48 protein-coding genes and 1 pseudogene (1 of these 49 running past the window's edge) are annotated in these 57,671 nt (G+C 43.1%); 26 read left to right on the forward strand and 23 right to left on the reverse strand.

Going from position 1 to position 57,671, the window contains the following annotated elements:
* Positions 1-1,628: cadherin-like domain-containing protein (locus R7M92_RS14815; RefSeq protein ID WP_318133717.1), on the reverse strand; the 1,628-nt coding region annotated here is incomplete at its 3' end.
* A 400-nt stretch (positions 1,629-2,028) separates the two neighbouring features.
* Between R7M92_RS14815 and R7M92_RS14820 the strand changes: the two genes are divergently transcribed.
* The 6 genes and pseudogenes from R7M92_RS14820 to R7M92_RS14845 all read left to right on the forward strand — a co-directional run bounded on the left by R7M92_RS14820 (position 2,029) and on the right by R7M92_RS14845 (position 8,226).
* Positions 2,029-3,339, forward strand: coding sequence for a TolC family outer membrane protein (locus tag R7M92_RS14820; RefSeq protein WP_017821962.1), 1,311 nt, complete (start codon positions 2,029-2,031; stop codon positions 3,337-3,339).
* 2 nt (positions 3,340-3,341) lie between these two features.
* Positions 3,342-3,956, forward strand: a complete 615-nt coding sequence (locus tag R7M92_RS14825; RefSeq protein WP_005377354.1) for an OmpA family protein — start codon at positions 3,342-3,344, stop codon at positions 3,954-3,956.
* 175 nt (positions 3,957-4,131) lie between these two features.
* The gene (locus R7M92_RS14830) at positions 4,132-4,485 is read left to right on the forward strand and encodes a DUF2750 domain-containing protein (protein WP_005377352.1); all 354 of its coding nucleotides are present in this window, start codon (positions 4,132-4,134) and stop codon (positions 4,483-4,485) included.
* Between the two features lie 186 nt (positions 4,486-4,671).
* Positions 4,672-6,641 (forward strand): annotated as a pseudogene (locus tag R7M92_RS14835) (diguanylate cyclase domain-containing protein).
* 87 nt (positions 6,642-6,728) lie between these two features.
* Positions 6,729-7,427, forward strand: coding sequence for an IclR family transcriptional regulator (locus tag R7M92_RS14840; protein WP_318133719.1), 699 nt, complete (start codon positions 6,729-6,731; stop codon positions 7,425-7,427).
* 106 nt (positions 7,428-7,533) lie between these two features.
* Positions 7,534-8,226, forward strand: a complete 693-nt coding sequence (locus R7M92_RS14845; protein WP_318133722.1) for an SDR family oxidoreductase — start codon at positions 7,534-7,536, stop codon at positions 8,224-8,226.
* A 198-nt stretch (positions 8,227-8,424) separates the two neighbouring features.
* Here R7M92_RS14845 and dkgB read toward each other — a convergent pair whose 3' ends face one another.
* Positions 8,425-9,225: a 2,5-didehydrogluconate reductase DkgB gene (gene dkgB, locus R7M92_RS14850; protein WP_318071958.1), complete on the reverse strand. Its 801-nt coding sequence runs from the start codon at positions 9,223-9,225 to the stop codon at positions 8,425-8,427.
* Positions 9,226-9,337: 112 nt separating this feature from the next.
* Here dkgB and R7M92_RS14855 point away from each other — a divergent pair, with 112 nt between their 5' ends.
* Together R7M92_RS14855 and R7M92_RS14860 are read left to right on the forward strand one after the other, a co-directional pair.
* A complete protein-coding gene (locus R7M92_RS14855; RefSeq protein WP_005377343.1) occupies positions 9,338-10,243 on the forward strand; it encodes a LysR family transcriptional regulator in 906 nt (301 codons plus the stop codon).
* Positions 10,244-10,375: 132 nt separating this feature from the next.
* Positions 10,376-11,281, forward strand: a complete 906-nt coding sequence (locus R7M92_RS14860) for a TIGR03571 family LLM class oxidoreductase (protein ID WP_086046771.1) — start codon at positions 10,376-10,378, stop codon at positions 11,279-11,281.
* Positions 11,282-11,396: 115 nt separating this feature from the next.
* Here R7M92_RS14860 and R7M92_RS14865 read toward each other — a convergent pair whose 3' ends face one another.
* Entirely contained in the window at positions 11,397-12,281 is an 885-nt protein-coding gene (locus R7M92_RS14865; protein ID WP_005377338.1) for a LysR family transcriptional regulator, read from the reverse strand.
* Between the two features lie 159 nt (positions 12,282-12,440).
* On the opposite strand from R7M92_RS14865, the gene R7M92_RS14870 reads away from it, so the two are divergent.
* From R7M92_RS14870 to R7M92_RS14880, 3 genes are all read left to right on the forward strand, one after another.
* Positions 12,441-13,622, forward strand: a complete 1,182-nt coding sequence (locus R7M92_RS14870) for an MFS transporter (RefSeq protein ID WP_318133724.1) — start codon at positions 12,441-12,443, stop codon at positions 13,620-13,622.
* Positions 13,623-13,765: 143 nt separating this feature from the next.
* On the forward strand, positions 13,766-14,287 hold the full coding sequence (locus R7M92_RS14875) for a TetR/AcrR family transcriptional regulator (protein ID WP_042523849.1): 522 nt from the start codon (positions 13,766-13,768) through the stop codon (positions 14,285-14,287).
* Entirely contained in the window at positions 14,284-15,333 is a 1,050-nt protein-coding gene (locus R7M92_RS14880) for an alcohol dehydrogenase family protein (RefSeq protein ID WP_318133726.1), read from the forward strand. The genes R7M92_RS14875 and R7M92_RS14880 overlap by 4 nt, the downstream gene beginning before the upstream one ends.
* 204 nt (positions 15,334-15,537) lie before the next feature.
* Here the strand turns inward: R7M92_RS14880 and R7M92_RS14885 are convergent, their stop codons facing one another.
* Positions 15,538-16,449 carry a GlxA family transcriptional regulator gene (locus R7M92_RS14885; protein ID WP_062730577.1) on the reverse strand — a complete coding sequence of 304 codons (912 nt, stop codon included), beginning with the start codon at positions 16,447-16,449 and terminating at the stop codon, positions 15,538-15,540.
* 120 nt (positions 16,450-16,569) lie between these two features.
* Between R7M92_RS14885 and R7M92_RS14890 the strand changes: the two genes are divergently transcribed.
* A complete protein-coding gene (locus R7M92_RS14890) occupies positions 16,570-17,088 on the forward strand; it encodes a cysteine hydrolase family protein (protein ID WP_318133728.1) in 519 nt (172 codons plus the stop codon).
* A gap of 120 nt (positions 17,089-17,208) precedes the next feature.
* Positions 17,209-17,970, forward strand: coding sequence for a transporter substrate-binding domain-containing protein (locus tag R7M92_RS14895; RefSeq protein WP_005388903.1), 762 nt, complete (start codon positions 17,209-17,211; stop codon positions 17,968-17,970).
* 98 nt (positions 17,971-18,068) lie between these two features.
* On the opposite strand, the gene R7M92_RS14900 is transcribed toward R7M92_RS14895, so the two are convergent.
* Entirely contained in the window at positions 18,069-19,142 is a 1,074-nt protein-coding gene (locus R7M92_RS14900; RefSeq protein ID WP_411974282.1) for a permease, read from the reverse strand.
* A 347-nt stretch (positions 19,143-19,489) separates the two neighbouring features.
* On the opposite strand from R7M92_RS14900, the gene R7M92_RS14905 reads away from it, so the two are divergent.
* Complete coding sequence (locus tag R7M92_RS14905) at positions 19,490-20,482, forward strand: zinc-binding dehydrogenase (RefSeq protein WP_017635220.1); 993 nt, start codon at positions 19,490-19,492, stop codon at positions 20,480-20,482.
* A gap of 151 nt (positions 20,483-20,633) precedes the next feature.
* On the opposite strand, the gene R7M92_RS14910 is transcribed toward R7M92_RS14905, so the two are convergent.
* The 4 genes from R7M92_RS14910 to R7M92_RS14925 all read right to left on the reverse strand — a co-directional run bounded on the left by R7M92_RS14910 (position 20,634) and on the right by R7M92_RS14925 (position 24,433).
* Positions 20,634-21,536 (reverse strand): homocysteine S-methyltransferase family protein, encoded by a 903-nt coding sequence (locus tag R7M92_RS14910; RefSeq protein WP_005377327.1) that lies wholly within the window; start codon positions 21,534-21,536, stop codon positions 20,634-20,636.
* Positions 21,537-21,812: 276 nt separating this feature from the next.
* The gene (locus R7M92_RS14915) at positions 21,813-22,547 is read right to left on the reverse strand and encodes an amino acid ABC transporter ATP-binding protein (protein WP_193837351.1); all 735 of its coding nucleotides are present in this window, start codon (positions 22,545-22,547) and stop codon (positions 21,813-21,815) included.
* A gap of 14 nt (positions 22,548-22,561) precedes the next feature.
* Positions 22,562-23,509, reverse strand: a complete 948-nt coding sequence (locus R7M92_RS14920; RefSeq protein ID WP_005377325.1) for an amino acid ABC transporter permease — start codon at positions 23,507-23,509, stop codon at positions 22,562-22,564.
* 135 nt (positions 23,510-23,644) lie between these two features.
* Positions 23,645-24,433, reverse strand: a complete 789-nt coding sequence (locus tag R7M92_RS14925) for a transporter substrate-binding domain-containing protein (RefSeq protein WP_017821680.1) — start codon at positions 24,431-24,433, stop codon at positions 23,645-23,647.
* A 460-nt stretch (positions 24,434-24,893) separates the two neighbouring features.
* Here R7M92_RS14925 and R7M92_RS14930 point away from each other — a divergent pair, with 460 nt between their 5' ends.
* On the forward strand, positions 24,894-25,238 hold the full coding sequence (locus tag R7M92_RS14930) for a DUF3316 domain-containing protein (protein WP_318133734.1): 345 nt from the start codon (positions 24,894-24,896) through the stop codon (positions 25,236-25,238).
* A 608-nt stretch (positions 25,239-25,846) separates the two neighbouring features.
* Here R7M92_RS14930 and R7M92_RS14935 read toward each other — a convergent pair.
* Together R7M92_RS14935 and R7M92_RS14940 are read right to left on the reverse strand one after the other, a co-directional pair.
* On the reverse strand, positions 25,847-26,821 hold the full coding sequence (locus R7M92_RS14935) for a porin (RefSeq protein ID WP_318133736.1): 975 nt from the start codon (positions 26,819-26,821) through the stop codon (positions 25,847-25,849).
* Positions 26,822-26,961: 140 nt separating this feature from the next.
* Positions 26,962-27,885 carry a LysR family transcriptional regulator gene (locus tag R7M92_RS14940; RefSeq protein WP_005377321.1) on the reverse strand — a complete coding sequence of 308 codons (924 nt, stop codon included), beginning with the start codon at positions 27,883-27,885 and terminating at the stop codon, positions 26,962-26,964.
* A 378-nt stretch (positions 27,886-28,263) separates the two neighbouring features.
* On the opposite strand from R7M92_RS14940, the gene R7M92_RS14945 reads away from it, so the two are divergent.
* From R7M92_RS14945 to R7M92_RS14955, 3 genes are all read left to right on the forward strand, one after another.
* The gene (locus tag R7M92_RS14945; protein ID WP_005377315.1) at positions 28,264-29,433 is read left to right on the forward strand and encodes an efflux RND transporter periplasmic adaptor subunit; all 1,170 of its coding nucleotides are present in this window, start codon (positions 28,264-28,266) and stop codon (positions 29,431-29,433) included.
* Positions 29,434-29,445: 12 nt separating this feature from the next.
* Positions 29,446-32,586: a multidrug efflux RND transporter permease subunit gene (locus R7M92_RS14950; protein WP_318133738.1), complete on the forward strand. Its 3,141-nt coding sequence runs from the start codon at positions 29,446-29,448 to the stop codon at positions 32,584-32,586.
* A gap of 145 nt (positions 32,587-32,731) precedes the next feature.
* Positions 32,732-33,661, forward strand: a complete 930-nt coding sequence (locus R7M92_RS14955; protein WP_025768139.1) for a LysR family transcriptional regulator — start codon at positions 32,732-32,734, stop codon at positions 33,659-33,661.
* Between the two features lie 1,243 nt (positions 33,662-34,904).
* Here R7M92_RS14955 and R7M92_RS14960 read toward each other — a convergent pair.
* Entirely contained in the window at positions 34,905-35,795 is an 891-nt protein-coding gene (locus R7M92_RS14960) for a LysR family transcriptional regulator (RefSeq protein WP_275593340.1), read from the reverse strand.
* 112 nt (positions 35,796-35,907) lie between these two features.
* Here R7M92_RS14960 and eamB point away from each other — a divergent pair, with 112 nt between their 5' ends.
* From eamB to queC, 3 genes are all read left to right on the forward strand, one after another.
* Positions 35,908-36,492: a cysteine/O-acetylserine transporter gene (eamB, locus tag R7M92_RS14965; protein ID WP_005388201.1), complete on the forward strand. Its 585-nt coding sequence runs from the start codon at positions 35,908-35,910 to the stop codon at positions 36,490-36,492.
* 308 nt (positions 36,493-36,800) lie between these two features.
* Positions 36,801-37,139 carry a helix-turn-helix domain-containing protein gene (locus R7M92_RS14970; RefSeq protein ID WP_005388200.1) on the forward strand — a complete coding sequence of 113 codons (339 nt, stop codon included), beginning with the start codon at positions 36,801-36,803 and terminating at the stop codon, positions 37,137-37,139.
* Between the two features lie 67 nt (positions 37,140-37,206).
* A complete protein-coding gene (queC, locus tag R7M92_RS14975) occupies positions 37,207-37,863 on the forward strand; it encodes a 7-cyano-7-deazaguanine synthase QueC (protein WP_005377298.1) in 657 nt (218 codons plus the stop codon).
* Between the two features lie 309 nt (positions 37,864-38,172).
* Here queC and queE read toward each other — a convergent pair whose 3' ends face one another.
* Positions 38,173-38,823 carry a 7-carboxy-7-deazaguanine synthase QueE gene (gene queE / locus R7M92_RS14980; RefSeq protein ID WP_005377296.1) on the reverse strand — a complete coding sequence of 217 codons (651 nt, stop codon included), beginning with the start codon at positions 38,821-38,823 and terminating at the stop codon, positions 38,173-38,175.
* Positions 38,824-39,039: 216 nt separating this feature from the next.
* On the opposite strand from queE, the gene R7M92_RS14985 reads away from it, so the two are divergent.
* Positions 39,040-39,849, forward strand: a complete 810-nt coding sequence (locus R7M92_RS14985) for a Cof-type HAD-IIB family hydrolase (protein WP_318133794.1) — start codon at positions 39,040-39,042, stop codon at positions 39,847-39,849.
* A gap of 160 nt (positions 39,850-40,009) precedes the next feature.
* Here R7M92_RS14985 and R7M92_RS14990 read toward each other — a convergent pair whose 3' ends face one another.
* The 10 genes from R7M92_RS14990 to R7M92_RS15035 form a co-directional block, all read right to left on the reverse strand.
* On the reverse strand, positions 40,010-41,455 hold the full coding sequence (locus R7M92_RS14990; protein WP_318133741.1) for a bifunctional NUDIX hydrolase/phosphatase PAP2 family protein: 1,446 nt from the start codon (positions 41,453-41,455) through the stop codon (positions 40,010-40,012).
* Between the two features lie 385 nt (positions 41,456-41,840).
* Complete coding sequence (locus tag R7M92_RS14995) at positions 41,841-43,172, reverse strand: trypsin-like serine protease (RefSeq protein WP_042523747.1); 1,332 nt, start codon at positions 43,170-43,172, stop codon at positions 41,841-41,843.
* Positions 43,173-43,363: 191 nt separating this feature from the next.
* Complete coding sequence (locus R7M92_RS15000) at positions 43,364-43,843, reverse strand: GNAT family N-acetyltransferase (protein ID WP_005377290.1); 480 nt, start codon at positions 43,841-43,843, stop codon at positions 43,364-43,366.
* Positions 43,844-44,032: 189 nt separating this feature from the next.
* The gene (locus tag R7M92_RS15005) at positions 44,033-45,910 is read right to left on the reverse strand and encodes a propionyl-CoA synthetase (protein WP_054866169.1); all 1,878 of its coding nucleotides are present in this window, start codon (positions 45,908-45,910) and stop codon (positions 44,033-44,035) included.
* Positions 45,911-45,987: 77 nt separating this feature from the next.
* Positions 45,988-47,184 (reverse strand): 2-methylaconitate cis-trans isomerase PrpF, encoded by a 1,197-nt coding sequence (prpF, locus tag R7M92_RS15010; protein WP_318133743.1) that lies wholly within the window; start codon positions 47,182-47,184, stop codon positions 45,988-45,990.
* Positions 47,185-47,193: 9 nt separating this feature from the next.
* Positions 47,194-49,785, reverse strand: coding sequence for a Fe/S-dependent 2-methylisocitrate dehydratase AcnD (gene acnD / locus R7M92_RS15015; protein ID WP_318133745.1), 2,592 nt, complete (start codon positions 49,783-49,785; stop codon positions 47,194-47,196).
* A 156-nt stretch (positions 49,786-49,941) separates the two neighbouring features.
* Positions 49,942-51,084, reverse strand: coding sequence for a 2-methylcitrate synthase (gene prpC / locus R7M92_RS15020; RefSeq protein WP_005377283.1), 1,143 nt, complete (start codon positions 51,082-51,084; stop codon positions 49,942-49,944).
* Between the two features lie 132 nt (positions 51,085-51,216).
* Entirely contained in the window at positions 51,217-52,113 is an 897-nt protein-coding gene (prpB, locus tag R7M92_RS15025) for a methylisocitrate lyase (protein WP_318133746.1), read from the reverse strand.
* 12 nt (positions 52,114-52,125) lie between these two features.
* Positions 52,126-52,839, reverse strand: a complete 714-nt coding sequence (locus R7M92_RS15030; protein ID WP_005377279.1) for a GntR family transcriptional regulator — start codon at positions 52,837-52,839, stop codon at positions 52,126-52,128.
* A gap of 264 nt (positions 52,840-53,103) precedes the next feature.
* The gene (locus tag R7M92_RS15035; protein ID WP_017633774.1) at positions 53,104-53,502 is read right to left on the reverse strand and encodes a GFA family protein; all 399 of its coding nucleotides are present in this window, start codon (positions 53,500-53,502) and stop codon (positions 53,104-53,106) included.
* Between the two features lie 265 nt (positions 53,503-53,767).
* On the opposite strand from R7M92_RS15035, the gene R7M92_RS15040 reads away from it, so the two are divergent.
* The 4 genes from R7M92_RS15040 to R7M92_RS15055 form a co-directional block, all read left to right on the forward strand.
* Positions 53,768-54,739 (forward strand): tripartite tricarboxylate transporter substrate binding protein, encoded by a 972-nt coding sequence (locus R7M92_RS15040; protein ID WP_005388181.1) that lies wholly within the window; start codon positions 53,768-53,770, stop codon positions 54,737-54,739.
* Between the two features lie 237 nt (positions 54,740-54,976).
* Positions 54,977-55,471 (forward strand): tripartite tricarboxylate transporter TctB family protein, encoded by a 495-nt coding sequence (locus tag R7M92_RS15045; protein ID WP_005388179.1) that lies wholly within the window; start codon positions 54,977-54,979, stop codon positions 55,469-55,471.
* Between the two features lie 19 nt (positions 55,472-55,490).
* A complete protein-coding gene (locus R7M92_RS15050) occupies positions 55,491-57,017 on the forward strand; it encodes a tripartite tricarboxylate transporter permease (protein ID WP_005388177.1) in 1,527 nt (508 codons plus the stop codon).
* A gap of 279 nt (positions 57,018-57,296) precedes the next feature.
* Positions 57,297-57,671: the 5' portion of an adenylate kinase gene (locus R7M92_RS15055; RefSeq protein WP_054728525.1), read on the forward strand. The gene runs 141 nt beyond the window's last position; 375 of the gene's 516 nt are visible here — the first part of the coding sequence; its start codon is at positions 57,297-57,299; its stop codon lies off the right edge, out of view.

Below are 57,671 nucleotides of genomic sequence, written 5' to 3' on the forward strand. Positions count from 1 at the left end.
GGCGTATCTTCCACAACCGTCGCTTTATCTGCCACGATGTCCGCCACAGGCGCAACCGTAAAGTTCACCGTTTGGCTAACGCTTTCACCGCTTGGATCGGTAGCAGTAAAGGTCAATGCTTCTGAGCCGTTCCAGTCCGCGGTTGGAGTGAACGTAGCAATACCGTTGACGATCGCCACTTGAATGTTGCTGTTGCCAGCAACGCTGAAGCTCAGATCGCCATCCACGTTATCTACATCACTGAAAGCCGTATTTAGATCGATGCTGTATGGCGTAAAGTCCTCCGCCAAGGTTTGGTCTGTAATGCTGCTTTCAACCACAGGCGTGTCGTTCACCGCATTCACGGTGACGTTGACCGTCGCTTGGTCAGTCAGTGCACCATCGGTCACGGTGTAAGTGATTTCAGCGTCACCATGGAAGTTCTCAGCCGGTGTGAAGACCAGTTTTCCATCAACGATCTCAACTGTACCTTGTGTTTCAGGTACGGAAGCCGATTGGATAGACAGCGTATCGCCATCAATGTCGGTGTCGTTTGGCAGGACATCAACCGTTACTGAACTATCTTCCTCTGTAATTGTTGTATCATTAGAGGCAATAGGCGCATCGTTAACTGAGTTTACTGTTACCGAAACTTGAGCTTCATCCTCTAACTCACCATCTGTGATGGTGTAGCTAATCGTTGCATTACCGTTGAAATTTTCGGCCGGAGTGAAAACAAGCTTACCATCGATAATCTCAACGATACCTTGCTCTTCTGGTACAGAAGCAGAGGTAATGATTAAATCATCACCTTCAATATCACTGTCGTTAGCGAGCACATCAATTACAACCTGGGAATCCTCGTCAGTTTGAATCGCATCATTAGTTGCTATTGGCGCGTCATTAACAGGCGTAATATCTAAGTTAGCAGTGCCATTAATAACACCGCCATCGTTATCAATAATGTCATAGGAGAATGACACTTCAGTGTCATCATCAGCCTCTGGAATGTAAGTCCAAGATCCATCGCTGTTATCAATTAAGGTGCCATTCCCACTCTCAATAGTGACGTTTGTAATGACAAGAGTATCGGCATCATCAATATTGACATTAGATAGTAATTCTTCAGTAGTTATCGTGATTGGATCGCTATCTTCCTCAACAGCGCTTAATGTCACTGGAGAATTAGTAAGTGGCTTACTTGAGCCATCCCCACTTGTCTCGATACCTGTTGTGAAGAAGTCATTTAAGGTCAACGCTTGTGTTTCAGATAAGCCGAGGGATTCTAGGCCAATAGTTTCAAAGTTTGTTGAGGCTAGCACTTCAGTACCATCTCGTACAATCGTGGCACTATTTTGCAAACTGGAGCCACTATTTTCACCCGCTGCAGGTGCGAGTTCTTCATCAATAGCAGAAGGGTCTTGACCTTGCTCAATAGCACTAATAATCTGTGCTACATCGTCTGAAATATCTTTTAAACCTTGCTCTTGAGCAAGCTGAATTTTCAGGTCTTGAGGCGCAGCATCTGTCATTGCCACTATCACTTCACCTGGTAGAGGCTGCTGTCCTTCTGCAAGGACTCTCAGCTGCCCATCCAAACCTATTACGACGACTTGATTACCGAGTGGCACTAATGCTGTACGATCCATATAAACCTTAACCCTAAATAACTGTCAAGTTTTTGACTAACAATACTAATTTGCTATATATTGCCCGAATATATAGTGCAATAACAGCAATTTGATGCTCAATAAAGTAATTATGTGTCATACATCAATAAGAATCCAGACGCATAAGTGTTTTATTTTATTAAAATCTGGACACTCGTTTCTAGCCATTACCTCCATCTTTAATTTGAGATCTTAATTCAAGTTTTAGGGAGATTTAGTAGGTTGATTTATCAAAATTGAAACAAATGAACAGCGAATCAACAGGTTACTTCATCGCATATTAATGTTATTGTGCGCTAAATTATTGACGCCCTTATAAGTATTCCACTTATAAGCCCTATCACCTCGAGAATTTTTACCATTATCTAGGAGAATCACAGTGAAGTGGACTCGTGCCAACGCCTTTTGTATTGGTATGTTCACCGCTAGTCATGCGTTTGGGCAAACGCTAGAGCAAGCGGTTGAAAACACATTAAAAACCAATCCTGACATCAAAAGTGCGTTCAATGAATTCGTTAGCAAGCAGTATGTGAATGAAGCATCTGGTGGTGCTTACCTCCCATCCGTAGACTTAGATGCCGGTATCGGTTACGAAGGAATCAAACCCGCAGAGTCAGGGCGAGATTCAACCGACCTGACAAGAAAAGAAGCCACCGTGACACTAACCCAGCTAATATGGGATGGCTCAGCGACACTTAATGATATGGATCGAACAGCAGCTGATGCTGAATCGGTCCGTTATCAACTTCTAGCTGATGCCCAAGACACCGCTCTAGAGGTCGCGAAAGTTTATTTAGACTCAGTAAAAGCTTATGAAATTCTTACACTTTCCGAGAATAACTTGAAAGTGCATAAGAAGATCTATGAAGACATTAAAAAGCGAGTTAACTCAGGTATCGGTTCTACAGCAGACCTAACCCAGGTAGAGGCTCGTTTAGCAAAGGCTCACGGTAACTTGGTGGCAGCTCAGAACAACTTATATGACAGCCACACCACCTTTACACGCCTTGTTGGACAGTCACCACAAGGATTGATTTTCCCAAGAGCGGACCAAAACTTTATTCCCTACACCATCGATGAAGCGATTGACTTGGCATTCGAGTCACACCCAGTAATCAAAATCTCGGTAGCTGATGTGGACTCTGCAAAGTTCCAATACAAGCAATCTAAGGGAGCTTACTACCCAACGATATCGGTAGAAGCGGCTCAAACATGGCGTGATGATGCAAGCGGTATTGAAGGAAGCAGCGAAGAGACAACAGCGATGTTGCGCATGCGTTACAACCTCTTTAACGGTGGTAGTGACGTAGCCAACGCTGAAAGTTTTGCCTACCAACTAAATAAAGCAAAAGACCTAAGAGAACGTGCATACCGCCAAGTAGAAGAAGGTCTTCGTCTATCTTGGAGTGCGTTAGATTTAACACTTCAACAAAAAGAGTTCCTAGCGGATCACGTAGATTCGGCCTCTGAAACTGTCATCGCCTACGAAAAGCAGTATCGCATTGGAAAACGCACTCTGCTGGACTTGTTAAATACTGAAAACGAACTTTTCGAAGCGAGAAAGAACTACTTGGATGCTCGATACTCAGAGCAGTACGCCAAGTACCGCGTTATGAACGCGACAGGACAATTGTTAAATGCCTTGCGTGTCGATGTACCTACAGAATGGAATGAAAAGGTGGAGTACTGATCATGAAACCAGTGAAGATTCTATTTGCATTGGGTATGCTCGCCATCACTCAACACGTTGTTGCTGAAGACGAATATGAGTATCGTCCTGTACCAAATGCAGAACAAATAGCAGATTTGCAAGATGACGATAACGATGGTGTCATCAATGCTCGAGATATGTGCCCAGGTACACCTGAAGGCTCAGAGGTCGACAACGACGGTTGTGGAGAATACATTAAAGCATCAGATAACATGCAAGTGCGGATACTTTTTGCTAACGACTCTGATGAGATCAATCCAGTCTTCAGAAGACAAGTCCGAGAGCTTTCCGACTTTTTAAAAGAGTACCCTACTACTTCGATAGAGCTGCACGGCTATGCTAGTAAAGTTGGTGGTTCAAAGCATAACCAAGATCTTTCTGAAAGACGAGCACGCAATGTCCGTGAAGCCCTACTTAGCTACGACATCGAACCGAGTAGAGTCCGCATTGTTGGTTTTGGTGACACTCACTTAGCACAACAAGGGACCGATGAAGTCAGCCATGCTTTAAATCGTCGAGTAACCGCATCAGTCGTTGGTTACAAAGGCGAGATAAAAAGAGAGTGGACAATATTCACAACTCTTCCAGAAAGGTAAAGTACCTGTTTTTGTTTGCTCTGCAAGCATAAAGCAAACAAAAACGAGTGAATACTTAACCTCAGAAAAGGAGCTTCGGCTCCTTTATTTTTACTCATTTCGACAACCGTATTATGCTTTAGGAATCGGCACTTTAGTGTTACTCTAGCCACGTCATAACAACGAGAGTTTTGAAATGAGCAAACTTACATCAGATATCCAAGCGAACCTTGACCTTTTTGTTGCAGAAACGAAAGAAAACCAATTGGTTTGGGGTTTACGCAATGAAGAAGGTTGGCTATCTTGCGATTCAACTGAATTCGAAAACAGCGAAGTCATGCCTTTCTGGTCTTCTAAAGAAGATGCAGAAGCACATAATGTTGAAGAATGGGCAGATTTTACTGTACTAGAAATCCCATTAGATATCTTTGTTGAAGATTGGCTTTTGACTCTTGCTGAAGATGGTGTTCTTGTTGGAACTAACTGGAACGATCAGTTAGAAGGCAAAGAAATGGAGCCTCAAGATCTAGCAAAGCTTTACATTGATTAAAGATTTCTGACCTCAACTTTATGTTGAGGTCTTTCTTTTTATGCCTCTTCTTTCAATATCTCGACCAAGTGCATAGTTTTACTGCTCTTTTTCTTAGTACACCCAACTTAATCACAACGCTGATGCGTTAAAAGCGCTATGATAACTCAACTTTAAAGGCACCTTAAATTAAAGGCTCGTTTAAACATGCGCGTGCTCTATCCCTTGCTTGCGTCACTTTTGCTCACTCCAGTATATGCAAGCGACACTCAAGATATTGAACCAAACCAAAATATCACACAGTGGCACTCTGTCTACCAAACCACACTACGAAGCAACCCTGAGTCGGCATTGAGCATGCTTCAAGATCGCTACCATACAGCGAAATCGGACAGCGAAAAGCTCTACGTAAGTGGATTGATTTATGAATATATGTCAAACATAAATCAGCCTTACTACGGCAGCAGTCAAGTCTTAGACAACCATTTTTCTCAATTAGAATCAGAATATATTCTTGCCTTAAATGAACGTAAGCATGGTAGTTACGAGGCCTCAGTAGATAGCTTTTCTTCTTTGCGACAGACAATGAAGAAAATATCCGATTCCGAAGGCAAGGCTCTGATGAACTATCAACTTTGTTATACGCTGAATCAACAAGGTCGTTATCACAAAGCAAACTTTTATTGCTCATCCTTAGAGAGCCACTTAAATCATAAGCATCAAGAAAACTTCCCTGTTGATCTTGCTTTGCGCGTGATAGCAAATAACTACAATTACCGCGGTGACTATGAAAAAGCCTTAAGTTTGTATCGACAGTTGATGGCCAACATGTCGACGCAAAGCGATCCTTCAGGGATTTACAATGACGTCGGCAATTTACTTGCAGAGCTGGGGCAATTTGAACAATCAGAGCAATATCTCATTCAAGCCTTACTGGTTCGCCAAGATGAAGGGACACCTCTGAAGTTGCGCAAGTCGAACATAGTCTAGGAGCGATGTACAGAAAATCCAAAGAACTCGATAAGTCCATCAGCCACTACAAAAATGCATTAACGATTCTCGAACAACTTCATTACCCATACGGGCAAGGGTTGACCTATTTAGGGTTATCTGCTGCTTTGGCCGACTCTGGGCAATTGGATACCGCGGTAGATTACATTGGAAGAGCATTAAACATTGCCCAAACTTATGAGAATACGCACCTTGAAACAGAGGGTCATTTGGCTGCTGGATTGGCATATTTAAAGAACCAGACACCCGAAAAATCGATTGAACACAGTACAATAGCGTTAAGATTAGCGGTAAAAAACGCTAGGCCCTTATTGCAAGCGCAAGCCCAATTACTCCTCTCAAAAGCATACCAAGCTCAAAATGATTACAAAAAGGCGCTGGAGCATCACAAGGCCTACTCGACGATTGAACTAACGAACCGAGACGCGAGTAATATCAAGGCATTAGAGGCACTAGATCTCACTAAAAAAGAGTATGAATATGATCTACAAGTCGCGCAGTTGAACAACGAAACTCTTCTAAGTCAGTACCAGTTTGAAAAACTCACAGACCAACAACGCACTTATAATTTTGTTGTTTTCTGTTTATTAGTTCTCCTCGCTCTGGCATTGATGGTTCAGCGACAAACACGCCTAAAAGCCAAAATAGACAGCTTAACGTGTGCATTAAACAGAGCGGCAATTATAGAGACGATTAAAAGCCAAACCTCCAAAGCTGAAGGAGACTTCCGCTACGTTCTAGCATTAATCGATCTAGATGACTTTAAGGCGATTAATGATCAGTATGGTCATCCGACTGGCGACTTAGTACTACAACAGGTATGCAAAGCGCTTAAAGCTAAACTTAATAAGGGAGAGTTCTTGGGTCGTTTAGGTGGAGAAGAGTTTATCTTGCTATTGAAAAACGTCGATGAGATTGACGTTCCCTTTAGAATACAAAGTCTGCATAAAACAATTTCAGAAAAGAGTGTACATTCGCTTAATAACCATCAATTGAATATATCTGCGAGTCTGGCCTATTTATCAACCTCAATGCCACTCACCAACTTTGATGAGCTCTATTCGATATTAGACCAAGCGTTATACAATGCTAAGAAGCAAGGAAAAAACTCCCTTGTGGACGCATACAACGAGCCGATCAGTTTAAGTGCTGAGTATATTCTCTAATAAAACCAAACCACCAGCGTAGTGGTTTGTTATAGGTGGAAGCATCAGTAAGCCATTCAGATGCAACACCATCATCAAGGAGTCTTTGTGCCCAAGGCAAGAAAAAACATTCAGTCTCTAGAGCGAGGTTTTCTAATCCTCGAGTTGCTCTCGATGAGTGAGTCTCCCCTATCATTACAGACGATCAGTAATGCGATCCAGTTAAATAAGACGACTGTTCACGGGTTACTTGCGACTCTACACTCTCTTGGATATGTATCCAAACACAACCATAGCTACAGCCTAGGGTTTAGATGCTATGAACTGTCTAAGCCGATTGAACAAAAAAACGAAGCTATCCGACAACATTTTGTTCCATTGCTGAAAAAAATGGCCCAAATGACTAACAACACAGCTTACCTCGCTGTACAAAGTGGCGCTAAAGAGTACTTGTATATCGATGCTATAGAGCAGGATAACCCTCTTACTATCCGTAGCCCGAGAGGGAAACGAGAAGGACTCACAACATCTGCGATCGGCAAAGTTTTTCTTAGTTTTGATGATGAGCTTCGTCGAACATTACGCCTTGAAAACCAAATATCCCCCACGTTAGAAACTGAACTTAATCAGGTTGTATTATCAGGTTACGCACTCGATTTAGAAGAGGCAGAGCCAAACCTCAATTGCTTAGCGATCCCCCTTTACTTGGATGGCAAATTCGTTGCTGTTGCAGGTGTTAGCGGTGCTGCCTCCGAACTGACGGTCACTAGGCTAAAACACTTTGCCAGCATCTTTCTCAAACTTTAAGATTTGACAATGTCGAATCCTAGGCCATTTTTATACTGTTTTGATTACATGCTTATACGTCGCCTCTAATATGGTCGTTGTTCAACTCAACAACGTAGGAGAAGCGATGTCTACTGTATTAATCACTGGCGCTAACCGTGGCTTAGGCTTGCAATTTGTCCGCCACTACCTTGGAAAAGGTTGGCAAGTTATCGCAACTTGTCGTTCACCAGAAAATGCTAAGCAGCTCAATGAACTAGTAACCCAACCCAATCAACTTCAACTGATGGCTCTAGACGTCACTAACCAACAAGATATCGATCAGTTAGCCACTCAATTAGCGGAGCGTCCGCTCGATCATTTAATTCTGAATGCAGGTGTATTAGGCGAAGAGTGTGCAAAGCTTGGCGAAATGACCCAGAAAAAATGGCTAGAAGTACTAAACATAAATACCGTCGCACCTGCCCTGCTAATTCAAGCCCTACAAGACAACGTTGCGAAAAGTCAGCACAAAACCATCGTGGGAATCTCAACCCGAGTTGCGAGTTTAAGCGATAACAGTTCAGGTAACATGTACAGTTATCGAGCATCTAAAGCAGCGCTTAATCAGGTTCTAGTATCAGCAGCACGCAATCTCGAATCGCAAGGAGTAAAAACTGTCGCAGTTCATCCCGGCTGGGTAAAAACCGATATGGGCGGTGAGGACGCAACCTTTTCTGCCGAGGAAAGTGTTGCTGGTATTGTTTCGGTCGCAGAACAGCTAACACTTGAGCAATCCGGAAGCTTCCGCGTATTTGATGGCTCTACAATCGAATGGTAAATGATCTCTAAATGACGTCTCCCGGCCAAATTGAAGGCCGGGAGAATACAATAAACCAATAGGCCAAAAAGATAAAAGCACGCACTATCGTCAGACAAGCGAGCCGTTATCGTCTGTGGTGTTGTACTACCGTCAAACGCTGAGGAAGTCAGCGATTGCAGAGGTGTCATTTAGGCAATGATTTCCCGTGAAACTCACTCAATCATCCCACTCAGGCGCTAGCCCTTCAGGGTTTACTTCGCGGCCATTTCTTTCCAACGCATCTATCTTAGCAATCGCCTCTTCACTCAGATTAAGTTCAAGTGCTTTCAGGTTACTTGCCAAATTATCTCGTTTAGTTGAAGACGGGATCACCGCGTAACCTTTTGACAAAGCCCAAGCAAGCGCGACTTGAGCTGGCGTGGCCTGATAGTCCTCAGCAATACCTGCAATAGTTGGGTCCCCAAGTACTTTCCCATATGCCAAGGTCATGTAAGACGTTACCTGAATATCGTTTTCCTGCATGAAGCTGACCAACTTACGATTTTGCAAATAAGGGCTAAGCTCGATTTGGTTAGTAACAATATTCTCTTTACCGACCACTTCTATCGCTTGTTGCAACAAGTCAATATTAAAGTTGGATACGCCAATATTACGGGTTAACCCTTGCGATTTAGCTTCAAGTAATGAAGCCATGTATTCGTTCAAGTTATTGTTATTGCCAGGCCAATGGATCAAGGTCAAATCCACATAATCTGTATTTAGCTTTTCTAAGCTCTCTTTTAGACTTGGAATGAGTTGTTCCGTGTTCATGTTATCAACCCAGATCTTGGTCGTAATGAATAGCTCATCACGTGCAATACCGGACTGTGTCAATACTTCACCGATTTCTGCCTCATTACCGTAAATCTGTGCAGTATCAATTACGCGGTAACCCACTTCTAACGCATTACGGACTGAATCCTTAACTACTTCACCCTCTAAACGAAACGTGCCGACGCCAAATGATGGTACTTTCATCTAAATCTCCTGAATTATCGATTTTATAGTTGATTCGAAGCAAAACTTTACGCCGCAAGAAACTTTCCGTAAAGTTAACAATACTCAAATCTAATTTGAAATATATTCAACAATGAAAGCTACTCTAGATGAAATGCGCACCTTTATGGCCGTGGTCGATACGGGTTCAATCAGCTCTGCGGCTGAACTGTTATCGATGACCGTCTCGGCGGTGAGTCGATCGGTATCTCGGCTAGAAGCCAAACTCGAAACGACCTTGTTAAATCGCACAACCCGTAAGTTAGATGTTACTAATGAAGGAACGATATACCTCGATAAAGTCAGACATATTGTAGAAGCAGTAGAGAATGCCGAAGCACAACTGAAAAGCCAGAAATATAAGCCCTCTGGCCTCCTACGAATAAACGCAGCTACCCCCTTCTTACTGCACGTACTAACGCCGCACATTGCTAAATATCAGAGCTTGTATCCAGAAGTCGAAATCGATCTCAATTCCAATGAGGAAAATATTAGCCTTTTGGGAACAAAAACCGATATTGCTTTTCGTATCGGTGAGCTACAAAACTCAACCATGCGCGCGATATTTCTTGGTAAAAGTCGGATTCGAATCGTCGCGAGTCCAGAGTATTTAAGACAACATGGTACTCCAACCTCAATAGATCAGTTACTCAATCACAAGCTACTTGGATTCAACAAGCCGGAGTATCTTAAGGAATGGCCGATCATGGATGATAAGAACAAACTTCTGCGTATTATGAGTAGCCTAAGATCTGATAATGGCGAGACGCTAAGATGTTTAGCCTTACATGGTGCGGGGATAGCTTGCCTGTCTGACTTTATGACCTACTCTGACCGACAAGCTGGTCGCTTAGTGGGCGTGCTTAGTGAACACACGCATAATGTCGAACAGCCCGTTCATGCGGTGTATTACAAAAATGCCAGTACCTCACGCCGGATCAGCTCTTTTATTGACTTCATCAAGCAAGAAATCAAGGTAGAGAACCACCAGTTCCTTTAAAGACCACCGCTGTTTGTGGCAAAACACTTTTGTCTTTTAGCCGCTTTTTCTCACAACAAAAATCTCATAGTGTCCTGAATATCAGGGAGGCACCTTGCCTCCTAGTACTCAAAGTAATAGTCAGGCTTCATAATGCATAAAGATTTAAGTAACAGATTCACCATCGGGGTTGAGCTCCCCCTAGATAATGACTGGACCCAAGAAGGCCAGAAAAAACGCCTGCTCCAACGAAAACCGTTCGGCGTACCAGACATGAGTGCACATAAACAGCGTATTATGTTAGCCGATAAGTTAGGCTTTAACGTAGCGTGGGTGAGAGATGTCCCGTTGTACGACCCTAACTTTGGAGACGCGGCACAAATTTATGAACCGTTCAGTTATCTTGGCTATCTCTCTGCGTGCACTGACAACATTCTACTAGGGACAGCAGCGATAGTATTACCGTTAAGACAACCTTGGCTAGTAAAAAAAGCCGCTGCGACCATCAACGAGTTAAGTGGTGACCGCCTGATACTCGGTGTGGCTAGTGGAGACCGTCCTAGTGAATATCCCGTTTTTAACGCTAACTTTGACAGCCGTGGCTCAGCTTTTCGAGAAAGTGTAGAGATTTTGAAAGATACGCAAAATGATAAGCTGGGTAACGATCTACAGTTATTACCCGAGTTTGCTGATATTCCTATCTATGTCGCAGGGTTAGCGCAGCAAAGTCCACAATGGATAGGAGAAAACCTAGACGGCTGGCTCGCCTACCCAGGCACACCTGATGATCATGAACACCGCGTTGCACTTTGGCGCTCCGTAGCGGGAAACAAACCCTACGCCAGCTTTATTCATCTTGATTTAGTCGATAACCCAAATGCACCAGTCGTTCGGCATCATTTTGGTATCCAGGCCGGAGTCAATGGCTTGAGCGATGAGCTAGAAAAAATGCAAGAAGCAGGAGTCAATCACATCGGGTTGCATTTCCGTCGTAATAGCCAACCAATTGATAAATCAATGGAACAGATCGCTCAGTACGTGTTGCCACGCTTTAACTAAGAGCAAATAAAAATATGTGCCACCTTACTAAGGGGTGGCACGCTAGGCTTGGCAGTTGGAAAAACAAAAGCTGCAATAACGACAAAACTCTTTTGTCAAAACAACAATAATAGTGTTATTTTAAAGTAAGTCTTGGTTGAATAAAGTCGATGAACGCGGAAATACGCTTAGAGACTGAAGAAGATTTGTAGAACACAGCATTGACCTGTTCTCGTCCAGTATTTGTGATTTTTTCCGATTCAAACAATGCCACTAACCGTCCAGAATCAAGATCATCTTTCACCATAAAGCCAGATAAACATGCAATGCCGTTCCCTGCCAGCACTAACTGTCTAACCGTTTCACCACTGCTGGATAGGATATCAGGCTCTATCATCTCAAACCCTCGTAATGGCCACTGATTTAACACTTTAGCGCCAGAAAAACCGATCAAGTTATGACTGCGCAAATCGCTCACCGCTTCAGGGAAACCTCGTTTAGATAAATAACCAGGCGTGGCAACGATAAATAGTGGGCTTGTTCCTAAAGGTTTAGCATGCAGTGTTGAATCCGATAATCGTCCAATACGTATCGCCACATCGGTTCTTTTTTCCAATAGATCCACAAAACCCTCATTAGAGGTAAGATCGAGCTGAATATCAGGATAAGCCTCTTTAAATGGCTGAATTAACGGCACGAGTTGATGTAAAACAAATGGGCTAGCGGCATCAACTCTTAAGCGCCCCTTGGGTAATTCACCTCGTGTGATGATCTCTTCTTCAGCTTGCTGTATTTGTAGTAAACCTAAGCGAACCGCTTCAACAAACTGATGCCCTTCCTCAGTAACTTCCACTCTGCGTGTCGTGCGATTCAGCAAGGTTACCCCCAACTGTGATTCAACTTTACTAACCGCACGAGATACCCTAGCGACTTGAATACCTAGTGCATCAGCAGCGGAAGAAAATCCACCACTATCCACAACTGCCATGAGAATCTCTAATTCATCTGATCGGGTTAACATTTCATCCCCTTTCTTAATTGCGCATTTCCATCATTTATAGCAAAAGTATTTTGTAATAAACACCATTTTTCGCAACGAATAACTCTTTAATAATACACGACATGGAAACGGGCTATTCGTTTATCCATTCATATTCAATGATTATAAGAGAGAGTTGTTATGCCTTTAGCTTTACTTGCATTGACGCTTAGCGCCTTTGCTATTGGAACCACGGAGTTTGTAATTGTCGGTCTGATACCGACTATGGCCTCCGACCTCAACGTATCATTACCTTCAGCGGGTCTTTTAGTTAGCCTGTACGCACTTGGTGTCGCGGTTGGTGCTCCCGTTTTAACAGCGCTGACTGGTAACTGGAAAAGAAAGTACGTTCTGCTTTCTGTTATGGCACTGTTTGTTCTTGGCAATCTGTTAGCCTGGCAAGCACCTGGATACAACACTCTAGTTACAGCAAGGATACTGACCGGGCTTGCACACGGTGTGTTCTTTTCGATCGGCTCGACTATCGCCACTGGCCTAGTGTCAAAAGAAAAAGCCGCTAGCGCAATTGCTATTATGTTTACCGGTCTGACCGTAGCTCTAGTGACGGGCGTGCCACTTGGCACCTGGATTGGCCAGACATTTGGTTGGCAGGCAACCTTCCTAATCGTCGCGATCCTTGGAATCATCGCACTGATAGGAAGCGCTCTGCTAGTGCCGAGTAATCTGAAACAACCACCAGCAACCAAGCTGTCATCGCAAGTAAAAGTCTTGACTCAGCCTCGTCTACTTTTGGTGTACGCAATCACCGCGCTCGGTTACGGTGGTACGTTCACAGCCTTCACTTACTTGGCTCCTATTTTGGAAGAAGTTTCGGGGTTTGGCTCTAGCGCTATCAGCCTAATTATGTTGGTTTATGGTGTATCGGTCGCATTCGGCAACATCTGGGGCGGAAAGATGGCCGACTCTATGGGGACAATCAAAGCTCTGACAGCGATTTTCTCGGGCCTAATTGTGGTATTGCTCGTGTTTAGTGTCACAGCATTTAATCCAATTTCTGCAGTAGTGACCATTCTTGTCTGGGGTGCCTTTGCCTTTGGTAACGTTCCAGGACTTCAAGTTTATGTTGTCAAACTAGCAGAGAAATATTCACCTGATGCAGTCGACGTCGCTTCTGGTCTCAACATTGCTGCATTTAACGTAGGTATTGCACTGGGTTCTTGGGGCGGTGGCCTTATCGTGGCCAATGCTGGGCTGATGCACACACCTTGGATTGGCGCGATCGTAGTATTAGGTGCTCTACTACTAACCCGTTTCAGCGGAATGCTAGACAAGCGTGGAGAGCAGCACGCAACGGCACACTGATTCACGTTCCGAATCGATAAAAATCACTTAAGTTAGCCCGGCATTACGTCGGGCTTTCAATACAGAGTTTAAATACACCATTGACTGAGGTAGAAAGTTTATTCTACCCTTAGGTAAAACAAACGTTCTACCTGGTATGTCAAATAGTGAAAGAAAAAATCGCAGCAAGCCTAGAAAAAGCATTCAGTCAGTATGGCTTCGCCGAGCCGAGCGTACCCCAACTCAAAAACGCCTGCGAAGTCAGCCTGAGAACCCTGTACAAATACTACCCCTCCAAGGAAGCGATGATTGTTGCAGCTCTCGAGCATCGCCATCAAAGGTATTTGAGTTTTTTGCTCGAAGACGCCCCTGCCAATGGAACACCGGCTGTATTACACCTATTCACTCGCCTCGAGGATTGGATGAAGGAGTTTGCACCGAATGGCTGCATGTCCATCAATGCATTAGCAGCCTATCCAGAAAATCTATCGATTAATCAAGCAGTAAAACAACACAAATTGGCGGTCCGTCAGCTTATGCTCCAACTAAGTCAGCGAGAAGACCTCGCAACCACACTCTTCTTGTTACATGAAGGTCTATCCAACGCATGGCCGGTTCTCGGTCACGCTGCCTTTGCATCCGCTGAACACACTCTGCTAGAACTAATGAAGGAGAACAATCAATGACCACAATCCCGAAAGTAATGAAAGGCGTCCAACTTATCGGTCATGGTGGGCCAGATATGCTTCGTTACCGCGATGATATACCTGTGCCAGTCCCCTCGCCTGATGATGTATTGATCCAAGTAGCCGCCGCCGGAGTCAATAACACCGACATCAATACCCGAACAGCATGGTATTCTAAAAACGACGCCAATAGCATGGATGCAAGTTGGTCAGGAGACGCGCTATCTCTCCCTCGAATCCAAGGTGCTGATGTATGCGGTACCATCGTCGCTGTTGGTGAGAATATCTGCCCATCACGAGTCGGCCAGCGCGTGCTCATCGAACCATGTATTACGCGCTTCAACAGTCAAGCACTTAGCTCGCCTTGGTACTTCGGTTCAGAATGTGATGGTGGCTTTGCTCAGTTCACTGTTGTTGACAGTAAACATGCATATGCAGTGAATAGTAGTTTATCGGATATCGACTTGGCCTCCTTCCCTTGTTCTTATTCAACTGCAGAGAACATGCTTGTCCGCTCTAATGTCACAGCGAGCGATACCGTACTGATTTCAGGGGCATCCGGTGGTGTTGGCTCTGCCGCAATCCAACTGGCGAAGGCGCGTGGAGCATACGTCATTGCTATCGCCAGCCCAGAAAAGAAAGAACAGATCACGGCATTAGGAGCAAACCAAGTTATCCCTCGCGATGCAAATTTAACAGCGACTCTCGGAGAAAACAGCGTTGACGTAGTGATTGATCTGGTCGCAGGAGAGCAGTGGCCACAATTTCTTCAGGTACTAAAACCAGGATCAAGATACGCTGTTTCCGGCGCCATAGGCGGCCCAATTGTCGAGCTGGATGTAAGAACTCTTTACCTTAAAGACCTAGCGTTATTTGGTTGTACCGTTTTGGCACCAGAAGTATTCGGTAACTTGGTTCGCTATATCGAACAGAACGCAATTCGTCCCTTAGTCGCGGAGTCATTTCCCTTAAACCAGATAGGTCAAGCGCAAGAAGTATTTTCACGCAAACAACATACTGGGAAACTGGTTTTGGAAATCACATAGCTTTTCGATTAACAGCGGCCTATATAAGTCGTTGTAATTTTAGAATACTTTAAGCGCTCTACAAAATGTTCAGTAATTAGGAGAACGCTACGGTTGGCTTAGCTTGTTATCCCTTTTCATCACGCTAAGCCAGCTTGTAAAAATATGTGGTGTTTGCTTCTGAGTTATAAATGTTTAATACCAACAGTATCTTACTTCTGGCGTTTATGAACAGAACCGAGATCTGAACGACTTCGGTGTTAAACCTACGATCCTATTAAATATTTTCCTGAACGCGCTCACATCTTGGTAACCCACTCTAAATGATATTGCGTCAAATGTTAGGGTTGTCGACTCAAGTAAATCACAAGCTTTTTGTACTCTTAAGCTTTGTATGTATTGGTTAACATTGAAACCTGTCGCCTTTTTAAAGCGTCGCTGCAATGTTCTTTCTGTTAAACAACTCAACTCTGCAAGCTCTTTATTGCTCAGTTTTCCTTGATAATGATCGTTTATATAGTGCTGTAGTTGAACAATTACCTCATCACCATGTTGGAAGTTTGGGGTAAACTGTTGATAAAAGCGTTGCTCTCTCGGACCAGTATCAATAACCAACATTTTGCCTAACAGGCGCATTACTGCCGGTGACGCAAATAAGGAAACCAACTCCAAACCTAAATCCACCCATGACATCATACCCCCAGCCGTAATGATCGTTCCTTCGTTAATAAGGATGGCTTCTTGTCTTACGTGGATATCGGGAAACTGACTCGCTAATGAAGGAGCCAAGCCCCAGTGTGTTGTACAAGACTTATTGGTCAGCAACTGGGTTTGAGCAAGAATAAAAGTACCAGCGCAGGCGGAGGCTAAAATCGCACCTTTACTATATTGGACATTTAACCAGTCGAGTAGCTCTGGCTCTGGTTCTAAGTAGTATTGACCAGTGCCGCTAGGCGGAATCATTACCGCTGTTTTCACATCGAAGTGCGTGTTTGGCCAGTGATCCAATATCTCTACTTCAAAGTGCACATCAACGCCCAATTTAGCCGCCGCACGGTTTGCCATCTCGAAGAGTTCGCTTAAACCATATACGGAGGCTTGCGAGCTATCTGGGTAATTAACGAGTGCTATTTTCATTTTCAATTATCTTCAAGTGTCGCTTTTTGACTCTTTTGTGTCATTTTAGACTCTAAAGAAGGTAGCTAAAAGTCTTTATATTATTCGTACCGCAATGATCCTGAATAAAAGGAAAAGAAAATGACTCAAAAAGCCCTACTTGTAATTGATTTGCAAAACGACTATTTCCCAGAAGGAAAGTTTCCTTTATGGAATACAGAATCAACTTTAGACAATGTTAAGAGAGCAATAACTAAAGCCAATGAGCAAAACATTCCTGTGATTCATATTCAGCATATTGCCGATCCTGCCATGGGCATTGCCCCATTCTTCAATGAAGGCAGCGACGGTGCCAATATTCACCCAGAAGTTCTTGCTTTAGCGCCGAATTCCGAAATCGTGGTAAAGCACTTCGCAGATAGCTTTGAAGGAACACGTTTAGAAGAAGTATTGGCAAGCAAAAATGTAACGGAGTTACTTGTATGCGGAATGATGACACAAAACTGCGTCACACATACTGCTATCTCAAAATCTGCGGACAAGTATGATGTTTCGATCTTAATGGATAGCTGTACCACGGTCGATGAAATGATTCACAACATTGCACTTCACGCTGTCTCAACGAGAGTTTCCCTCGTAACTATTGAAGATAAGCTGTAATACACGTAAAACCTTTCGCTCACACAATGCGGGCGAAAGGTCACACATATATGCACTTTCATTGATATTTGCTTACTTTGTGTTAAACATTGGTTTCCAAACAGTTACAAGGAAACGTTTATGAAATGGATAGTCGTATTGTTTATTAGCTTATTTTCAGTTTTCAGCCATGCGAAAGAGTGGAAACAAATTCGCTTCACTGTTGAAGGGGCTTACCCTCCATTTAGCTGGACGACAAAAGAGGGAAAGCTAGAAGGGTTTGAAGTCGACCTCGCTAACGCGTTATGCAAAGAGTTAGAAGTAAAGTGCGTTATCTCAAAAATGGATTGGGATGGCATCATCCCTTCTCTCCTTAGTCGCAAGAACGATGCGATTATTGCTGCAATGACAATCACCGAAGAACGAGAAAAGAAAGTCGATTTCACCGTCCCTTATGCAAAAGTACCGACTCGTTTTGTAATGAAAAATGATAGAGAAATCAACATGGATGACGGCAGCCTAAATCGTTTATCTATTGGAGTTCAAAGAGCCACAATTGGTGATAAGTACCTTTCTGCCTTGTATCCAGATATTGATATTCGTCGTTATGGTACGTTCGATGAGGCATTTACCGATCTACTCAATGGACGGTTAGATGCTGTATTTGGCGGCTCAATCGGTTTAAGTGCTGGTTTTCTTGAAACTGCACAAGGTGAAGGCTATCACTTTACTGGACCAGCGTTTACAGAGGAAAAGTGGTTCGGCCGTGGCATTGGCGTAGCAGTGAGAAAACAAGACAAAGAATTAAAAGCATTACTCGATAGCGGAATACAAAAATTGATCCAGAGCGGTAAGCATAAAACCATCGCCAGCAAGTATTTCTCCTATAGTATTTACGAGTAACCTCTTTATCTTTTTATAGCCTGCGCGGTATAGGAAACTTCCCTTTCCCTATATGGCAACAAAAACAAAGCCCTCGAGCAATCGCCCGAGGGTTATTTTTATAAAAAAGCCCAGCTATATAAGTAACCCGCTCCCATGGCCATCGTTAAGATAACGATTAGGAAGGCAGCAATCATCTGGTTCTTAAAAATTGATTTCAACAAAATCACTTCTGTAAGACTTGCGCCAGCACTACCAATAATAAGCGCCATAACAGACCCAAGAGCCATACCTTTTTGTACTAGTGCCGCGCTAAGTGGAATGACCGCCTCTGCACGGATGTACCATGGAATACCAATGATTGCTGCGACCGGAATCGCGTACCACTTCGCTTCACCAGCGAACTCCGCAATGAACTCCGTCGGGATGAAGCCATAGATAAATGAACCAATCGCAATCCCCATCATGAGATAAGGGAACACTTGCTTAAAGTCTTTCCAAGTTGATTGCCAAATACGTACCCAGCGGCTAGGCTCTTTCTCTTCCACGACTGTCGCTGTTGCACTACCGCCAGATGAACAGCAAGACACTTCCACTTTAGGTTCAGGTTTTGGTGCATCACCACAACAAGATGTTTTCGCCGCAACTGGCGTAGGTTCATTGCAGGCGCTGGTACTACAGCTTGATACTGGCCTCGCTTCTTCTTTTTTCTTGCTTGAATCGCCACAAGAAGTACCGCACGAAGAAGAACCTACCGCTTGATATGCTTCTGGTTTGACGTAACGTTCAAACCCTAGTTTTTCAAGTACATAGCCTGCTACCACTGATACTGACATCGCAATAGCAAAGTAAAATACCGCAACTTTCCAACCAAAAGTCACCACAAACAAGCCAATAATCACTGGGTTAAGCAACGGGCTTGCAAATAGGAACACCATCATAGGTCCAAAACCTGCTCTTGCACGCAACAAGCCTTTTAAGAAAGGAATGGTCGAACACGAACAGAAAGGCGTAATCGAACCTAGCAACGCAGCAATGAAATAACCTTTACCCTTTTTCGAGCTAAGAATAGATTGAATTTTTTCTGGTGTTAGAAAATCTTGCAACACACCGACAATGTAGCTAATTGCCAGAAATAAGATGATAAGTTCGGTTGCTAGAAACGCAAACATATCCAGCGCTTCTTTAGCCATAGTTATAATTTCTGTATTCACATTTACTCTCCTCGTCATTTTTTCGCTAACAAGCTTACCTGATAGACAAGCCTTTATTTCGATATTTCTGGAATTATAGAATCACAAAACAAAAGATCAACAAAATATTTCCATAAAAATGGAATAATAAAACTAGTCAATACTTATCATAAAGTTACATGTCGTTAGCTATGCAGACTGGTTGTCGATGATAATTTCAGAGCATCTCGAATCCTTTTTATCAAACATAACCTAAAATTATCAAAATAAGAAAAAACCATAATTATTTCAGCATCACCCTCTGAGTTAGTATGACTTTCGACCATTCTTAATAATAAGGAAAACCTATGAGAGCGATAACTTACCAACGAGATAACGATACTTTCTCTTTATCCGAATTACCTACACCAAAACTAGAAACCCAATTTGATGTATTGGTTAAAGTTAACGCTGTTGGTTTGAACCCTGTCGATGCAAAAATTCATTATTGGTCAGACATGGTCACTAACATGGATAACAATTTTGTTGGCGGGTTAGACGTATCAGGAGAAATAGTCTCTGTAGGCGATGCGGTCGTTGATTGGAAGGTTGGCGATAAAGTGTTGTATCACGGAAACATGAGACGCCATCACGGAGGATTCGCTGAATTTGCTATCCATGATTCAAGAACGCTTATAAAGCACCCTCAGGTTCCGGTTGAAGTGGCAGCATCTACACCTTGCGCAGCCTGGACCGCATATCGCGCTTTGGTAGACAAGCTCGATATTTCAAATCGAAGCAGCATTTTTATCGCCGGAGGTGCTGGTGGCGTTGGAAGCTTTGCTATTCAGTTAGCAAAGACATTTGGTGTTGAACAGATCATTGCTACTAGTTCAGAAGCTAATCACGCATATTTGTCCTCGTTAGGAGCAACCCATATGATTGATTATCATCATGAAGATGTAGTTCAGCGAGTAATGGACATTACCGGAAATCATGGCGTTGAGGTTGCACTCGATTGTGTAGGCGGTGATAACGACCGAATTGCAGCCTCGGTGTTAACCTTTGAGGGCGAAATGGTGGAGCTCGTCAAGACTGTCGACCCTTCTCAATATCCAGATGCCTTCTTAAAAGGCTTGGGCTTCCACCAAATAAGTTTGGGCTCTGGTCATGTCTTTGGCGAGAGAGGGTTTGCAAGTATCGTTAATGCCGGAAAGGAAGTGTCTGAGCTATTAGAAAATGGAGAATTGGAAGTACCGAAACTGAAGATCATCGGCTTAGAAGATGTAGGTAACGCACTCTTGGACATGCGAAATCAGAGAACAGTTGGAAAGATTGTCGTTAATCTGAACCAAAAATAATTAATAAAAGTCTCGAGGCAAACTGGCAAGGTAATGAATGAGCAAGTTAAAGCATCTTGTTACTTTGCCAGATATGAAAGGCCTTTATTTTATCTATAACGATGAATAAAAAACAAAATCTCTTGTCATACTTCCCTGCGCTTCACCAAAATTAGGCGTTTTCGAGAGTGTCTCTCCAAGTCGCTAGCAATTTAATATGACGTGGTTCAATCCCACAGCAACCACCAATAATGCTCGCTCCCTGCGCATGCCACTTTTTAGCATACTCAAGATATTCAGTCGGAGAGAAATGACGAACTTCCTGAATGGTCTCGTTGGCTTGGTGCGCTTGCTTTATCGGAGCAAAGCTATTTGCGAAAACACCTATCGTCAATTCTCTACCTGACTCACTCAATACTGCTTGTGTATCAATGATCGCTTGCTCGACAACTTCAGGAATAGAGCAATTGAAAAAGATACCTGAAACATTTGTTTTCAACAGCGTATTAACCGCGACTTTAAGAGATTCCCCTGAGCGAAGGCGAGGCAAAGAGTTAGGCTCATCCATTAAGGTGAAAGCAAGATAATTGGGCTTATCTGTTTTGGCTAAAATTATTGATAGAACTTCAACTTCAGCGAGGCTAGACACGGTCTCAGCTAACCAAATATCAACATATTGATCTTGAGCTTCAAATAACTCAGAAGCCACTTCCAGTGCCCTTTTCGGCTCGAATAATTCAGGCCTGTAAGACCCCATTACAGGAGGAAGAGAACCCGCAACGAGCACTCTATCGTTAGAGCTGGTGACTACATCTCTGGCAATTTTGGCTGCAGATTTTGCTAACTCAGTCCCCCGTTTTGCATAGAGTTCCTCGCCTAAGTGAAATGGAACACATGCATAACTGTTGACAGTGATAATCTCTGCGCCAGCGTCTATGAAATTCTCATGTGCCATTTTTACATATTGTGGTGATTCAATTAGCGCTTGTGCACTCCAAAGCGGCTGAGAAAAAGGGGCGCCAATACGTTTTAACTCTCGCCCCATGCCACCATCTAAAATTGTTACTTTCTTCATTTAGACATCCATACCGCCAAACATCCATAAGCTCTATTCAAACACAATTTTTATCAATTCAAAATGAAATTGTTATGTTTAAAGTGAACAAAGACTTAATGGCTGATTAAACACTCTAGTATTTACCAGACCTTTCATTCGGACCAAGCTAATGTTATCGCCATTAACTTCGAGTAAAAATCCCATTATCTATGTCTCTCGGCGAGGCGGGCGTTACGAGCCACAATAGTGCATGAAGTGATTGAGGGACTAACCCTCAATCAAATTTTCTTTTTATTATAAGACCTTAGATAAAAACTTCTGTAATCTAGGATTGGAGGGGTTATCAAAAAATCGCTCAGGAGAGTCAGAAACCAAAAGCTCACCATCTTCCATAAACAACACCCTATCAGCGACCTCTTTTGCGAAACCCATTTCATGAGTAACCACGACCATGGTCATTCCGTCCCTGGCCAAATCTTTCATCACATCAAGAACTTCTCCAACCATTTCAGGGTCTAGTGCTGATGTGGGTTCATCAAACAACATAATGTTGGGCTTCATTGCTAACGCACGAGCGATTGCGACGCGCTGCTGCTGTCCACCTGATAAATGATTAGGATAATTATCCATTCTCTCCGACAGACCGACTTTATAAAGCAAATCTTTTGCTTCTTTCTTCACCGATTCAGGGTCACGTTTAGAAACCTTTAAAGGTGCTAACATGACGTTCTCTATCGCCGTTTTATGTGGAAAAAGGTTGAAGCCTTGAAATACCATGCCCACATCAGCGCGTAGTTTATTTATATCCGTAGATTTGTGGTACATATCGATACCATCTACGATTATAGACCCACTATTTATTGTCTCTAATTGATTGATCGTCCGTAAGAATGTTGACTTACCAGAACCTGACGGTCCTACGATGACAATCACCTCCCCTTTTTCTACATTTACCGATACGTCCTTGAGCGCATGGCAGCCATTAGGGTAAATTTTATTAATTGTTTTTGCTGAAATAATGTATTCCATTAATGACTCCACCATTAATCACTTGCTGCCAATTTCTTTTCTAACGTTTGTATTGCCCAAGATAAGGTACTAGTTAGAAGCAAATAAAGGGCCGCAACGGTAAACCAAACTTCAAATGGGGCAAAACTACCACTTACGACTTCCCTGCCCGCTTTTGTCAGATCAGTAATCGAAATCACGGAGACAAGTGAGGAATCTTTTATCAGGTTGATAAACTGCCCGGCTAAGGGAGGTAATGTCTGCTTAAACGCTTGAGGTAAAATGACATAAATCATCGCTTTGGGATAATTCATTCCTAGTGAACGCGCCGCTTCCATTTGTCCTCTTGGGATTGACTGGATTCCTGACCGCACAATTTCTGCGACATAAGCGGCGGTAAACACGGAGAGCGCTATCACTCCCGCAGTAAAACGCTCAAGGTCAAGCACAGTACCAATAAAGAAGTAAACGATAAAAATCTGTACTAAAAGAGGCGTTCCACGAATGACCTCGACATACACAAGCGCCAGCTTTTTTAATGCCGGATTGCTGGATATACGCATTAGTCCGACAACTAAGCCCAACGCTAGAGCAATGATAAGTGACCAGAGCGAGATTTTAATGGTCGTCACAACACCATCTAAAATTGGGCCAGAGCGCCACTCTTTTATAGTTGCTAAGGTATCTCCTTCAAAAATAAGATCACCTTCATAGACGTCCACAGACTTATATTGGCTTAGTTCAAGAACAATATCACCATGAATACTCTCCAGAGCCAGTTGGTTATTCTCGTCGAGAATGATGTTCCCATCGACAGGCGCGGTAATGGATGAAGCAGCGTTAGTGGCAATATAAGGAAGGACACGCTCCCAATTCCAGCTGTAATCGATTCGCTTACCTGACAAATAGACAAGACCGCAAATTGATAGCAAAACAAGAACAAAAACAGCGTTCCACAATAGGGATTTAAAGTTATTTTGCATGTGATTCCGAGAATGACTTTGATTAAAGTTGGTTGGGTATTTGAATAAAGAAAAGCGTTAGCTTCACAGCACGAACCGTTTGGTTGGCGATGAACCGAGCCAGAAGCTAACCGCTCCTCTACAATAACAATATGATTACTTGACTTGCTTTAACCATTTATCGTCGTTAAACCACTTATCGTAAATGCGATCGTAAGTTCCATCGCCCTTAATTTGACGTAAATAGTTGTTTAAGAAGTTAAGCGTATCTGGATTTCCTTGCGGCACAGCCCAACCCAAAGGCTCGTAAGTAAACGGTTTAGCCAAGTGCATTAACTGCCCTTTGTTTTCCGCCACATAAATAGAGTTGTAAGGAAAGTCATAAACAAACGCATCTACCTTTCCGTTGGCAACCTCAAGTACCGCTTCAGACTGAGTTTCGTATAGATTTATCTTAGCTTTCGGAAGGTATCGTTTTACCGCTTGCTCACCCGTTGTCCCAAGCTTAGTTGCAACAACATAATCTGGACTATTGAGATCTCGGTAACTAGACACTTTACCTTCATGTTTGAGATCTACGAGAATAGATTGACCAATAACCACATAGGGATCAGCGAAATTCACCTGAGTATTTCGCATAGGTGTGATAGTCATCCCGCCCATAATCATGTGACACTTACCAGTCAACAGTGTTGGGATAATGCCATCCCATGAAGTGTTTACCGGCACAAACTTAACATCCATGGCACGCGCCATTTGCTTACCCAAATCGATATCAAACCCAATGTACTGCCCATTTTTTGCTGTCATTTCAAAAGGCATATACCCAGAATCAAAGCAGACTTTTAGCTCCCCTGTACTTTTGATGTCGTCTAAAATTGGGTCTGCATTAACCGTCGTCGAAACAGCTAACCCCAGTGCAGCAAAACACAATAACTTTTTCATGGATATTCCTTTATCATTTGTTGTAAAGTTTTTTATACACGACAATAGAATAAAAAACCACAAATAATGACTTTTTAATCACTAGAATTTGTAGGATCGTTACTAAGCTGGAAGATCTGAATGAAAATCTATACCAAGCCATTGCAATTGAATTGCATGCATTAAGTGATTAAGTTGTAGGCAGGTCACTATAACGACAAGAAACATACGCTTTGACTGAATAGTCAGCGTTTCCGAGAGTGGTTTAATTATTAACGAAACCATACAGATATTCGCTTTTTCACATTGACCGTAATGTCAAAAGTGCTTGAGTTTTATTGTTGACAATTCTTCCATAGTCAATGGTCACAAATGTGATGTACAGCACATTTCTATAATGGCACTATCACCTTTGTCGAGAGATATTAACAAGGATTCGTTGGACATCTTGACTTTGTAATACAAATAAAAAGGTGACTATATGAAAAAACTAATGACGCTCTCATCACTATTATTATTCAGTTTATCTGCTACTGCTGGTATTCATGTCGAACACTCTACAAACAAAGTTGTTCTCAATGACTTTACGACAAAAGATGCCGCTTATAGCTCTGCGTTTGATCTTGTCGATGAATACCAAACGCTATCAAAACATGAACTTAGAAATCGTCTAAACATCACTGGAAGCGGTTTCCCTCGTGATATTGCAATCGATGATAGTAAGGTGAGAGTTGAAGAGTACGCACTTAACCGTGATGAAGTTAAATATCGTGCAATCATAAACTTCGATTATCACTTCAGAACAAGTGACGGCGGTAAAAACTAAAAAATCATCTGCACCTTTACTTTCTTAGAGCCCTTCCTATTTTAAGAAAGTAAAGGTGTCTAATCATATTGAAACGACGGCTTTTCATAAATCGCTCTCTCCTTACATAAGCAGTATCAATCCCTACCTCTATCGTTTACATAAGAATCTTTTTTCCAATCTTCATTGAGATACATTTCGTCGTTTGGCGCTTTGTCATTCGCTTGGTGCGCCATATGGACTCCACATCACTTAAATAAAAAAGACACTTGAAATGGAGTTTAATTTTCTATGAAGATTAACTAAATCTAAGATCGACAATTGTCGTTACATTTTTATCGTTTATAGCAATATATAAAATGACTATTTTTTTAATTAACCATAAAGCATGAAAATAAAAAAAGGCAACAAGACATTTCTTGTTGCCAAAGAAAAAATACATCATTCAAAAAATATGAAAATGAAAACTAGCAGTGGACTAGCTAACAAAACAATTATATTCAAAACACTTAAACAAGTAACGATCAATATAATCCATTATATATGGATTAAAATCAGCACTTATAAAATTACACCGATAAATAAAAAAGCCTGAAAATAGTTTCAGGCTTTTTATATTTATTAATTTTTTAGAATGAATATCTCGCAGCTATTGCAAGAATATCGTCTTCATTGTCTACATCTGTAATTCTGTATTCTGCTAGTGCTTTAAAATTAGAAGTCAAATCATACTCTGCACCTAGTGAGTAGTAATCGACGACATCTTCATCATCACGCTCTAGATTGTTATAGCCAACTAGTGCCCAAAGCTTATCTGTTACTTCATAAGTGGCAACTGCTTCAATACCGGTGTAATCAATATTACTTTCAGAACCATCTTTAGCCCAGTTTTCACCATCACTGTATAAAACAGAGGCATAAAACTTGTCGTATTCAAATGCAATAGCACCCGTTAGCAGATCTGCATCTTCTGCACCCGATTGCCCTTCACCTTCGTTGTAACCAAGCGCAACTTTGAAGCCATATGGCAACTTGTAGTCCGCCGCCGCACCATAAGAGGCTGCATCTGTTGACACTTCATCGTTTTCAGCCTGATAGCTAACATGAATATTCAAACCTTCATAGCTTGTCGTTAGCTTAAATACTGAATCGGAGCGACCGGTACCATATAGATCCGCACTTACGCCAGCAGCTTCATTACCAAACTCCGGGAAAATATCCGTGTAGTCAGATACTAAAGTGACCGCACCGTATTGACGTCCATAACTTACTGTTCCGTAATCTGCACCAACTCCTACATAGCCTTTTCGGATATCAAATTCATCATCTTCAATCCCATCAGCATCTCTGCGATTAGACTTAAATTCCAACTCATATAAGCCGAATGCATAAAGATCTTCATTTATTTTAGACTCACCTGAAAGTCCTACACGAATGTAGCTATTATCTCCGTCTGCATTTTTATCATCAGAGAAATAATACATCCCTTGCGCTCGGCCATGAATATTTAATACTGATTCTTGATCTTCATAAACTACGGCTGAATTTGCAGCACTTGCAGAAAAAAGTGCTGCGATTGCGATCGACGTTCTTGTCATTTTCATTTAATTACCACTACTTGTGTTGTTTGAATCGAGTGAAATTATGAACAGTGGCAATTATTTTTAAAGTGCAAATTCAACCATATTCTATGGATAAATATAAACAAGCCCTCAATCTAAAACATTATGTCCTAGTACTCATATTAGTTGAGATAATCCATCCAAACAGGAGGCGTCCCTATTATTTTTTGAACAGTATCAATGAACAGTTTGGCTAATGGTTGTTGATTTCGGTGAGTATACATTGCATATATTTCCCCTATCGCGGGAAGATTATAATCAGGAAGCAACTGTACAAGATCTTGTTTACTCAAACTCTCCTGAAGAAAGAACTGCCCTATTAAAGCATACCCTAGATCAGATTTTACGGCATCGAGCATTAACTCAGTTTCATTCACGAAGTACTGCCCGTTGATATTATACGTTCTAACGTCGCTTGATGACTGGCTTGGCGCTATACGTAGCTTATCCGCCTTAAAGTTAGCATTAGAGTATATTACTGCTGGCATTTTTATAAGCTCTTCTGGAGAGCTCGGGGTTCCATACTTGTCAATAAAACTCTTCGATGCAACCAGTGCCATATTATTGCTTGCCAACTTACGTACTATCATGTTGGACTCTCGGATTGGTCCGATACGAAACACAACATCAAAACCTTCGTGGATAACATCGACTCGATTATCATCGAGCAGCAGCTCTACAGTAATGTTTGGGTACTGTTTTATAAACTCTTTAACTGCCTGATTTAAGTATGCTCTGCCAAAGAAAGTGGAGCTTGATATTTTCAGATTACCTTTCGGTTCATCCTGAAATGTAGCAGCAATACTACGAGTTTCAGTTAGAACCTCTCTTACTTTCTTAGCTTGCGCCACCATCTCAACACCAGCATTAGTCAGGGATAGCGAACGCGTGGAACGGTTTAACAGCCGTAAGCCCAATTCATCCTCTAGCTTTTTGATCTGTTTTGACAAAGCTGAACGATCTATATGATTTCTGTCAGCAGCCTTAGCAAAAGTTCCGTATTCAGAGACATCCAGTAGTAATTCAAGTTGGCTTGCGAGATCCACTGCACAATTCCTTATTTAGTTTTTATTCTTTATGTGATGGGAAATGGATTTTACAAAATTAATTTCAATTTTTTATGGTTCAAATTGCATCAGTGAATTGCAAATAATGCACGAATTAAAAAAGCTTTAATTTTCGTCGCTATCTTTAGCTTCTGTTTAGTTATTCCTATCTATTATGGCTTATTACATTTAACAATACTCCACGTCTTGAAAACCCTAAACTGACCTTTTTCAAACCAAAAAGCGAGCATTTTGACCAATATTTAATCGTGCATTTTTATCACTACTCTATGTTCGCTGAGGGCCTATTTACCCATAGGTACAATGAATACAATGCCGTTCCTTTTAGTATGAACAGAATCATTTAGGGCGCGACAAATGTTAAAGAAAGTTTTCGGCATTGGCCTTTTATCCGTTTTAGCTGCTTGTGCAGACGAAGAGATAACCAAACAACCTAATACTCCCTTACCTACGATAGACGTCTCCAAAGTCATCTATGAGCCCGTTCAATCGTGGTTCACCTTTACAACAAGGCTTCAAGCCCCAGAGAAAGTTTCTTTAATGCCACGCGTTTCCGGAGTTATTGAAACGGTAGAGTTCAAAGACGGACAGAGTGTCAACAAAGGCGACTTACTCGTCACTCTTGATGATCGAACCTTCAAAGCTCAGGTCTCACGACTTGAAGCGCAAGTTAAGAGTGCTCGAGCTGCGCTAGAGCAAGCAGCAAACGAACAAAAGAGAGCCGCTCAACTTGTTAAGCGAAAGGCCATCTCAGCGGAACAAGCAGAGGCCCGAGATACCGCAGTAAAACAACGCTCTGCAGAACTAATGGCCTTGCGTGCTCAGTTAGAATCCGCAAAGTTAGATCTTGAGTTTACGAAGATATATGCCCCTATTAGCGGCACTATTTCAAGAGCATTCATTACTAAAGGAAACAATGTAAACGCAAATCAAAGCGTTATATCAAACATTGTCTCTAACGATCAGGTATATGCATACTTTGATGTCGATGAGCGAACTTGGAACCGTTACTTCTCGACAATCAATGCCGACTCTAACTTACCTACTCGTCTTGAACTATCTGGACAAAATGGGCAGGTGTTTTTTGGACGCGTTGACTTTGTCGACAACTCCATCAACGAAAACACCGGTACTTTGCAGGTTCGAGCGGTATTCGATGCAACAAAATCAAACTTAAAAGTGGGATCGTTTGGCCGAGTTCAGATATCAACAACCAAACCAGTTGAACGAGTTCTCGTTCCAGAGCGTTCTATTGGCACAGATCTAGAAAACCGCTTTGTATTAACACTCAATGAAGAGAATACGTTGCAATACAGCATCGTAACCTTAGGCGAACGTTACGGAACATTTCGTGCTATCGAGAATGGCTTGAACGCCGACTCAATTATTGCGGTAAATGGCCCAGCAAAAGTTGGCCCAAATAGCAAAGTCAAACCAAAAAATGTCACGCTAGATATTAGCAATACTTCATTGATTATGGCTTCAAACTCAACATCGTTGCCAAACAAACGTTTAGCTCAAGACTAAGAAGACAACCGAATGAAATTTGCACACTTTTTTATTCAAAGACCCATATTTGCCTCTATGTTATCGCTATTGATATTAATAGTAGGCGCAATTTCACTTTTGCAGTTGCCTGTGAGTGAATATCCAGAGGTTGTCCCTCCTACAGTAGTAGTTACAGCAAACTATCCTGGTGCGAACCCAAAAGTAATCGCAGAAACAGTTGCTACGCCTCTGGAGCAAGAAATTAATGGTACAGAAAACATGTTATATATGTTTTCGCAGGCAACCAGTGACGGTAGAATGACATTGACCGTAACCTTTGCTTTGGGTACGGACTTGGACAAAGCTCAGGTTCAAATTCAAAACCGCGTCACTACAGCTTTGCCCCGATTACCAGAAGCCGTCCAACGGTTAGGAGTTGTTGCCGAAAAAGCCTCTCCTGATCTCACTATGGTTGTGCATATATATTCTCCAGATTCTAGCCGTGAAGTCAGTTATCTAGCTAACTACGCTAATTTAAACTTGAAAGATGAGATAGCTCGGCTCGGAGGCGTTGGTGATGTGCGCCTTTTCGGTGGTGACGAGTACTCAATGCGCTTGTGGTTAAATCCAGATGAGCTCGCTTCTAGAAATCTAACCGTAATGGACGTTGTCTCAGCCGTCCGATCTCAAAACCAACAGGTGGCAGCAGGCTCATTAGGTGCGCAACCAGCCGCTAATGAAAACCAATTCCAAGTTTTGTTGAACGTAAAGGGCCGCTTGGAGAATATTGATGAATTCAACGACATTGTAGTAAAAGTTGACGAAACAGGGGCTTTGACACGTCTTAAAGACGTTGCACGCGTAGAGCTAGGTCAAAACTCTTATGCACTGCGCGCCTTGTTAAATGGTAAACCAGCGGTGGCGATGCCCGTATTCCAACGTCCTGGTGCTAATGCTATTGAGTTATCTAATCAGGTTCGCTCAACCATGGACCGTTTACAAGCAGCCTTTCCAGCTGGAGTTTCATATGAAATAGCCTACGACCCGACCGTCTTTGTTCGTGGTTCGATAGACGCGGTGGTTCATACTCTGCTAGAGGCAATTGTACTTGTTGTTGTCGTAGTTATTCTGTTTTTGCAAACATGGCGCGCGTCTATCATCCCTATCATTGCGGTGCCTGTTTCATTAATCGGTACGTTCGCTGTAATGCAAATGCTCGGAGTATCGATTAACACACTTTCGTTGTTTGGACTTGTTCTCGCCATAGGCATCGTCGTCGATGACGCCATTGTCGTCGTCGAAAACGTGGAACGGAACATCCATAATGGTCTTGCACCACTAGAAGCAACGAAACAAGCAATGACCGAAGTTACCGGGCCAATTATTGCAATTGCATTAGTGTTATGTGCGGTGTTTATCCCGACAACCTTTATTACAGGGTTATCCGGTCAGTTTTATAAGCAGTTCGCACTAACAATTACGATCTCGACGATTATTTCAGCAATTAACTCGTTGACGTTATCGCCTGCTTTATCAGCACTGCTATTACAAGATAAGAACGCAAAACCCGATCGGCTAACCAAACTCTTGGATGCGGTTTTTGGTAAGTATGTTTTTGCGCCATTCAATAGAATTTTTGAGTATAGCTCGAACCAATATCAAGCTCTGGTCAAGAAGCTGATTCGTTTTAGCCTTGTTGTTGTGGTGGTATACATTGCGTTACTCGGGGGAACGGTTTCTCTATTCAAAGCGGTTCCTGGAGGATTCATTCCTCAACAAGATAAGCAGTATTTAGTTGCGATCGCCCAACTTCCAGATGCAGCAAGTTTAGATAGAACAGAGTCCGTTATTAAAGAAATGGAAAACCTCGCGCTGGCAACACCTGGCGTAGCACAAACCATTTCTTTCCCAGGCTTATCGGTCAATGGTTTTACTAACAGTCCGAATAGTGGCATCGTTTTTGTTACGCTTGAGGACTTCGATAAACGAAATGATCCAACTCTCGGAGCAAATGCGATTGTTGCATCTTTGAATAAGAGCTTTTCAATCATTGATGAAGCCTTCGTTGCGATTTTTCCACCACCACCAATCCAAGGACTTGGCTCTACTGGCGGCTTTAAACTTCAAATCGAAGACCGTGCGAACAAGGGGTTTGATGAGCTCTTCAAGCAATTGAACTTGGTAATAAGTGAGGCATCAACAAGACCCGAGCTGATGGGATTATATTCCACATTTCGTATACAAGTGCCGCAGATGGACATCCAAATAGATCGTGAACAAGCGATGCTGCAAGGTGTTCCTCTAGAGCAGGTTTTTGATGCGCTTCAAGTTTATTTAGGATCATTATACGTCAATGACTTCAATATGTTTGGTAGAACATACAAAGTGAATGCCCAGGCAGACATGAACTATCGTCTCGAACCTGACCAAATACTTAACTACAAAGTAAAAAATGCTGCCGGACAAATGGTTCCTCTCGGCGCTGTACTGGAGATCATACCCACGATTGGGCCTGACCGCGTGATGCACTATAACGGCTACCCTAGTGCAGAACTAAACGGCAGTCCTGCTTTTGGTTACAGCTCTGACCAAGCCCAAACGGCTATTGAGGAAGTACTGGATCAAAACCTAGCAGAGGGAATGGTTTATGAATGGACTGATGTAACCTACCAGCAGATTTTGGCTGGTAACACGATGGTGTATATATTCCCACTTGTTGTTTTGTTAGTTTTCATGGTGCTAGCTTCGCAGTACGAGAGTTTAAAACTGCCATTCGCTATCATTTTGATCGTTCCTATGACCATTTTTTCTGCACTAGCAGGTGTTTGGTTCATTGGTGGTGACAACAATATATTCACACAAATTGCTTTGATTGTCCTTGTGGCTCTAGCGTGTAAAAATGCCATCTTGATGGTGGAGTTCGCTAAAGAACTTAAAGACAATGGCCAAGATACCTTATCAGCGATTTTGGAAGCATGTCGTTTACGTCTTCGACCGATTCTAATGACATCAATTGCATTTACCGCTGGTGTTATTCCATTAATGATTGGTACAGGGGCCGGAGCGGAAATGCGACAAGCAATGGGTATTGCCGTATTCTCGGGTATGGTAGGCGTAACGGTATTTGGATTACTACTCACACCTGTTTTTTACATGTTAGTGAGTCGAAACAAAAAACGTCAAACACTATAACCATAATATAAATACTCATTTATATTCATACTAAAGGGAGCTATTGCTCCCTTTTCTTTTGGTTATTAAGTATATTAATAATTTCTAGACAGAGCAGTAGTTATACATGAAACTAATACGCTAATATCTAACCTGGATAAACATTGTGGATTTAGCAAATAAACTACACCTGCTTTTAGAAGTCTCTAAAGCTGGATCTTTTGCAAAAGCAGCAGATGGGATGAATATCGACCGCTCTGTTTTATCTAAACACATCAAGCAGTTAGAAGAGCACTTAGGCGTTAGGCTATTAAACAGAACAACTCGCTCTCTTTCATTAACACAAGTCGGCAAGCAAATAGTTGAAAAAGCAGACCAAATATCTCAACTCCTTGATGATACTCAACAAATAGCGGAGAACTTTCAGACTGAGCCTTCAGGGAAAGTACGAATTTCAAGCTCAACATTATTTGGAAAACTCTATCTACAACCTTCGATAGAGAAGTTTTTACATAAGTACCCAAAAGCAAGTGTTGAACTAATGCTAGATGATCTTCATGTAGACGTGATTAGAAGTAATTTTGATATTGCTTTTCGAATCGGACCTATGAGGGATTCATCAATGGTAGCAAGAAAATTAGCAAAAAATACGACTGCAATCATTGCTTCTCGAAATTTAATTGAAAAACATGGTAACCCAGAAACGCCTGATGAGTTAGTTAAGCTACCTTTTATTATTTATTCAAATGGTAATTTTATTGTCGATAAACTTAAATTCTACGACAAAGCAAAATCAGATGGTTTAGATACATACCCAATATCAGGGTCATACATGGTAAATGAAGCTGAGCTAATAATTGAAAGCGTAAAGTCAGGTCTGGGCGCAGCACTTATAGGTCAATTTATGCTCCCTAACAACCTAGAGTCTTCTAATTTAGTTCAACTTTTACCAGAATATGAAACTCAAGATTTTGGTGATATTTATGCCATGTACTCACACCGTCAGCAATCACCATTGGTTAGGGCATTCATTGATATCGTTCAAGAAGAAATTGGCATACCACCAATATGGGAAAAGCATTTCAATAAAAGCTAGGTGGCTCTATTTAACCAAAATCAATAGAAAAGAGAATCAAATAAAATCAACAAGTTAAAACAGGAATCATATAAGATTCATCGAAGTTTAATGTTAGGTGAATTAAGTTCCATTCTAAATGGCGCTTAATTCACTAAATATAAAACATTCTTAATTTATAATACTAACAAATCCATCACCTATACAAGTTACGATGTATATTAAAGAAAAACACACCTCGGTCACTAGTTTGTTAGTATATAAAATATCTTATCTTATTTTTTTGGTTATTTACACGTTAGCAACGATTTATTTTAGCGTACAAATGGACAAAAGCACATCGGAGAACTCTCTTATAGAAATGAATCAAATAGCATTTGTGCTTTTTTCATCGTTAATGTGTTTGTATAAATCTAAGGAATATCTTGAACTCAAACACATATTAGTAATAATGTCTTCATTTTTTATGGTTATATTCGTTAGAGAAATGGACTACCACATAGAGCAGTATTTCCCTCACGGTTCATGGAAGTATCCTGCTTGGATTATAATAGTCTCAGTCTGTTATTTTTGTTTTAATAATATAGTTAACATAAAAAATGAGGTAAAACTTTTCATTTCTCATTCTAGCTTCACGACGTTAACGATTGGCTTTTTTATTGTTTTCTTATTCTCACGCTTTGCAGGGTATGGTGATTTTTGGGTCGAGTTCATGGGGAACTCATACAATAGAGACGTGAAAAACTTGGTCGAAGAAAGCTTAGAGTTACTAGGTTACGCGATACTTTTAAACGGTGTTTTACTTATTAAAGTAGAAAACCACTAAGTATAAATAAAGGTTCAGAGCTTGTAGTTCAAGCTTTGAACTTTTTTTTGGTTAAAAAAAAGCAGCAAATATAATTTGCTGCAAATGATGAAAAAAACAATATGCGTAAGTTAACTTCCTAGCAATGGATGCGTTAACGAGTTAATAATAACGAACCGTAACAATTAAGTCTCGTTGAAAATAATCCATAAAGAATGGCATTTATTACACTGTTAATTATGTAACCTTATCTAATCTAGTTATCACACGCCGTCGTTTTTATATCTTATCTCTTTCCGTCAATAAATAGCTCTTCACCTCAGATCCCATTTATCATCCCACAACAGTCGGATTCACAACAAAGCAATAAAAATCAATAAATTAGAAGTAGCCACTTAAAAAGTAAAAAGGAGTAAAAACGAAACTATGTCAGATAGAACATATTAAAGATCACCGACTCTAAGTAGAAAACCGTTCATACTCGTTACGCATACAATCAATAAAGACTTCCATCGCCGGCGTCACACACTTCCCAGCATGATAAGCACAGAGTGGCTTGATCATCTGTGAAAACTCGGTGAATTCAAGCTCTTGTAAACTGCCCTCTTGCAACTCTTTTTCAACCGTAAAACGAGGTAAGTAAGAGATACCAATATTACTCTCAACGCAATTTTTGATCGTATTAATACTGCTAAGTTCGATCATGTTGTCGATGCTAATATCACGATCCTGAATAATGCTCTCAAACATCCGTCGAAAAAGGCACTTAGGGCCATTGCTTATAAACCCTAAATCAATATGTTGCTCTCTCTTCTTTAAATCTAGCCCTTTTAAAAGCGGTGAAGCAACCAATACCAGTGGCTCCTGCTCAAACTCGTGGACCTTGAGCGTATCGTCATTACCTACTCGATAAAACACACCTAAATCAGCTTTATCCGCTATCAACTCATCTCGAATCTGATAGCAATTTTGTGATTGCAGAGAGAGTCTGACATTGGGCGCTCTGATCCTGAACTCTTTTAAAACATTAGCCATCTTATAAGCAAGTTGAGTCTCAGCAACCAGCACTTTCAATTCACCGGTCGGCTCCGAGTTTTCTTGCTGTGCTGTTCCCTCAATATTTTCCATCACTCGCGCCAGTTCATAGACGTAAGGCAGTATCTTTTCTCCTGCTTGAGTCAAAACCATCTTACGCCCTATTTTTTCGAACAGCTGCAAAGACAGATCTTGTTCCAACTGCTTGATTTGAAAGGTGACGGTTGATTGCGTGCAATAAAGCTTCTGTGACGCTTTTAGAAACGATCCTTCTTCAACAATAGCTTTAAAAGTAAGAAAGCGTTTTAGATTCATGACTAGACTCCACAACCAACAGTTCAATAAATTAAAAGTCTAAGTTTTAATTTATTCAATTTTTTAATCAATTGTAGCGAAGTATAGTGCAGTAAAAACAGGAGAGATAGAGATGACCGCCATCTACACCGCATTTTTTACTTACGTAATCATTACTTCAATTACACCAGGGCCAAACAACATTTTATCGCTCAGCATCGCGACGCAATATGGACTAAAACGCTCAACAAAAGTGATTTCGGGGATGTTTTGTGGCTATGTTGTTTTGATGCTACTTTGTGGCGCTTTCACGTATAACATGATCAGCCTCTTGCCCGTGATTACACCTTGGCTAACATGGATTGGAGCAGCTTATATTGTTTGGTTGGCTTGGGGGCTTGCTACGAGTGAGATCAAAACTTCATCGGATAATTCTAAAGGTATCAGTTTCTTAACAGGTTTCGGTTTGCAGTTCGTTAATGTGAAAATCATTCTTTATGGAATTACCTCTATTTCTACGTTCGTACTGCCCCACACTCAGAATATCTACTGGATCTTAGCGACTAGCCTCATTCTTGCTTTGATCGCACTTCTTAGCAACGTAGTTTGGGCCGTTGCAGGAAAGCTACTTCAATCCCAATTCCAGAGATATGGCAAAGTCATCAATATGAGCTTAGCAGCAGCTCTGATCTATTGTGCGACACAGTTATTTACTTAAGTATATAGTTGATCATCAAGAACAATATTGCTCTTCAACTTAGACGACTACGTTTATGTGAAGAGCAAATTCTGCTCTACAAATCGCTGCGGTTTCTCGTGCCCTTACTCGCTCCTCCCGCGCCCCCATACGGCAGGTTTTGAAGAAGTAGATTCAACGTCACTTAATCAACCTAAAGATACGAAATCTTGTTTAGCTATACATACACGGCCTTGGCGACCTCGGCAATAACTAAGCATTACTTAGTATACACAAATCAGAAAAACTAAGATAATCTTAGTCATCCAAGTCCTTCGTATGAACTTTAAGTGTTGTTTAATAACCCACTCCCAGCCCGCCTTAAGCATGCGCGTAAACAAGCGAATCTGTCCCAAAAAGCACTGGGCATCCGTATCGGCATGGATGATAGTTCTGCAAGTGCAAGGATGAATCAATACGAAAGGGAGCGCCATACTCCCGACGTAAAAACGCTCAAACTTATCGCAGATGAGCTAAACGTGCCTCTAAACTATTTTTTTTGTGAAGATGAAATCACCGCTGAACTTGCTGTGAATCTCCACAAGCTGTCAAATGATGACAAGCAAAGAGTGCTTGAGAGCACAGCCCAGCTGATTGCAGACGCAATCGCCACGAAGTCGAGTACGTAATTGGGATTAAACGCCTAAGAATACGTATCAATACCAAAGAATCAAAGAGCATAACTAAGGGTTCAACATGGCTACAACAAAAGCACTTGTGGTTTTTTCCGGTGGGCAGGACTCTACGACCTGCTTAATCGATGCATTAAATACATATGATGAAGTTCATGCTATAACGTTTGATTATGGCCAGCGTCATTCAGATGAAATAGATATCGCTATCGAATTAGGTAAGCAACTTAACATCAAAAGCCACAAAGTCCTGGATGTAAAATCAATTAATGAGTTAGCGATAAGCTCTCTGACAAGAGACAACATTCCGGTATCTAATGACTTAAGCGACGCTAACGTACCCAATACATTCGTTCCAGGGAGAAACATTCTCTTTCTTACTTACGCATGTATCCATGCTTACCAGCTTGGCATTCAAGACATCATTACGGGAGTCTGCGAAACAGACTTTAGTGGTTACCCTGACTGCCGAGACAACTTTATTCGCTCTCTAAATCTCTCTTGCAATTTAGGTATGGATAAAGCCTTCAATATTAAGACTCCTTTAATGTGGCTTACTAAAGCCGAGACCTGGGCTCTAGCTGATAAGCATAATATGTTGGAGTTTGTCCAAAACAATACTTTAACATGTTACAACGGAATCGTTGGTAAAGGCTGTGGTGAATGCCCAGCGTGCCTACTGCGACAAAGCGGCTTAGAAGAATACTTAGCGAGCAAATAGTCTTTGTTAGCGGTAATAGCGCTGGATAAAACCTTTTGCGTTAGCTTCTAAACGTTTTATCTCAGCGTGAAACTCCAGCCAACAGAGCTTCATTTTGATGCCGCCAGATTGGTGGCATCAATTAAATGCGAAACGATTGTCGAACCAAAGATAGCACCACACCACAACAGCCAACACTGCTTAGCTTTTACAACGCTATAAATTGTTTAGATATATCGACAATGTTTCGATAGCAAAGCTACCAACAGCATTACTCGCGAAACCGGGATTAGATAGAAAAGCTACCTCGAATGATGACGAGTCTCTCGTCTAAGCAATACTCAAATATTTATGAGTTTGAACAGACAAACGCCAATTGCGGGCAATACACGTATCAATACACAATTGCGTAGCACGAGGCTTCTGGCTAATTGGTTGTAGTGCAATGATAGTCTCAGCCGCTACGTTCGCATTTGCTAAAAGGTCATCAAGGTGGTCGATGTCTTTCTGGGTGCCGACTGGATGCTTAATCTCATTTGCTCGCTCTAACGCGCTATTAAGCACTGGTAATTTACCTTTCATTGCTACTTTTGGTGACACCGTCACCCACGTATTTTCTGAAGTAATCACTTCTGATGTGCCACTGGTTTCAATTTGGCATTGGCACCCCATATCTTCAAACGCCTTTGTTAAAGGGCGCAGATCATAAATACAAGGCTCTCCACCAGTAATCACGATATGCTTAGCATTAAAGCCTTGCTGTTGATATTGCTCTACGATGTTCTCGGCAGATGCAACACACCACGTCGGAGAGTCTTCCGTTTTCACCAGAATATCGCCTATTTGACGTTGATCATTCTCATCTGCATACCACGTTTGTTTGGTATCGCACCATGAGCAACCAACCGGACACTCTTGAAGCCGAACAAAAACAGCAGGGACTCCAGTGAAAACCCCTTCCCCTTGGATGGTTTCAAACATCTCATTTAGCTTATACAACGCAGAACTCACTCAACTCATAACATTTCGAGGCGAAGACCATAATGGACACGCGTGTCTAGGTCAATTTAAACCAAAAATTAATTGTTAAAATAGACCATTTTGTAGTTTCATAGCGTAATGAATATAGGTTTCTGGTTAACGTTAAACCAAGCCTTATTCACTGACAGCTCCCAAAAAACTTTAAGGTAAGAAATGATGTATAAACTGATCGCACTAGATATGGATGGCACGCTACTCAATAGTGATAAAGCCATTTCTGAAGAAAACAAACAAGCGATCGCAAAAGCTCGAGAAGCAGGCGTTACTGTCGTTCTCGCTTCTGGTCGCCCATTAGAAGGAATGCAAGACAAGCTCGACGAACTGAATATCCATTCCGATCGAGATTTTGTTCTTTACTACAACGGTTCGATGGTCAAGAACGTAGGCACAAACGACATCATCCACCAGCAAATCATAGATGGTAAAGCTGCAAAATTGGTGGCGCGAAAAGCCGAAGAGCTAGGTGCGTACGTCCATGCTTTTAGTCAAGTTCATGGTTTAATCACCAACGAGCACAACCCTTACACCGATATTGAAGCAAAGATAAATGGCTTAAATGTCACTGAGATGAACTTCGAATCACTAGAAGACGATCATCCAATCATCAAAGCTATGATGGTTGCAGAGCCAAGCAAACTAACAGAAGTTATAGCAGCACTGCCAGGTGAAATGCGCGAAGCGTTTACGGTTGTTCAAAGCGCTCCGTTTTTCCTTGAGTTTCTTAACCCTGCGAGCAACAAAGGTATTGGTGTTGCCGCAATTGCCGAGTATCTGGGAATTAAACCGGAAGAAGTTATCTGTATGGGTGACGCAGAAAATGACCACCACATGCTGAAATACGCTGGCCTTGGTATCGCGATGGCAAATGCAATGGAAGAAACCAAGCAAACCGCTGACTACATTACGGCAAGTAATGATGAGCACGGTGTCGCTAAAGCTATAGAAAAGTTCGTGCTCAATGCATAGCCCTTTCCGCCATGTCTGTTGCGTTAAGCTTCTTACGTTTAACCCCCCTAGCCGTCCAAGATAGGCAAGCGGCGTTGTTCGTGGACTAAACGTGTAAAAGCCTTGCTGTAATGCAAGGCTTTGTTTTTACTCAAATACTAATAGATAACAAATACAGCCATCAATCTAGCAACGTTTTGCTCGGTTGGTTTTCACAAGTCAGCTTCCTTGCAAGCAGCATAAATAACAACATTAATAATGGATAATGTAACGTCGACAAGACTAATGACCACAAACCGCTAAACGATACGATATTAGCCGAGTACAAATAGAGTTGATCAACAAGCAACAATGCCAGCGTCACAAAGATCATCTGCCGAGTATCTAAATGTGCTTTCGACTCTTTAAATGTCATGACCAACGCTGATGCAGTGATTAAAATTGCTAACCAGCGACCAAACACAGGTAATGGCCAGATGACGGAGATGACCGATGTTGCCGCAGTCATAATGAACCAGACGCCTTTTGAGCTTAGAACTTGATCAACGTTCACATCTTGATTTGTCTCCAGTCGAAGAACATGCCAAGCCACCAAGCTGCCTAACAGCGCGCCAAATAACATATCTAAAATAAAGGCACTGCCGAGGAAAAACTTACCTAACACCACAGTAAGAGTGATGAACACGAAGACCGCCGTTGTTCCATTCAAACCAAAATACTGGGTTCTATGAAACAAGAACGTCAGCACACAAAACCACACAGCGATAGGCAAGCTAGGAAAACTAAAGCCAAAGCTGTGCGTTAACTCCATCATTGGTATATAGACATGTGGGCGCGGTAACGAAAAGCCTTGTTGAGCGACAAGCACCATAAGCGACGTTGCACTAATTGCGAAAAAGAGTCGGTACACAAACCGGCTACCAAAGCGCATCATGGCAAAAGGAAATAGAAAGAGTAGTACCGTCGGTTCTGTCAGATCTATAACCAGTTTCGAGATCTGACTAGCTACCTCGTAACTCGTTTCTGACAACGCCCCTACCCAACTCTGTATATCTATCAGCCACGCCAATTCAACCTGACGAAATGAAGGCGCGGATTCGATCAACTGAGTCACATAAGATACTGATTGCTTGGTAGCTTGATCAAAAAACTGAGTGGCTTGTGGCCATTGCTCAGGATAACGATATAAAGATGATGATAATTCAGATGGGCTAAGCAACATCGCTGACGCAACTTCTACTCCATAATGAGGGGCAAACCAAATAGGCAGTTCATTTCCACCTAAAGAATTATTCATAGAAAAAGCGATAATGTCAGAGTCTGATATACAGTCGTAAAAAACCGCAGTGTCCGTTCTGCCAAGCTCCTCTCCAACCGTAACCACTATACCGGTTTCTTCCCACGTTTCTCGTTGAGCAGCAACTTGTGGAGACTCACCATCAATAATGGTTCCGCCAGGTAGAGAAATCTTATCCGTTAATACTTCATGAACTAGCACTAACTTGTCATCAGCGCGAACAATACAGAGCGCTCCTTTAACTTCGCTCGCAGTGGCTTTAGCCGTAGAGATCGGTGAAACAGGTAACAAAATAAAACAAAGGATGAGTAATAACAGCTGTCTCAACACAAAATATGACCTTAAATAAACATAATGATAACCAATGAATCATGGCAGTTAATCTTATCTTTTTCGACAAAAATTAAGTAACGAGTTATGCCAAACTGAGTTGATCGCGTAAAACCTGATCTCAACGCTCACTGGAGAATAATTTAATGCAAACCTGACAAAAATCAGACAAAACATAAAATGTTGATCGCAATTCTGCCAGTTATATAAAGATAACGTCAGGACAAAGTCATACACATTTTGTGGGTTCTCATAGTTGACACAATAAAAAAGGGCTTATTATTCGCAAACAATAAACCCCAGTTATGATAACTATGTACTGATCGTTGAAACCAAGAATGAATCTTATCTCATGGTCAACGAATCAAATTCACTGGCCCGATCGTTAGTTAGACGTGCAATTCGCATCGCCGACTTTTTGCCAAACACCCCAAGGCCCTGAGTCTGCTGGATTATCACCTTGAGTCCACCACTGCGCTTGCCAAACTTTACCATTCCAAGTAACCGTATCTCCTTTGAGATACACTAAGCTGGCTTGCCATACAGTTTTACAGCTATCTGTGGGAGGCGTTGTCACCGTTTTCGCTTGAGCGGATACTAACGCTTGGTATTGTGTGCTGGTCTTATCAACGTTGAAGTTCAAAGCCACTCTTGCTTCTCCGCTCTGAGTAGCACCAAATTCAACATCAACACGACAACTTGCATTCATTGCTAACGTCGCCTGAGAGCACTGATCATTGGCAATAACAGCTGCATCAGTAACACCCGAAGCAAACGCGCGAACATTTTCCACAGTGAACGTGGTGTTCCCTGAATTCTGGATAACAAAGCTATGTTGCTGTAACTCCCCAACATTAAATGATGCCAGTGTCTGTTCGGTGGTGTATCCAACAGAAACATTTTCTTTTGGTGGTGTTGCTGTTCCGATAACACCATCGACAAAATTGCGCATAGCAGCGATATCGCTATAAACCCCATACATACCAGGACGAGCACAACCTATTCCCCAACTGACCACACCAAGTTGAGTAATTACACCACTGCGATTAATAACGATTGGACCACCACTATCTCCCTGACAAGAATCTATCCCACCTTGAGGAATACCCGCACAGAATGACACTTCTCCAACCGTTGTGTAGTTGCCACCGGCTTGACGGCAAGTCATATCCGACACAAGTGGGACGTCAACCTCCTGCAATCGAGACGGAGAGCTTCCTCCTTCAGAAGTTCGCCCTAAGCCAGCAACACTAAGCCAATCTCCGATGCTCGCGTATTGCGTTAGACTACCATTCGCAATCTCAACTGAAGAAACACCTTGAGGCACAGAGTCGAGCTTCAATACCGCGAGGTCATGAGAAAGCGTCGCGCGGCGATATGCCGGGTGCATATGGATCTCACTGACGTTTGCACGAACACCATCACTACCGTTATAAACAACGCCACCGATTTTAACCGCAATCTGACTCGGAGAATCACCCTCAACACAATGTGCAGCAGTCAGGACGTAACCATTCCCGATATAACTGGCCCCACAATACGATCGGTTACCATAACGACTAACAATTTGGGTGTAGAATTTCCAGTCACGTGGGTCGGCAGTTACTCCGCCTACGATCTGGGGTTGGATAGTGTGATTTTGCGTCTGAGACAAATCATCAGCACTTGCGAACATTGGCAAAACGGCTAAAGCAAGTAACGATTTTGTTAGTTTCAAAATATTGTCCTCTTGTTTTTGTAAGCACGATCCTCGTGCTACTAATAAACAAGCAGACAAAAACGCCGATACCAATGTGGGTGCATATCAATTTGTTAACATTGCGAGCAATTTATAGAGAAAAGTCTATTGACGAACTGAATGATTTCAATTCGATAGAACCTAAATCACAATATTAAAGTTAAATACGATTATTCGTTCAGCGGTTTTCTTAAATAGTGGATATGGTGTGCAAATCCTTGTTTTTCATACAAAGATATTGCGCCCTGGTTAAAATGCCATACTTCAACAAACATCTGTTTTGCACCGTAATCAGAGAACGTTGACTCAATTTTATTAATCAATGCCTGCGCCGTACCTTGTTTTCGATATTCAGGCAGCACATAGAGCTCATCCACACTTCCCATCATAACTGGCTGGCTGACGGTAGAAATAAGTTCACAGAAGTGACCAGAGATAAAGCCAATAATTTCATCTCCTTGTTTTGCTACGTAAACAAGGCACTCAGGGTCGTCAATATATCGAGCAATGCTTTTTTCTTGTTCTATCTCCTCTGCCGTTTTGAAAAGCTCAGGAGATTGAAGATGATGCTCATCATGAAGCTCGAACATAAGATCGTTGAGCAACTCTAGGTCGCTAAAACACGCAGGTTTAATCGCAAACGTGGTCATACAAAGGGTCACTAAAAACGGAATGGCTGTAGTTTGTGAGGAAAACGTCGTATTGGCAAGTCACAAATGCTTTCACGATACGTTTGTACTGTTTGAACAACAAAAAGGCCCCTGCACTTAATAAACGTACAGAGGCAGAACCAACCAACAGAGTTCGAGGATCAGGGGTTAGTTAGAATTGAGTTTTTCTCAGCGTCGTAGCACTCGCTCAATTTCGTTCAAGCTACTTGGGTCATCAATCGTTGACGGAACGGTGTATTTTTCACCATCAGCTATTTGACGTATAGTTCGACGCAAAATTTTACCTGAACGTGTTTTCGGTAAACGGTCTACAACCAACGCATGCTTGAAGCAAGCAACTGCACCTATCTCACTACGCACTTTGCCAACAAGCTCACCTTCAAGGTCTAGCTCATCCACTTTGACGCCGTCTTTCAGTACAACAAAACCAAGTGGAAGCTGACCTTTTAGATCATCGTGGATACCAACCACCGCACATTCTGCAATCGCTGGGTGGCCTCCTACTATTTCTTCCATTTCACCTGTCGACAATCGATGTCCCGCGACATTAATCACGTCATCAATACGTCCCATAATAAACAGGTAACCGTCTTCATCCAGATAGCCACCATCACCTGACACGTAGTAGCCTGGGAACTGGCTAAGATAACCAGTTTCAAAACGGTCATGATTACGCCAAACCGTTGGCAGACAACTTGGTGGTAGCGGACGTTTTAATGCGACAAAGCCTTGTTGGTTAGGCCCGACAGCCTCTCCAAGTTCATTCAGAATTTCGACCTGATAACCCGGAATGGGCTTCGTCGAAGAACCAGCTTTAACTGGCATCATTTCGACACCTGTCGGGTTGCCAGCGATGGCCCAGCCCGTCTCGGTTTGCCACCAGTGGTCAATAACGGGCTTGTCCGCTTTGCTCTGAACCCACTCCAGTGTCGGAGGGTCAAGGCGTTCTCCCGCCATAAAGATGGTTTTCAGATTCGACAAGTCGTACTGTTTTAAGTGCTCGCCTTCCGGGTCCTCTTTCTTAATCGCACGAAACGCCGTTGGTGCAGAGAACAACGCATCTACTTTATATTCATCACACACTCGCCAAAATGCGCCAGGATCCGGTGTTCGAACAGGCTTGCCTTCGAATAGGATAGTAGTGCAACCGTGAATCAGTGGGGCGTAAACAATGTAAGAGTGCCCTACTACCCAGCCCACATCAGATGCCGCCCAAAAGACGCCATCTTGAGGAATGTTATAGATTGCGCTCATGGAGTACTTCATCGCGACAGCATGGCCACCGTTATCACGCACAACGCCTTTCGGCTTACCTGTCGTGCCCGATGTATAAAGTATGTAGAGCGGATCGGTTGCTAACACCGGAACACAACCATGTGGCAGCGCTTGTTTGTACTCTCGCTGCCAATCTAAGTCTCTTTCTTGGTTTAGCTCAGCGTCGCACTCTGGACGTTGGAAAACAAACACTTTCTCAGGCTTCCAACGGCTGTCCATAATGGCTTTGTCTACCATTGGTTTGTATGGAATGACTTTGTTGATCTCAATCCCGCACGACGCCGTCATGATCACTTTCGGCTCTGCGTCTTCAATTCGTACAGCAAGCTCATTAGGTGCAAAACCACCGAATACTACGGAATGAATCGCCCCCAAACGCGCGCAGGCAAGCATCGCCATTGCGGCTTCTGGGATCATCGGCATATAAATAACGACTCGGTCGCCTTTTTCAACACCTTGAGCAGACAGCATGCCAGCAATTTTTGCTACTTGGTCACGTAGATCGCTATAGGTGTACGTGGCTTTACGACCTGTCACTGGCGAGTCATAAATGAGTGCAGTATTATCACCGCGTCCTTGCTCGCAATGGTAATCTAATGCTAACCAGCACGTATTCATTACACCATCTGGAAACCAACGTTCTATGCCGTTTTCATCAGATTTCAAGATAGTTTTAGGAGATTCAAACCAATCGAGATTCTCCGCTTGAGCGCGCCAAAAACTCTCCGGTTCATTCTTCGCCCATAAGTATTCTTTTTCGTATGAAGACATATTGCTTCCTCCAGTATGTCCTGACATTGCTCTCGTTCTACTCAAAGATCGCTCTTTTAATACAAAGATCGTCTCTTTTAATCGAAGACATAGAAGGGTACACGCACAAATCCCTCCATCAGTATTCTCGCACTTCGGCTCATAATGGCTTTTTGCACCACCCAGCCCTGCTCAGTTTGCTTCGCTTGTGCCCCAACTTTTAACGTTCCTGACGGGTGGCCAAAAGTCACGGACTCTTTTTCACCGCCACCAGCGGCTAAATTCACTAACGTTCCGGGCACACACGCAGCAGAAGCAATAGCAACGGCTGCTGTTCCCATCATTGCATGATGAAGCTTGCCCATCGACAGCGCGCGAACGAGCACATCAATATCCGACTCATTAACGGCTTTACCACTTGAAGAAAGGTAACTTCTCGGTTTAGAAACAAATGCTATTTTCGGCGTATGTTGGCGTGTTTGAGCTTCTTCTAAATCAGAAATCAGGCCCATTTTTAACGCGCCATATGCACGGATGGATTCGAACATCGCTAATGCTGTGTCATCGTTGTTGATATCGTCTTGCAGCTCGGTGCCCTGATATCCTATCGATTCAGCATCAATAAAAATGGTTGGTATGCCCGCGTTAATAAAGGTCGCGTTGAACGTACCCACATCCGGTACCACCAAATCATCAACTAAGTTGCCCGTTGGGAACATACTCCCTTCGCCATCGGAAGGATCAACAAAATCCACTTGAATCTCTGCCGCTGGAAACGTGACACCATCGAGTTCAAACTCTCCGGTTTCTTGGACAAAACCATTGACGATTGGCACGTGAATCAAGATGGTTTTGCTGATGTTCACCTGCCAAACACGCACCGTCACAATGCCATTTTCTGGAATGCGATCTTGTGGGATCAGACCAGCATGAATGGCGAAAGGACCGACAGCGGCAGACAAGTTGCCGCAGTTACCGCTCCAATCGACGAATGGTTTGTCGATCGACACTTGTCCAAACAAATAGTCAACGTCATGACCGTCTTGGCTACTGCGCGAAACAATCACTGTTTTACTGGTGCTGGAGGTTGCACCACCCATACCGTCGATTTGCTTCGCGTAAGGATCCGGGCTGCCGATAACACGTAACAACAGCTTGTCACGCGCGGCTCCAGCCATTTGCGCTTCTTGAGGTAAATCCTCTAGGTTGAAAAAGACACCTTTACTCGTGCCGCCACGCATGTACGTCGCGGGCACTTTTATTTGGCTTGTTTGATTCGGAGTATTATTTGCCATACGCACTCCTTATTGTGCCAAGAAATCTTGCGCGAAACGCTGCAGAACACCGCCCGCGTTGTACACGTGAACTTCGTCAGCGGTATCTAAGCGACAAGTAACCGGAACATCGACTTTATCGCCGTTGCTGCGTGTGATAACCAGCGCTAAATCAGCGCCTGGCTTGATTTCTCCAACCACGTCGTAAAGTTCCGTACCATCCAGCTCTAGCGTATTGCGGTTAACGCCCGACTTAAATTGCAGTGGTAGTACGCCCATGCCAACCAAGTTAGTACGGTGAATACGCTCAAAGCCTTCAGCAACAATGGCTTCTACTCCTGCCAGTCGAACGCCTTTTGCTGCCCAGTCACGGGATGACCCCTGACCGTAATCCGCGCCAGCCACCACGATCAATGGTTGTTTACGATTCATGTAGGTTTCAATCGCTTCCCACATACGAACCACCTGCCCTTCTGGCTCTACACGCGCCAGAGATCCCTGCACGACTTCGCCGTTTTCCTTCACCATTTCATTGAACAACTTTGGATTAGCGAAGGTCGCGCGTTGCGCCGTTAAGTGGTCACCACGGTGAGTCGCGTAAGAGTTGAAATCTTCTTCTGGCACACCCATTTTCGCTAAGTATTCACCTGCTGCGCTGCTTCCAAGAATCGCGTTGGATGGTGATAAGTGATCAGTGGTGATGTTGTCGCCCAGAATCGCCAATGGACGCATACCAGACAATGTTCTTTCTCCCGCTAGCGCACCTTCCCAGTACGGTGGTCGGCGGATATAGGTACTCATCGGACGCCAGTCGTACAGCGGGTTGGGATTTTGCTCTTGATCATTCAGCTTAAACATCTGAATGTAAACTTGCTTAAACTGCTCAGGTTTAACATGAGTACCGACAACTGCATCGATCTCTTCATCGCTTGGCCACAAATCATTTAAGTAAATTGGTTTGCCGTTTTGGTCCGTGCCAAGCGCATCGCGCTCGATATCAAAACGAATGGTACCGGCCAGCGCATAAGCGACAACCAATGGTGGTGAAGCCAAGAAAGCTTGTTTGGCGTACGGATGGATTCGACCATCAAAGTTACGGTTACCAGAAAGCACCGCTGTCGCATATAAATCACGGTCGATGATCTCTTGTTGGATTTTTGGATCCAGCGCACCACTCATACCGTTACAAGTTGTACATGCGTAACCAACAATGCCAAAGCCAAGCTTCTCTAGCTCTGGTAACAAGCCCGCTTCTTCCAGATACAAGCGTGCAACTTTAGAACCCGGAGCAAAAGACGATTTCACCCAAGGTTTACGTACAAGACCAAGTTCGTTGGCTTTCTTCGCCACAAGGCCAGCAGCAACCACGTTTCTTGGGTTACTAGTATTCGTACATGAGGTAATAGCAGCGATGATCACTGCACCATCTGGCAACTCGCCTTCTTTCTCTTCCCACGCTCCAGAAATGCCGCGCTGTGCCAACTCAGAAGTTGGTAAACGACGATGAGGGTTTGACGGACCAGCCAAGTTACGGCTAACTGATGATAAATCGAACTCAAGTACGCGCTCGTAAACGGCGCTATCAAGATCGTCTGCCCAAAGACCGGTTTGTTTTGCGTAATTTTCTACTAAAGCAACTTGTTCTTCATCTCGACCAGTTAGTTTCAAGTAATTGATGGTCTGCTCATCAATATAAAACATGCCAGCTGTTGCGCCGTATTCTGGTGTCATGTTTGAAATCGTTGCGCGGTCTCCGATCGTTAGATCACGTGCGCCTTCTCCGAAGAATTCAAGATATGAAGATACCACACGCTCATTACGCAGAAACTCAGTAATCGCAAGGACAATATCCGTTGCGGTAATGCCCGGTTGACGTTTACCCGTCAGTTTGACACCGACAATATCTGGTAGACGCATCATTGATGGTCGGCCAAGCATGACGGTTTCTGCTTCCAGACCACCGACACCTATCGCAATAACACCAAGAGCGTCTACGTGAGGCGTGTGACTGTCCGTACCCACACAGGTGTCTGGGTAGGCAATGCCCTGCTTTGCTTGTACCACAGGAGACATTTTTTCCAAGTTGATTTGGTGCATGATGCCATTCCCAGCTGGAATCACGCTGACGTTTTCAAACGCTGTTTTACACCACTCAATAAAGTGGAATCGGTCTTCATTACGGCGCTCTTCAATCGCGCGGTTTTTGTCGAAGGCATCAGGGTCAAAGCCCGCATGTTCAACCGCTAAAGAGTGGTCAACGATCAATTGTGTCTCAACCACTGGGTTCACTTTTGCAGGATCACCGCCCTGATCTGAAATGGCATCGCGCAGACCCGCTAAATCGACTAGAGCGGTCTGACCAAGAATGTCATGACAAACAACGCGTGCTGGATACCAAGGAAAATCAAGATCGCGTTTGCGTTCAATTAACTGTTTCAGGCTATCTGTCAATGTGTTCGGGTCACAGCGGCGGACCAGTTGCTCAGCTAGCACGCGAGAGGTATAAGGGAGTGTTTCATAGGCTCCAGGAGAAATGGCATTGACGGCTTCGCGTGCATCAAAATAATCCAGTTGAGTTCCCGGAAGCGGCTTACGATATTGAGTATTAATATTTGTGTTCATGGTTTGCTTCCATTCAGTCTTTACATCTTGCCTTCATCAAGGTTTTCCATTGCTCCAGAAACACAGTGATGAGAGGATCTCCTTCCTCTGTTAGAGAGAATGACAAAGGAAGGAGGTGGTCAACCAAAGCATATAATGCCCTCGTTGACCTTCGCGCTAGCGATTCTCGATAGGCACCCATTCTTGATGATCTGGGCCCGTATAATCGGCACTTGGGCGAATAATACGGTTATTGGCACGCTGTTCATAAACGTGTGCAGCCCAGCCCGTTAAACGACTCATCACAAAGATTGGGGTAAATAGTTTGGTTGGAATGTCCATGAAGTGGTAAGCCGATGCATGGAAGAAGTCCGCATTACAGAACAGACCTTTCTCTCGCTTCATCACTGATTCAACACGCTCAGAAACCGCATATAGATGAGTATCACCAACTTGTTTCGATAGCTCTTTGGACCATCGTTTTATTAAGGCGTTGCGAGGGTCACTTTCACGATAAATCGCGTGACCGAAGCCCATGATCTTGTCTTTATTGGCTAGCATTTTCATGATGTTCGCTTCCGCCTCGTCGGGCGTTTGCCAATCTTCAATCATTTCCATCGCCGCTTCGTTCGCACCACCGTGAAGTGGCCCACGAAGCGTACCGATTGCTGCCGTGATACAAGAATGGATGTCTGACAACGTTGATGCACAAACGCGTGCTGCGAATGTAGAAGCATTAAACTCATGTTCAGCATAAAGAATGAGCGAGCAATGCATCACTTGTTTGTGCAGCGCAGATGGCGCTTTGTCTGTAAGTAATCGTAAGAAGTAACCACCGATGCAATCTTCAGTCTGATCCTCGGTGTTGATACGCACGCCATCATGACTAAAGCGGTACCAGTAACAGATGATGGCAGGGAACAAGGCTAGCATACGTTCGGTTGCTTTCAGTTGCTCCTCGAAGCTCATTTCCTGCTCTAGGTTACCCAATACAGAACAACCCGTGCGCATTACGTCCATTGGGTGTGCGCTTGCAGGAATTAACTCTAAAGCTTGTTTTAGCTCGGCTGGCAAACCTCTAAGGCTGAGTAGGTGTGTCTTGTACGCATCAAGTTCTTGTTGATTCGGCAAGTGACCGCGTAATAGAAGGTGAGCCACTTCTTCAAACTGTGCGTTGTTCGCAAGATCAGTAATATCGTATCCACGATAAGTTAAACCAGTTCCCGTTTTTCCGACAGTACATAAAGCTGTGCTTCCTGCGCTTTGACCACGAAGGCCCGCGCCACCTAATTCTGCTTTCTTTTCTGCAGTTTGAGACATTGTTTGAACTCCTTTTCTGTCTGACTTTTCCCTCTCTGGGGTGTTTTTAGCCAAACGAATTTCACGTTATTAGATGAGATAAATTCCGATTATCTTTTTCTTGGGCTTCCGTCTATTTTTGCTTTTCCCCCGCTATTTCCCTTCAGAGAATAACTGGTCAAGTTTGTCTTCGTAGTCGTGGTAATTCAGGTGCTGATACAACTCTTTACGTGTTTGCATCGAATCAACCAGTGCTTCCTGATTACCCACTTCTAGCAAATGTTTGTAGACCGTTTCAGCAGCTTTGTTCATGGCACGGAACGCACTTAATGGATAAAGCACCATGTCCACTTTTGCTTTTGCAAGCTCATCGCAGCCGTACAGTGGCGTTGCGCCGAACTCGGTAATGTTGGCCAGAATAGGAACGTGCTTTCCAGTTGCTTGCTCAAGTGCGTTTGAGAACTGAAGGTACTGATCCAGCTTGGTCATCGCTTCTGGGAAGATCATGTCTGCGCCAGCTTCCACACACGCAATCGCACGCTCGATTGCGCTGTCCATGCCTTCAACAGCTAGCGCGTCTGTACGAGCCATAACCACGAAACTTTCATCATTGCGTGCGTCAACCGCGGCTTTTACGCGATCAACCATCTCTTGCTGGCTGACTATTGCTTTGTTCGGACGATGACCACAACGTTTCTGTGTGACTTGGTCTTCCATGTGCACCGCTGCCGCGCCTGCTTTTTCCATCGCTTTGATCGTGCGAGCAATGTTAAATGCACCGCCAAAACCCGTGTCGATATCAACCAAAAGAGGCAAATCACATGCGTTAGTAATACGGTCAACATCAACCAAAACGTCGTTTAATGTTGTGATACCGAGATCCGGCAATCCGTATGACGCATTTGCGATACCGCCACCAGACAAGTAGATCGCTTGGTGACCCAAGTTTTTTGCCATCATGGCGCAATACGGGTTTATAGTGCCGACAATTTGTAGTGGATTATTTTGTTCAATGGCGAGTCTGAATTTCGCTCCCGGTGTTAAGCTCATGACGAATTCCTTCTAGTCTTTGTCTAAACTTTCTGTATGTATAATTTGAGATTGGATGAGCTTTCGACTTCCTGATATGTGTCTTCTCATCAACATTTCTGCAAGCTCTTCATCGCGATTGCGAATGGCTTCCAAAATGAATTTGTGTTCGGTGAGCGCCTCATTCGGGCGAGATTGCGCACGTGGCGACTGGTAACGATACATCCGTAATAAGTGATAGAGTTCATCACACAGCAGAGATATTAACTTACTGTTTCTGCTCGCTTGGATGATGCGATAGTGAAAATCAAAGTCACCATGTTGATGGAAGTAAGACGCGCCTTCCATTTGGTCTATATGCTTGGAATGTGTCGACAATAGCATTTCCAAGCTTAAGAGCTCTTCTTGCGTAATGTGTCGCGCTGCTAACCTTGCTGCCATGCCTTCCAATGCTTCTCGAACGGCATAAAGTTCTATCAGCTTTTCCGGAGAAAAAGTGGTCACTCTGGCCCCAACATGAGGAATTCGCTCGATGAGCCCTAGCCCCTCTAAGCGCATCAATGCTTCACGCAAAGGCCCACGACTGACTTGATATTTCTTTGCTAGCTCAGGCTCTGATATCTTATGGCCAGGCTTCACGTCGCCATTAACAATGACTTCAATGAGTGTTTCGGTCAGCGTTTCGGATTTGGTGTGTTCTTTCTCAGAACCCAGCACTTTATAACGAGCTTTCAACTCAGAGTTCATATTCAGATACTCTTGTTACCGACATCGAAATGTCTACAATTTCTTAACCTGAATATAAAGTAGTCGATCAAAGTGTCGACAATCAAGTAAATTGTCGACAATTTAGACTAAGGTCGTAATTTAAATGGGCCTAAAATGCCTATTAAGTGCCGTTTTTGGCAGGAATAAAGAATGGGGGACTCATATTGTCGACAACTTATAAACCTTTAAGCTTATGATCTAAAAACTAAAAGCTCAGCTGTCGAACAATAATCGGATAAAAAACTATTCTTTAGGTACAAATTGATCAAAGACTTGTTGCGAAGTCATCTTTTGTGAAGCGGAATTGAGGTCATAATAAGCTGGCTTTTCATCGGTAAAAATCTCTAAAGTGAGTTTGAAATCTGGGTTATCGAACAAACCAGCGGAAAGAATGTACTCACCTGTCGGCAACAAATGGTAGAAAAGGTTTGTGCCACACTCACCGCAAAACCCCCTCACTCCCCAGTCTGACGACTGATAACGTTTAGGTTCGCCACCTTTAAACGTCACGTTAGGCCCACAATGCACCGCATGAAGTGCGCCACTCGACCATTTTCGACACATCGAGCAATGGCACAGGCTAACCTCATTTTTAACCTCAGCGATGACTTCAATTGCCCCGCACAAACACGTCCCTTTCATTCTCTTTTCCTCGTTCATTTCCGTCATTTTATTATGGCCTACCAAAGCGTAAAGCCGCGTGACCTAACACCAACTTCTCGCCGTGCACTTTATGAACAAAATAACCGAAATGCTCAATATTCTCTTTATATCTCTTTTACAGACAGATATTTAACACTTAATTAACCTTTACACCAAGTTCAGCTTTAACGCTTACAAGGCATGACAACTGAGCAAAAACAATAAGGCTCAACTAAATAGAGTCGCTAACATAAGGAACGTGAACATGTTAAAGGTACTCAAACCAACGCTCGCCGCTTCAATCATCGCAGCTTCATTTTCATTCAACGCTCTTGCTGCAGATATTGAAAAAATGCACTTTCTTATCCCTGGAGGTGCCGGTGGCGGTTGGGACATGACCGCCCGAGGTACTGGTGATGTATTAATAAAGTCGGACATCGTTGAAACCGTATCATTTCAAAACCTATCTGGTGGTGGCGGTGGCAAAGCAATCGCACATTTGATTGAAACGGCTGATCGTCAAGAAGATACACTCATGGTGAACTCAACACCGATCGTCGTTCGCTCGCTCAGTGGGATCTTCCCACAATCTTTCCGCGACTTGACTCCTGTTGCCGCAACGGTTGCCGATTATGGCGCCATTGTTACATCAGCCGATTCTCCTTACAGCTCTTGGGAAGATGTCGTTAAAGCTTTTAAAGAAAACCCTCGTAAAGTGAAGGTTGCTGGTGGCTCTGCTCGTGGTTCTATGGATCATTTGGTTATAGCCGCGGCTTTCAAAGGTGAAGGTTTTGATGCGCGCAAAGTTCGTTACATTGCCTATGATGCAGGTGGAAAAGCCATGGCTGCCCTACTTTCAGGCGAAACACAACTGCTCTCTACAGGGTTAGGTGAAGTACTCGAAATGTCTAAGTCTGGGCAAGTGAAAGTGTTAGCGATTACAGCACCAAAACGTTTAGAAGCTGCGCCTAACATTCCAACTCTCACCGAATATGGTAATGAAACTGTCTTTGCTAACTGGCGTGGATTCTTTGCAGCACCAGGCACAAGCCAAGAAAAGCTAGATGAATGGAATGCCGCATTTACTAAAATGTATAACACCGACGAATGGCAAGTCGTTCGAGACCGCAATGGTTGGATCGACAACTATAAAGCGGATAAAGCATTCTTCGCGTTTCTTGAAGATCAAGAGCAACAGATGGGTGACTTAATGCGCGAGTTAGGCTTCCTGAAGTAACAGTCGAATTGGGGTCCCTCAGATACCAACCTCAATGAATAACATAGGTTGGTATTTCCCCATGTATTTGCACTCTAAGTTTCACCGCATATGGACATTGTCGACAATCGGCATGCACACTCCTTTGTTTATATACCCAAAGCGGCTCGACTAGCAGCGAAATGCTTAATTGTTAATGGTTTAGTTTATTCATTGACGTCCATATGCGGTCTTTTTTACTTTTGTTAGGAGTTGAATATGCCTCGTTCAACCAACTTTTTCACCAAAGAGTACTTGCTCTGTCGTGACCGCGTCGGCGCAATGATCTTTCTACTCTTCTGTCTTTGCTACGGTTATCAAACCTCGCAGATTCCATTGTTTCCAGGTGATGAGTATGAACCATTCACCGCACGTACTCTGCCAACCATCCTGACTTACGTTGGTGTCGGCCTTTCTTTGCTATTGCTGGTGACAGGACAACCAGATAAACAAAGTGGCGCAGTGCTGACCTTCAATTGGAAGTTACTGATTGCCTTTTTAATTTTAATGGCGCTCTACGGAGTGGGCCTGACTTACTTAGGTTTTGTGATAGCTACTGGCTTCTTTTTATTGGCTGGCTTTTATCTGCTCGGGGAAAGACGTAAACCCGTTCTGTTTGGCGCGTCGTTTCCATTCGTGATCGCGTTCTACTTATTACTCACTCAAGGTTTGGACATCTATCTCGAACCGGGTTTGATTTTCACCATCTGGTAGTCAAAGAAAGGACTGAATTATGTTAGATGGAATTCTACAAGGTTTATCCACCGCAGTAATGCCAATGAACATTATGATGGTGATCGTTGGTTGCTTCGTCGGTACATTTATCGGCATGTTACCTGGACTTGGGCCGATCTCAGCCATTGCTTTGATGATCCCAATTACTTATGGCCTAGAGCCCTCCTCTGGCCTTATTTTAATGGCGGGTGTTTATTACGGTGCGGTATTTGGTGGTTCTACATCGTCGATTTTAATTAACGCGCCGGGTTGTTCTTCAACCGTGGTCACAGCATTCGACGGCTACCCAATGGCTCAAAAAGGCCAGGCAGGTAAAGCATTAGCTTTGGCAGCTTATTCGTCTTTCACTGGCGGTACGCTATCTGCCATTATGTTGCTTGTTGCCGCACCAGCATTGGCTAGCGTCTCCCTTAGCTTCCAATCGTCGGACTATTTTGCGTTGATGCTACTTGGGTTATCAGCAGTCGCGGCTTTTGCGGGGAAAGGTCAGGTAATCAAAGCGTGGATGATGACCATTCTTGGTTTGATGCTATCTACAGTTGGAATCGATAAAGGCGTAGGCGTTGAACGCTTTACCTTCGGTTTAACGGATTTAATGGATGGCTTTAGCTTCTTGTTGCTTGCAATGGCGACATTCGCACTGGGTGAGACACTGATGGGCATCCTTAAACCATCAAAAGACACCAGCGATGAAGAACAAGAAAAGCTGAGCAACATTGGCTCAATGAAAGTGACCAAGGAAGAAATCAAAGATGTTGCGCCTGTTTCAATTCGCTCTTCAATATTAGGTTTCTTCACTGGCGTTCTTCCTGGCGCAGGGGCAACCATTGCTGCTTTTTTAAGCTATGGTATGGAGCGCAACCTCGCACCTAAAGAGAAAAAGGATGAGTTCGGTAAAGGCAGTATCCGTGGTTTGGTTGCGCCAGAGTCTGCGAACAATGCAGCATCTAGTGGTTCATTTGTACCGCTATTAACGCTTGGTATTCCGGGCTCTGGTACAACAGCAATAATGCTCGGTGCGCTGATCGCTTATGGTATTCAACCTGGACCTCGCCTATTTGTTGAACACCCAGATGTGTTCTGGTCAGTGATCATTTCCATGTACTTCGGCAACATCGTACTTGTGATCCTGAACTTACCATTAATTCCGTACATTTCAAAGCTTTTGGCGGTTCCGAGAACGGTGCTTCTACCGATGATTTTATTCTTCTCAATCACCGGGGTTTATTTGGTCTCTTTTAACACTATGGATGTGTTCGTGATGCTGATTGTGGCTATGGCTGCCATTGCACTTCGGCTCGCTAACTTCCCGCTCGCACCTTTATTGCTGGGCTTCATCCTTGGAGGATTAATGGAAGAGAACTTACGCCGCGCATTAATGATTTCAGATGGAGAACTGAGTTTCCTATGGGAGCGTCCTATTACCCTTACCTTTACTGTTTTAGCTGTATTGGTATTGGCAAGTCCACTAATCGTAAAGCTGATTCAAAAGTTTAAAGCACAGCCAGTCAGCGTTGAGCAGTAATCGCTGTCTCTTTCAACCTAGATAAAGCCATCCATCGTGATGGCTTTATCTTCCGCCCTCCAAATCGTTCGCTTATTGTGCAGATGGTATTGACAAATCACTGTCGTTATATGAAGGTGATTGTATGAACACACACTTAGCGCAACTTAACCAACGAATTATCATTATTCCATAGGAATGGTGGGATTTTTTGATGCGCTCAGTATTTATCGAACCCACCCATAGCGGTGGGTTTTCTGTCTCTACCGTATGGGAAAAGCTCTCTTGGAGGCGGTCACAATGCAAAAAATAGCAGTTTTTGGTAAACCCGGCAGTGGAAAATCGACGGTAAGTAAAGCAATCGCGTCTGCTACCGGTCTTCCTCTTCATCAATTAGATTCAATAGTCTATAAGCCAAACGGTGATCCCGTTGAGCGTAACGTTTTTGATGAAGCCCATAGCAATATACTAAGCTCAGATCGTTGGATTATAGATGGCCTTGGACCGATCAGCTCTTTCAACGCTCGTTTAGATGCAGCCGATACTCTCATTTATATTGATCTACCATACTCCGTAAGCTATTGGTTTGTGACGAAACGTCTCCTTAAAGGACTATTCATAAAACCTGAAGGTTGGCCTGATGGTAGTTCGGTACTGAAAGGAACGTTACAAAGC

It is taken from the genome of Vibrio sp. Vb2880 (genome assembly GCF_033337975.1).
GTDB lineage: Bacteria > Pseudomonadota > Gammaproteobacteria > Enterobacterales > Vibrionaceae > Vibrio > Vibrio alginolyticus.

Bases quoted from the DNA above. Each gene is read 5' to 3' on its own strand.
- R7M92_RS14825 (WP_005377354.1), top strand. From the start codon at position 3,342: ATGAAACCAGTGAAGATTCTATTTGCATTGGGTATGCTCGCCATCACT.
- R7M92_RS14830 (WP_005377352.1), top strand. From the start codon at position 4,132: ATGAGCAAACTTACATCAGATATCCAAGCGAACCTTGACCTTTTTGTT.
- R7M92_RS14845 (WP_318133722.1), top strand. From the start codon at position 7,534: ATGTCTACTGTATTAATCACTGGCGCTAACCGTGGCTTAGGCTTGCAA.
- dkgB (WP_318071958.1), bottom strand. From the start codon at position 9,225: ATGAAAGTACCATCATTTGGCGTCGGCACGTTTCGTTTAGAGGGTGAA.
- R7M92_RS14855 (WP_005377343.1), top strand. From the start codon at position 9,338: ATGAAAGCTACTCTAGATGAAATGCGCACCTTTATGGCCGTGGTCGAT.
- R7M92_RS14860 (WP_086046771.1), top strand. From the start codon at position 10,376: ATGCATAAAGATTTAAGTAACAGATTCACCATCGGGGTTGAGCTCCCC.
- R7M92_RS14865 (WP_005377338.1), bottom strand. From the start codon at position 12,281: ATGTTAACCCGATCAGATGAATTAGAGATTCTCATGGCAGTTGTGGAT.
- R7M92_RS14870 (WP_318133724.1), top strand. From the start codon at position 12,441: ATGCCTTTAGCTTTACTTGCATTGACGCTTAGCGCCTTTGCTATTGGA.
- R7M92_RS14880 (WP_318133726.1), top strand. From the start codon at position 14,284: ATGACCACAATCCCGAAAGTAATGAAAGGCGTCCAACTTATCGGTCAT.
- R7M92_RS14885 (WP_062730577.1), bottom strand. From the start codon at position 16,449: ATGAAAATAGCACTCGTTAATTACCCAGATAGCTCGCAAGCCTCCGTA.
- R7M92_RS14890 (WP_318133728.1), top strand. From the start codon at position 16,570: ATGACTCAAAAAGCCCTACTTGTAATTGATTTGCAAAACGACTATTTC.
- R7M92_RS14895 (WP_005388903.1), top strand. From the start codon at position 17,209: ATGAAATGGATAGTCGTATTGTTTATTAGCTTATTTTCAGTTTTCAGC.
- R7M92_RS14900 (WP_411974282.1), bottom strand. From the start codon at position 19,142: ATGGCTAAAGAAGCGCTGGATATGTTTGCGTTTCTAGCAACCGAACTT.
- R7M92_RS14905 (WP_017635220.1), top strand. From the start codon at position 19,490: ATGAGAGCGATAACTTACCAACGAGATAACGATACTTTCTCTTTATCC.
- R7M92_RS14910 (WP_005377327.1), bottom strand. From the start codon at position 21,536: ATGAAGAAAGTAACAATTTTAGATGGTGGCATGGGGCGAGAGTTAAAA.
- R7M92_RS14915 (WP_193837351.1), bottom strand. From the start codon at position 22,547: ATGGAATACATTATTTCAGCAAAAACAATTAATAAAATTTACCCTAAT.
- R7M92_RS14920 (WP_005377325.1), bottom strand. From the start codon at position 23,509: ATGCAAAATAACTTTAAATCCCTATTGTGGAACGCTGTTTTTGTTCTT.
- R7M92_RS14925 (WP_017821680.1), bottom strand. From the start codon at position 24,433: ATGAAAAAGTTATTGTGTTTTGCTGCACTGGGGTTAGCTGTTTCGACG.
- R7M92_RS14930 (WP_318133734.1), top strand. From the start codon at position 24,894: ATGAAAAAACTAATGACGCTCTCATCACTATTATTATTCAGTTTATCT.
- R7M92_RS14935 (WP_318133736.1), bottom strand. From the start codon at position 26,821: ATGAAAATGACAAGAACGTCGATCGCAATCGCAGCACTTTTTTCTGCA.
- R7M92_RS14945 (WP_005377315.1), top strand. From the start codon at position 28,264: ATGTTAAAGAAAGTTTTCGGCATTGGCCTTTTATCCGTTTTAGCTGCT.
- R7M92_RS14950 (WP_318133738.1), top strand. From the start codon at position 29,446: ATGAAATTTGCACACTTTTTTATTCAAAGACCCATATTTGCCTCTATG.
- R7M92_RS14960 (WP_275593340.1), bottom strand. From the start codon at position 35,795: ATGAATCTAAAACGCTTTCTTACTTTTAAAGCTATTGTTGAAGAAGGA.
- eamB (WP_005388201.1), top strand. From the start codon at position 35,908: ATGACCGCCATCTACACCGCATTTTTTACTTACGTAATCATTACTTCA.
- queC (WP_005377298.1), top strand. From the start codon at position 37,207: ATGGCTACAACAAAAGCACTTGTGGTTTTTTCCGGTGGGCAGGACTCT.
- queE (WP_005377296.1), bottom strand. From the start codon at position 38,823: ATGTTTGAAACCATCCAAGGGGAAGGGGTTTTCACTGGAGTCCCTGCT.
- R7M92_RS14985 (WP_318133794.1), top strand. From the start codon at position 39,040: ATGTATAAACTGATCGCACTAGATATGGATGGCACGCTACTCAATAGT.
- R7M92_RS15000 (WP_005377290.1), bottom strand. From the start codon at position 43,843: ATGACCACGTTTGCGATTAAACCTGCGTGTTTTAGCGACCTAGAGTTG.
- R7M92_RS15005 (WP_054866169.1), bottom strand. From the start codon at position 45,910: ATGTCTTCATACGAAAAAGAATACTTATGGGCGAAGAATGAACCGGAG.
- prpF (WP_318133743.1), bottom strand. From the start codon at position 47,184: ATGGCAAATAATACTCCGAATCAAACAAGCCAAATAAAAGTGCCCGCG.
- acnD (WP_318133745.1), bottom strand. From the start codon at position 49,785: ATGAACACAAATATTAATACTCAATATCGTAAGCCGCTTCCGGGAACT.
- prpC (WP_005377283.1), bottom strand. From the start codon at position 51,084: ATGTCTCAAACTGCAGAAAAGAAAGCAGAATTAGGTGGCGCGGGCCTT.
- prpB (WP_318133746.1), bottom strand. From the start codon at position 52,113: ATGAGCTTAACACCGGGAGCGAAATTCAGACTCGCCATTGAACAAAAT.
- R7M92_RS15030 (WP_005377279.1), bottom strand. From the start codon at position 52,839: ATGAACTCTGAGTTGAAAGCTCGTTATAAAGTGCTGGGTTCTGAGAAA.
- R7M92_RS15035 (WP_017633774.1), bottom strand. From the start codon at position 53,502: ATGAAAGGGACGTGTTTGTGCGGGGCAATTGAAGTCATCGCTGAGGTT.
- R7M92_RS15040 (WP_005388181.1), top strand. From the start codon at position 53,768: ATGTTAAAGGTACTCAAACCAACGCTCGCCGCTTCAATCATCGCAGCT.
- R7M92_RS15045 (WP_005388179.1), top strand. From the start codon at position 54,977: ATGCCTCGTTCAACCAACTTTTTCACCAAAGAGTACTTGCTCTGTCGT.
- R7M92_RS15050 (WP_005388177.1), top strand. From the start codon at position 55,491: ATGTTAGATGGAATTCTACAAGGTTTATCCACCGCAGTAATGCCAATG.